The following is a 57,671-nucleotide window of genomic DNA, read 5'->3' as shown; positions in this document are numbered from 1 at the left end:
TTTGCCGCAGCATTACTGTTTACCCAGGGCTGCAGTAAGAAAAAAGAATACCTGAACCCTGTATTACAAACCGCTATTTCCGATGCTACGGCCTTTGATTCTCCTTTACGGGTGGAGAACCAGGTACGCTCTATGTATGCCGCACTGAAAGGTGGTCATTTTTACGGCGGAAGATTTATTGCTTATGGTGATATCAGGGGTGAGGACCTGGTAAATAACGGTTCTAACAATATTACTGCCTGGGATGTTTGGTTATTTAACCCCAATAATACAGCCACAAGCATAGAAGGATTATGGTCACGGGCCTACTCTACCATCAATCATTGTAACCTTTTCCTGGATGGTATGGCCGCCAAGGGCAATGCTACTGTGGGCGAAACACTAGCAAAGAATTATAATGGTGAAGCCAGGTTTATCCGTGCACTGGCATACTATAGCCTTTTACAGTTTTATGCACAACCTTATCTTGACGGACAAGGCGCCAAACCTGGATTGCCACTGCGCTTAACCGGTATAAAAGGTCCGGGCCAATCTGACCTGGCCAGGAGTACGGTTGCACAGGTTTATACACAAATATTAGACGACCTGAATTTTGCCGAGAATAACCTGCCCCTGGATTACGGCACTGCCACTACTGCCGCCTTAACCAGGACAACACGGGCACACAGGAATACCGCCATTGCCTTAAAAACAAGGGTGTATTTAAGTATGCAAAATTACCCGGCCGTTGTTACGGAAGCCAATAAGATCGTATCTGCCACTGCGCCGTTTAAAGCAAATACGGGTGTACAACATACTTTGAATCCTGATATTAAAGTAGTATTTAAAACACCTTTTACAGATATTGAATCTATCCTATCCATGCCTTTTTCTAACAACAGCGCTGATGTGGCCGGAACGCAGAACCAGTTAGCTACATATTATGCCGGTGAGTTTTATATAAAAGCCGATGGCATCATGGCTGATGCCGGATGGAAAGCTGGTGATGCCAGGAGAAGTTTCTTCACCGTATCAGGTGGAAAAACATTCCTGGGAGGAAAGTATACATTACCCTCGCCCTTCCTGGATTTTGCACCCGTGATCCGTTACTCCGAAGTATTATTGAATTTAGCCGAAGCCAGGGTGAGAACAACCAATAGCATTGATGCGCAGGCCGTTGCCCTTTTAAATGCCGTCAGGAACAGGTCCGACGCCACCACTACTTTTACCGCTGCCAGTTTTGCCACCTACACCGATTTATTAAACGCCATTTTAAAAGAAAGAAGGATCGAATTTCTGGGTGAAGGCCTTAGGAATAATGATATCATGCGCCTGGGGTTAAGCTTACCGGCCAGGACAAGTGCTGATTCTCCCATTCCACCCGGAGGTAACGGGTATATATGGCCCATTCCTAACAGTGAACTTTCATACAATAACCTGATGACTGATAATTAAACCACTCAAGGAGAGCAATGCTTCAGGGGGTGAAGCATTGCTCCTTCCTTGTTTCTTACATCCGTTCATACCTAAAAAAGTAACCAATATGAAGACAAACAAATTATCCCGTTTTATAGTTCTCCTGCTGGTGTTTGTACCGCTGTTATTCAGCCGTTGCTCAGATAAAGGAGATGATCTGCCTAAAGAAAAATCGTACAGGTTTACTATTACAGTGAATGGTGCTGTTGCATCAGACAGGGCGCAGTTCATGATCGTTGGAGGAAGTCCTGGCGGAGAAACAACTATGTGGAAAGTGAACGGCGTTACAAGGAATAACGAACAGGGAGTAGGCTTTAACACCGTTGACTTTGCAGGAAGCACAAAAACCTATGTAATAGAATCTGTCAAACCTTTAACCCATGCACAGGTTTCTGTGCAATTCATCAACTTTGATGCGCCCTTTACCTATAGTTATAAAGCAGAGGTAAACAATTCCGCAAAACACGATCAGAAAGATATTGTTGTTGCCGAAGGGGCACCTTTTTCAACAACCTACACCTATTAGTTTGGTTGCAATTTTTCTCATGTGTCATGTGTATGGGGGGCTTTTGCCCCCTTACACTTTTATAAAATTCGGTGCAAAAATCGGATACAGTTTTTTGTCCTCCTTTTACTTATATAACAAACTCCTTTAAACCTGCCAGGTGATGTTGTATTCCTTCCAATACTCCCGCAGCTATCCTGTTTTTAGCAAAGTAAATAGATTTGTATTTTTTCAGCTCTTCCAACTCAGGACTATAATTTGAAACTACTATGGCTTTTGTTTTTCCACTCAGCATATCCTTATCATTACCTCCATTGCCGGCTGTTATAATCTGGTGTAAAGGCTGGTTCCATTTATAACTCAGGTAACGGACAGCACTTCCCTTACTGGCCCTGAAGGGTAAGAGGTCAAGGAACTTATTATCGGTAAGTAATATTTTCGCCCTGAATTTGTTATCATCTAAAAACTTATAGAGGTCTGAAAGATCATTTTCATTAAAATAATCCTCCACATAATAACTCAGTTTAAAAGGCCATTGTGCATCTTCCTCCTGTAAACGAATACCCGGAAAACGTTTTAATGCTTCCAGCAACTCTTCCCTTTTCCACTGGTTATCAATATGACTTTCCCAGCCCTTATCCGGTATCAATTTATCAGTATAATATATTTCAGTTCCAGCCGAGCAGATCAGCATATCCGGAAAAGGCAGGTTATATTTTTCAATAGCCTGTTCGGTGATGATCCTGTTACGACCGCTGGCCAAACCAAATACCACCTGCGCCTGGTTGTCCCTTATCCATTTGGTAAAAGCTTCCAGCCCTTCGGTATCGGCTCCATCAACGAGTGTACCATCCAGGTCAGTGATCACGAATAGTCTGGCATTCGCCAGTTTTTTACCATACGCCGTTTTATTGACAAAGTTTAGCGCTGTATTATTTTTCTGACGGAACAGGTCATTGATGATCGTTATATATTTATCGGCGAAGGAGGTCCAGGAATATAATTCGGTAGCAGCTACTACTCCATTGCCGGAATATTTTTCCCAGAGTGCCTGGTCGGCAATAATTTTTTTCAACGCAGCAGCAATGGCTTCAGGATCTTCCACATCAACCAGTAAACCATTATCACATTGCTCCAGTATTTCTTTAGGTCCACCGGTAGGTGATGCAACCACCGGTAAGCCGCAGGCCGCTGCCTCAACAATGGTTAAACCAAAATTCTCACCCGGCGTGGCGTTGACAAATACGCCTTTTTTACGGGCAGCCAAACGGTATATTTCAGGCACATCCAGTTTGGGATCATTTTTTTTGGGTATGGCCATTTTGCCATAGAGATCATACTTATCCAGCAACAACAACAGGTTTGTCAGGATATCTTTTTCATCATCGGGCATTACCGCAATATCTTTTCTCACACCGGCAAAGATGGCCAGGTTAGCCATAGCCTGCAGCTCTTTATCCTGCCCGTAAGATTGAATAATGGTTTCAAAGTTTTTTCTTTTATCGGCCCGACCGATAGACAATATCAATGGCTTATTGGGATTAAATAAGAAACGTTCCATTTCTGAATTAACCTTATACAATGTCTGCTCCTGCTCTACCGACATGGTAAAGGAAGGCATATCCAACCTGTAAAACGGGTAAAAAATATCTGTACTTACACCCGGCGGAATGACATGAAATTTACCATACCGGTAATTATTATAACGTGTGTACTGGCTTTCAATAATATGCTGCGTGCTCGCCACAATGGCATCGGCTGTTTTCAGCACCATCTCTTCCACTTCAATACGTTTTTCCATATTGAATTTCTCATCGATCTTTTCTTCGGATAAACCTTCCTGTAACAGCAATTCTTTTTTATTGCGGCCCAGTGAATGACTGGTTGCCAGGAAAGGAATACCAAATATCTCGCTGATCTGGCTGGCCAGGTAATTACCATCGGCATAGTGACCATGTACTACATCGGGAACATCGGCATCGCGTTCAATAAAGTGGAGGGTTTTATCAATGAACTCATCAAGATGATCCCACAATGTTTCTTTTTTCCTGTACGTATTGCCACCACAACTGATCCGTATGATGCGGGCTTTATCATTCACCTTTTCTATTTCCTCTTCATACGAGGGAGCTACTCTCTTATCGCTGATCCTTCGGGTAAAGAGGTCAACCTTTCTTATCTGTGGATGTTTTGAAAGATTATCTAACATTTCCAGGAGGTATTTTACCTGTCCTCCTGTATCCGGATCTCTTCCAATTTCGGGTTCGTTAAATCTTATTAATCCATGGGGGCTGTATAACTGTACATAATATTCTTCCATCCCTTTCCTTTTTGTTAACTTCGTAAAGGTAACCAAAACTCTTCTGTATGAGGTCATATACTATTCATTAACTGAAAAAGAAGATTATGTATTCGGGTTCAGGTTTCAGCGATTGGGAGATCGGCGATATCACAGTTATCATACACAATGGTGTTTATCATTTATTTCATCTCATTATTCCTAATCACGATTATATCGCACATGCGGTTTCTGAAGATGGTATTTCATGGAAACGGGTGAATAATGCCTTGTTCGTAGGCCATCCCGGCGAATGGGATGATGATATGTTATGGACCATGCATGTGGTACAGGAAGAAGATATATTTGGCATGTATTATACCGGTCTTCAGCGTAAAGACCGTGGCGTTATTTCCCGGATAGGTTATGCTATATCAAATGATCTTATTGACTGGACAAAGATCAATAAGAAAGGCTACCCCATTCAACCCGACGATCATTATTACGAAGCATACGAAAAAAACCCGCGCAAATGGATCAGCTTCCGTGACCCCTATAAGTTTGAACATAAGGGCGAAAGTTATTTACTCATCGCAGCCCGCAGTGTAACGGGACCTGTATCCCGCAGGGGTTGTGTAGGCCTGGTTAAAATCACCAATGATATTATTGAATACCTCCCGCCTTTATTATATCCTTTGGTATATGATGATATTGAATGCCCCTGTGTATTTGAATTGAACAGCAGGTTCTATTTACTCGGTTCTATCAGGGAAGATATTAAAGTAAGGTACTGGTTTGCTCCTGAATTCATGGGTGAGTATCACTCTTTTCACGAAGATGTATTGTTGCCACCTGGCAATTATGCCGCAAGAGTAGTACAGGATGGAGATCATTTACTGGTGTATAATTTTTTCTATGCCTTTGGGGAGATCAATGCACTAAGGGTATTACCGCCGCCCAAACAGTTGAGTACTGATGACCGGGGACGTTTAATTTTAAAGAGTTATTACCGCTGGGATGAGATGATCATCAGATCATACAAACAACCCGAGTTTGACAACTTTATTCCCTTATTAAACAACCCGACCGCTTTTTTTACTGTAGAAGAAGAAAAGTTGTTTTGCGGATCAAGAAGCGGGTATGAGATCTTTTGTTTTCAAAAACCTTCGGACTCCTTTAAATGGGAAGGGATATTAACAGTGGAAGGGATGGGAAAACTGGGGCTTGTTTGCGATATGGATGAGGAAGGCAATGGTTATTTTATTTCCTTTGACATTACCCATGGCAGTACCAATATCAGGACCTGGGGTTTTAATCCAAAGGATAACCGTAATAATTTTATATTCAATAATATCCAGACGGCCTTTTTTAATATGACAACGACAGACTCGCTGCATTTTAGTCTGATCCGGTATGGCAATTATTTTGAGCTTTCGGTTAACGGTGTGGTAAAACTGACCCTTATGGATTATTCCTTTTCAGGAAAAGGTGTGGGCCTTTATTCCGCCTCATCAGTAATATCCCTGCAAAGTTCTTTACTACACAGTCTGCCTGACCCTGAAGAAGAGTATGTAAAGCCGGAAGAAACGCCCCTTTAATATTATTCAATAACAGGGACGGAAAGCCAGCTACACTTCCTCTTTTAACAGTGGCAGTTGTACAAAGAATGTGGTACCAACATTTTCTGTAGTGGTAAACCATATATCTCCATGCGCCTGCTCCACGATACCTTTACACATGGCAAGGCCCAGACCTGTGCCCGAGGTTTTAGTGGTAAAGTTGGGCGTGAAGATATTTGCCTGGAATTCCTTGGGAATACCGGCGCCGTTATCCGCAATGCTGATCAGTATAGCGGTTTCGCTGAGGCTTTCCGATATGGTAATGGTAGCATCTTCCTTCTGTCCAAGCGCATCAATCGCATTGATCATCAGGTTGGTAAACAGCCGGTTCATCTGTGTTCTGTCGGCCGCTATATATACCGGTTGCGGAACAGGTTTCCAGTGAATAGTAACAGCGTTGTTGGCACTGTGCAGGTCGATCTGTTTTTTTATTTTATCATGCACGTCAAACACTTCCACTTTTACATTGCCGATATTTGCGAACTGGGAGAAATCCGATGCGATTTTTGACAAGTGATCGATCTGCTCTACCAATGTATTCGCTACGTTCTGTGATAATTTCGCCACATCGGGGTGATTACTGTTAATAGCTTTTTGCAGGTATTGCAGGCTGAGTTTCATGGGAGTAAGCGGGTTTTTAATTTCATGCGCCACCTGCCTGGCCATTTCACGCCATGCCCCTTCTCTTTCCGATTTTGCCAGCGCTGTAGCGCTCTCATCCAGCTTGCCCACCATGGTATTGTATTCGCTTACCAGTTGTCCTATTTCATCGTTCCGCGGCCAGTCGATCTTTTCATTGTTCTTACTCAGGTTCACTTCTCGCATTTTCAAACTGATCAGGGAGAAGGAACGGGTGATCCTGTTGGTAATAATAAGCGCAATAACACCCGCAATTAAAAAGATAAAGGCATTTAAAATAATAATAGTGATCAGGAAGTTGGATATCTCCTGTTTCAGCTCCTGCTCCGAAGTAAAATAAGGGATGCCCAGGTAGGCATATACCAATCCATTCTGATCACGCACCGGCGCATACACACTCAGGTAAGAAAGACGGCCTATTTTTTCTTTCTGTACATGTTGTACATACCGCAATTTGCTTAAGTTATAAAACGCTACGGGATCAATTTTACTGCTCAATACGCCCTGTGTATACACTTCTTTTTGCGAGGATACTTTAAGATCGCCGCTGAGATCATATATATTCACATCCACCCCATGTATATCCGATACCTCCTCTAATATTTTCTCTACCCTTCCCTGCTCAGCTACCAGCGAATCTTTTTCATCAGCTTCCGCACCTGTCAACAGGTTAGCCCCGATACCCATTTCCTGCTGCATCTGGTTGAGCATGATATTCATGGTACGGCTCAGTTTATCACTGTTATTTTTTTCATACCGGTTAATGAAGAAGGAAATGGTGGCCACACCGATAACCACGAAAGAAAAAAGGCTGACAAAGATAAAAGTGTTATGTACCTGGTTACGTATGCTGACATAAAATACAGACCGCAGCTCCCTTACCTTATAGCCATATTTAAACAGTATGGATAACAGTTTTACAATAGCCACCAGTAACAGGAAGGCACAAAATAAGTAAGAGAATAAACTGATCGATTCAATGAGGGTATCGCGTTTACGCACCATCACCGCTACTTTTTCATTGCTGGCACGATACCATAATTCATCATAATCGCCATTAGGCCTGGTTACAAACTGGTCCTTAGGCACCTGGTCCTGCGACAACCAGGTAGGAAAAGGATACTTGCCCGTAGAGGTCATTAACCGGCCTGCATTATACACTGCATAGGAATAGATAGGCGAACTTTCGGGATCATTTTTCTTGAACTGCCGGAACAGTTCAGGAAAAAGCGCATCACTGCTGTATTTTTTAGGTATGGATACAAAAAAGAAAGAACCCATCCTGCTGCCAGCCGAATCCCTGATCACCCTTTCGGTTATATACGCATATTTATCAAAAGAGGTTTCGTAATAAAACAGGTCGCTGATACCTGTAGGACGTGACTGCACTTTAATGATGGTGCTCAGGTCATTATAGGTACTGGATTCGGTATTATTAACAGGATTATTAAGCGAGTCGTATACAAAAAGATTGGTGGTGAATTTATCGCGGTAACCGGAGTAACTGGAATTAATGATACTGTCCCTTATTTCACGGTTATCCGCCGAATCGGAAAAACGGTGAAAATTATGACTTAAAAAATCATTGTCCAGGTAAGCAATGGCAATGCTCATCAGGTTTTCACTGGACGGGTCATATTGCTCGGCAATTTTCTGGATATAGAATTTCCGCCTGGCCCATTCGGCATTTTTATTCTCATGTAACATGATCACCGAAATGGAGGTACAGAATACAAATATCCAGAAAAGGATGCCGGCTATATTAAAACGTATCCGGTATAATATGAGTCCGTCACGGCTTACCAGCCAAGTATAGCCAATAAGCCAGAGTAATACCGGTAAATAAAATAATACATCCTTATTGCTGGAGTTGAATGTCAGGTATATTAAGCCGGAAAAACCAATGGCCATGTAGATAAGAAAGGTACGGCCTTTGAATACCACGATCATTGCCCGGAATAACAACTGCGTAAAATAATAATAAGATAAGGAAAGATTGGCCAGCACCAGGAAGCCGAAGCCTGTATAAATGGTTAAACTGAAAAAATCGGTTACGTCAAAAGATATCTTGGAATCGGCTACAATACTGCGAATGGTGGCAGCAATAAAAAAAGTAGAGGCAATAAGCGAGGCCAGGCATATTATTCCTATGGCCCATGTCTTCCTTTTTTTCCACCCGGAGAAATTGATGGGGCGTTGCTGCAGCTTGAACCAGCTGTAAATAATGATCCAGGAAAAGATGGTAGTATTGATCAGCAGGTCGCCTAAAGAACGTTGAATAACATTTGAACCGTAAATAGCCGGGTCAAATAATTCATATTGCCTTAAATTAAAAAAATCGGGATACAGGTAACAGATGGCCCTTAAACCGATCAGCGTTATTGCCACTACACTGATACCTGCCCAGGGCGATCTTGCATTGGAAAGCCGGTCGGCATTTGCCTGCATGGCCAGCAATAATAAAAACAGGCCGCACAGCCTCAATAAAATTGTGATCCAGTTGGTCTTTAATATATTATCCGCTGCCTTTTTATCCAGGTAAAACAATGTTTTACCAGCTTCTGTTTTTACGGGGTAGTCAGTGGCTTTATCTGCAATAGCGATCCTGTTTTCGGCCGTAGCGTTAAAGGCAAACTCATGCGGTAAATAATCGGTCTGTATAAAAAAAGACGACCGCACCAATACCATACCGTATGCTGTTACCCCGGGCAGCGTCGGGACCGGCTTTTTAATAACATAATACTCCCCGTTGGTGAGCTTATAAAAATATTCGCCGTTCTCTTCGTCCAGTACTTCCTGGGGGGGTAATATTTTCTGGGTGCTCCAGTATAAGAGGTTGGGTTCATAAGGCGCTTCCTTGTACAGGAAAACACTGAGATTAGTATAGGCCGTTTCCTCAATATCCTTTAAATTATTGGTATGCAGGGCCAGTTTACGTAACAAGTTAGTATCACTCAGGAAGTGATCAAACCTTTTACTTTCTCTTTTTAAGTATTGCTCAGCCTGGGCAATATCACCGATAATAGCAGGTTTACTGAAATATATTTTCTCGGTAATAAAAGATGCGGCAAAAAATGCCAATGCCACTATTACCAATGTATACCTGGATAACATGTTGTTTTTGTTACGCGCCACCGGCCTTTTGTTTTTTTATTGTAGTCCATAATTCGTCCATCTCCTCCAGGCTCATCTCACTCAAAACTTTGCCCTTACCAGTTGCCAGCAGCTCCATCTTTGTAAATCGGTCAATAAACTTCCTATTGGTTAGTTCCAGCGCAGTTTCCGCATCCACCCGCAAAAACCGTGCATAATTGATCAGGGAGAACATTAAATCCCCAAATTCTGCTTCAATAGCCGCCTGATCACCGGCTGTAATCGCTTCCTGCATCTCCCCTATCTCCTCTTCTACCTTCTCCCAAACCTGCTCCTTCTCTTCCCACTCAAAGCCTACCTGGCGGGCTTTTTCCTGTAAACGGATGGCTTTTACCGTGGCCGGTAAGCTGGCCGGCACCCCGCCCAGTACTGATTTTTTCCCTTCCTGCAGTTTGATCTTTTCCCAGTTTTTCTTTACATCCTCCTCGTTCTCCACTTTTACATCCCCGTAAATATGCGGATGCCTCCGGATCAGTTTTTCGCAAACCCCGTCAATCACCTCATCAATGGTGAACTTATTCTGTTCAGCCCCTATTTTGGCATAAAAAACAATATGTAACAGGATATCTCCCAGCTCCTCTTTTATCCCCTGCCAGTCATTGTTGGTAATGGCATCTGCCAGTTCATAGGTTTCTTCAATGGTCAGGCTGCGCAGGGTTTGTTCGGTCTGTTTCCTGTCCCAGGGACATTTCTCCCGCAATTCGTCCATAATTGTGAGTAATCGTTGTAAACCGTTTTTGCTGGTAGTTTGCATAATGTATTTGCTTAAAAAGGTAGTCCCCGGATAAGATATAAAATGCCGTACAGAACTATTTATAAAATAATAGTACAAATATACACGACCCGGGCGCTTTTTACGTTTACTGCATAAATGATATAAATTTGCCAATTAAACCCCTGTTCATGAAGTATTTGTTTTTGTTTATTGTGTTCCTTTATCAGCAAAATACCTTTGGCCAGTATTATTATCGTGACATTGTTACCACAGGGGAAAATAATGTGGCCATAGCTTCACTGTTCAACAATAAAGTCACCAATATCACCGCTACGGAGTACAATAACCGGGGGCAAAAAAACACCGATTTTAATGATTGGCAGGATATTAACCACCGCGACCGTATCATCAGGCAAACCACCCGTGACCGCCTGACCAAAACAACCGTTTATACCCGTGTGGATGAACAATTCCGTGTTGTAGATATTGCCGATACGTCGGGGGGAATTATCAATAATATACAATACAGGTACAATAATAAAAACCAGGTTACTGCTATTACCAAACATATATTTGAACCCGCCCTCAACACCAACCAGACCGAAGTATTTACCTGGGAATATGCCAGCGATGGTTTACCGCTGACCATGAAACGTATTATCAATAAAACCGATACAACCGAATACAGGTTTGCCCGTGACGAACAGGGCAATATAGGCGAAGAAAGACAATACCGCCTGAACCTCCCTTTTGGCCAGCCGCTGTATTATTATTATGATGATAAAAACCGTTTAACCGATATTGTACGATACAATACCCGTATTAAAATGCTGATGCCCGAACTGATGTTTGAATACGATGAAAACAACCGGGTAATTCAAAAAACGCAGGTGGTAAGCAGTGTGACTAGGGATTATATTATCTGGCGTTATATATTTAATAATGCCGGCCTGAAAACAAAAGAAGTATTGTTTGATAAGAACAAAGACCAGACAGGCCGTATTGATTACCAGTACCAGTTTGCGGAATAATGGTCATGTTACCGGCCGCAGTACCTGATGCTCCCTGGCGGGAGCCTGGTTGTGCTAAGTCTCAATAGTATTGTTGCGGGCCGCATACTTGTACTGCATAGCATCCATCAGTATGAAAAGGCCGGAAACCGGAAAGACAAGAACGGTTCTTTGAACCTTGAACCTCTTTAACTTCTTGAACCTTTTGAACCCCGGGAACTCCTGGAACCGGTTAACCTTTGTTAATTAAAAGGTCAGTTTTTCGTCATTGTTGGTAAACGGTTATGTTGTTTGTACAAGCACTATTACCTTCGGTAAATTATAAAGTTGCCCGGTCAAAGTTTTCCATAACCGCTCAACCACTGTTATTTTAAATTTAACAATTAATACGTTCCCTGTAAAACTATGCCTGTTAACTTCACGCCTTATTATACCAAAATCATGAGCAGATCATTAGTTCTTTTGCTTTTACTGGGCATCAGCTTCCATATCCAGGCCCAGCAAAAGTTCACCATCAGTGGTACCATCACCTCCAAAGGAAAAGGTGAAACGATCATCGGGGCTTCTATCATAGCCGGTCAATTCGGTACCAACAGTAACGAATATGGTTTTTACTCCCTCACCCTGCCCGAAGGAAAATACAAGGTCATTTTTTCGGCTGTAGGTTTACAATCGCAGGAAAAAGAAATAACCCTTACCCGGGACCAGAAACTGAACATAGCCCTGGATGATGAAGTAAAAGACCTGGAAGATGTAGTAGTAACCGCTACCAGCCGGGGCCGCAGCCTTACCAATGCCCAGATGGGTGTGGAGAGGTTGTCTACCAAGGAAATTAAAAACATCCCGGTATTATTCGGGGAAAGGGACATTTTAAAAACGGTACAGTTATTACCCGGTATCAAATCGGCCGGCGATGGTAACAGCGGCTTCTTTGTCCGTGGTGGCGCAGCCGATCAAAACCTGATATTACTGGACGAAGCGCCGGTTTACAACGCATCCCACCTGCTGGGCTTTTTCTCTACTTTCAATTCAGATGCCATTAAAGATATGACGGTGTACAAAGGAGCCATGCCTGCGCAGTATGGCGGACGCCTGTCGTCTGTATTAGATATTAAGATGAACGATGGTAATAACCAGGATTATAATGTAAGCGGCGGACTGGGTTTAATATCTGCCAAACTAAATGTGGAAGGTCCCTTGCAAAAAGATAAATCTTCTTTTTTGCTGACCGGCAGAAGAACCTATGCCGATATGTTCTTAAAGCTGTCCAGTGATTCCAATATCAATAACAACAAATTGTTCTTCTACGACTTTAACGCCAAGTTAAACTACCAGTTGGGCGAAAAGGACAAGATATACCTTTCCGGTTACTTTGGTAAAGACGTATTAGGCGTAGGTGAAACCTTCGGGCTGGATTGGGGTAATACAACTGCTACCTTACGCTGGAACCATATTTACAATAACAAACTTTTCTCCAACACCTCCGTTATATACAGTAACTACAACTACAATATTAATATCAGGAGCGGTGCCAACAAGTTTGATATTTTTTCGCAGATCAGGGACTGGAACCTGAAACATGAGTTCCAGTGGTTTGCCGGCAATAAAAACAATGTACGGATAGGCCTCAATACTATCTTCCACAATATCCTGCCGGGCAGGGTAACGGCTGATGCCAATTCTGGCATCAACTCCTCTTCTTTACAAAAAAGATATTCCTGGGAAAATGCCCTGTACATAACTGATACCTGGAAGATGACGCCCAAATTAAATGTAACCTATGGCCTGCGTATGTCGGCATTCAGTATTTTGGGCAAAGGAGATTTTTACAATATAGATGCCGATGGCAAAGTGACCGATACACTTAGTTATGGCCGTGGCGAATTTGTAAAAACCTATTATAATCCCGAACCACGTGTAGCCTTCAGTTATATCCTTAATCCGCGTACTTCCGTAAAAGCCTCTTATGTACGTAATACGCAAAGCTTACACCTTATTTCCAACTCCACTTCCTCCAATCCAACGGACAAGTGGATCGCCAGTACGAATATTATCAAACCAGAAATATCCGACCAGGTATCAGTGGGGTATTACCAGGACCTGATCAAGGGCCAACTGGAACTTACGGTGGAAGCCTACTATAAAGACATGAAAAACCAGATCGATTACCGTGACGGTGCCGATGTATTCAGTAACAGCGATGCCATTGAATCGCAATTGCTGTTTGGTAAAGGACGTGCTTATGGTTTAGAATGGTTATTGAAAAAAACCAGCGGTAAGTTTACCGGCTGGTTAAGCTATACCTTATCCAAAACAGAAAAAAATATCCCGGGTATCAACAATAACGAATGGTATAATGCCCGCCAGGACCGCACGCATGATGTAGCCATTGTAGGCTCTTACCAGCTCAATAAAAAATGGGTACTATCTGCTACCTGGGTATATTATACCGGTGATGCGGTTACCTTCCCTGCCGGTAAATACCGCATCAATGATCAAACCATATTTTATTACACCGAACGTAATGGTTACCGCATGCCGGATTACCACCGTTTGGATATCGGTGCTACCTGGACATTGAAAGCCAAAAAGAACAGGTTATCTGAACTTAGCTTTAGCCTGTTCAATGCCTATGGCAGGGAGAATGCCTATACCATTAATTTCAGGGATAACGAGAACGATCCTACCAAAACGGAGGCCGTGCAATATGCCCTGTTCAAGTTCATTCCTTCCATTTCTTACAACTTCAAATTCTAGTACCATGAGCCTGTATAACGCTACAACAATAATCAGAAAGCCATGGATCTATCTCCTGGCAATGGTCAGTATTGCTTCTTTTACCTCCTGTGAAAAAGTGATCGATCTTAATTTAAACACCGCTGAAAAAAAATACGTTATTGAAGCCAATCTCACCAATAAGGCCGGCGGCTGCGTGGTCTTACTATCGCAAACCAAAGATTTTGACGAGGATAACACTTTCCCCGGAATCAGCGGTGCCACCATTACCATCACTACCAACGGTACTACCGTTACACCTTTAACAGAGACAAGTACACCCGGTCAATACACCGCCCCGGCGCTGATAGGGGCAACCGGCAATAACTACGAACTTAAAGTAACGGTAGCCGGCCAAACCTTTACAGCGAATAGCACGATGGCGCAGCCGGTTTTAATAGATACCATCTTTGCAAAAGATGAAACGCTGTTCGGTGAAACAAGAAAGATCGTGACCGTAGTACATCCGGATCCTGTAGGCCTGGGTAATAATTACCGGTATATACAATATTTTAATGGGAATAAGATCAGTGGTAACCTGATACGGAATGATGACTATAGTGATGGTAGAATCACCGAATCCAGCCTGTTTTATTTCAGCGATGATGGAGATGAAGATGCACCAGAATTAAAAAGCGGTGACCATGTACGGGTAGAAATGCTGAGCATCACCCCCGATATATATAAATACTGGTTTAGTCTTGATCGCAGTGCTACCGGCGGCAGTGGCCAGGCCACACCGGCAAACCCGGTAACCAATATCAAAGGCGGCGCATTGGGTTATTTCAGTGTACATGGTATTGATACAAAAACAATGATCGTTCCTTAATATTCAGGCCTGGTACTAACCGGCAAAAACTATTATTAAAAAAGGCTTATACATGGTATAAGCCTTTTTTAATGTTGTACTACGGCCTGTTTCCTCTTCCGCCGCCACTGTTACCACCGCCACCGCGATTACCTCCACCCGGCCTCATGCCCTCTCCCCTTCTGCCGGGGTTATTGCCATTTCCGCTACCGGTAAATTTCTGTATTCGGAAATTCAGCGTCAGCAAAAAGTAACGGGCCAGGCGATTGGTACGGCTATCGGTAGTAATATCGCCGTTGATGGTGCGGCGGATATCGGCATTCTCATTTAACAGGTCAAATGCCTGGAAACGGATGGCCGCCATTTGCCGTTTAAGAAAACGGTATTCTGCCGAAAGGTTAATGATTAACGGATTGGCATTGACGTTCCCCTGTAAACCAAAGTTCATCATCTTGGAAACATCGTACCCGAATATCCATTGTTTTTTAATATAGTTTTTGCCACTTAATCCCAACTGTAAAGTTTCGTTATCGCTCACCCTTTTACCCCCGGTATCATAACGGGTAATGATCTGCTGAAAAGAGTAGCTTACATTCGCAGCAACGTCAATAATGCCTTCCAGGTCTAAACGAAAACTGGTCCGGGGCGATAAACGCCAGGTATTACCGTTATTACGCATGCCATCTACAAATGTGATATTGTTACTAAAATTACCATTTACACCCAGGGTTACCGAATATTTCCTGTTATTAAATGGTTTGGTATAACCAGCATTACCGCCCAGGTTATAAAAGCCATTGGTATTGATATAAGAAGTAGTACGTCCCGTACCCACTTTATTGTTTACCCTGCTGGATACAATTTTATCCTGGGTCTGGTCAAAATTCAGGTTGGCAAAAAGTGAGGTACCCGCCTTGTTATCAAACTTATTATAGTTTAAACCGAACCGGGAAGTAAACTCGGCCTGGAGATTGGGGTTACCTACCGATACATTGTTTAAATTGGAACTATCGTATACAGGTTGCAGCTGGTTAAAACCCGGTTCACGGCTCGATCCGTCATAAGTTACCGTTAAGCTGTGGCTGCGTGCAAAGTTATAAACAAACCTGGCCGTGGGTATCCAGTTCAGGTTTTTATAACTGGTAGCAATATCCTTACCTACCGACTGACCGGTCAATATACTCGGCTGCACTACCAGCCCCACAGTATAATTATATTTTGTTTCCCTGCCTTTAAAATTAATACCGGCACGATGCGTGGTAAATTTATAATCGAAATAATTGGTCTGCGCAATATTCGTAGTGGCTTCATTGGTAAAAGGATCAATATCATCTACCTCCCGTACATTCTCGGTATTGGATTGATTCCAGCGGTAGCTCAGCTCCAAGAACATGGTTTTACGCTTATTAACCGGTTCGTTGTATGACAGGTTGATATTGGTAGTGGTGTTCTTATTTTCTGTAAAGATGCGTTGTGACTGGAGCGTATCCATCTGCCTGATGATATTGCCGCTGGAATCATAATCGATATTATGATAGTCATTCAGGCTTTCCCTGTTCTGTTCACTGTAAGAAATATTAACCCCGGTTGAAATATTAATACTGCGACCTTTTTTACGAAAAGCGTGATGGTACATTATATTACCACCGCCGTTTGGTGCAGTAGAGTTGCCGGAGGACTGGAATATATTATCGGTATGGTAAAGCGTTCTCCTGATCTGGGAAGTACCTGCACTTTCCGAGGAGGAGTTTGACAATGATAAATAGGGAGTGAATTTAAAATAATTCGCAGAATCCATACGGTATTCTATATCCGCTGTTATACGGTGGTTGTAACTGGAATTATGACTCCTGTTCTGGCTGTTCGTGGTAATGACATTAGAGGGGTTCAGATCCTGCCTGTACGAACTGCTTTCCGCATTCAGGTGCCGGGCCGAAAAACTATAACTTCCGTTGATCGTAACTTTTTTACCAATATTGCTCCGGTAATTCAACCCTGCCGACTGTGATAACGTAATACCATTGCCGCCACCACCGCCACGGCTCTCATTCCCGAAGTTATTACCACCGCGGTTACCGCCACCACGGCCACCTCCATTAAAATTAAACAGGTCGGCATTGGTATTGTTAACCGAACCCAGGAAATTGATCTGGGTTTCATCACGGAATAAGTTGGCCGAAATGCCGGAACCAAAACGTCCCTTATCCCCGGCCGAAGCACTGGCATTACCAAAAAAACCACGGTTCTTATTCTTCTGGATATTGATATTAATTATTTTTTCTGGTTCACCGGTTTTGATCCCGGTAAGATTGGCCTCATCGCCATAATCATCAATGATCTGTATATTCTCAATAATATCAGCAGGTAAATTCTTAGTGGCGGTTTGTACATCACCGCCAAAGAAATCTTTTCCGTTCACCCGTACCCTGGACACCGGTTTTCCCTGGGCCGTAATGGCACCATCTTTGCCTACTTCCAGGCCGGGCATTTTTTTAATCGCGTCCTCTACCGGTGCGCCTTCTTCTACTTTATAGGCCCTGGCATTGTATTCAATAGTATCTTCCTTTACTACTATGGGCTGTACGGAAGTCACTTCCACACCGGGCAGTAACGCCACATCTGTTTCCATTAACACAGAGTCCAGCCTGATACCGTCTGTGCCAATAGGTATAGTGTTCACTCTTTTTGTATAAGGAATATACCCCACCAGGCTGATCGTAATATCAACCGGGAATAATGGCGTAATACTCAATGCAAACTTTCCGTCTTTATCGGTAAACGCGAAAACACTATCCTTCGCATTCATCGCTTTGATAGTAGCACCGGAAAGTTTAGTACCGGCTGAATCAATGGCTATTCCCGTTATGTCTACCTTTTTTTGAGCAAAGAGGGTGAGGGATAACAGGAGGAAAGGCAGTATGAGTAGTTTGGTGGCTGACAAAATGTAGATTTTGAGTATTAGAAGCTGTTTATAAAAAATCCTTTCACAGGGACGGTTTAATTGCTAAAAAGTTTAAAAAGCGGGCTAAAATATGGCTATCCCTGAAGCCAGAAACCTTATTCACCGACACAACACTAACAGTTGGTAGCGTCCTGCACCTATTTTAAACTTCCCCTTTTCCCTTAAAATGTTAACGGTTTGCAAAAACAATCATCCTAATTGCATTTTCATTAACTTTACCCTACCAATTTAGTAGACTAATAAAATTTTATACGATGCAGCTTCTTCCCATTGACAGTATCTCGGGGATCAACAAAAAAGATTTTACCGAGCAGTATGTTAAGACCGGAACACCTGTTATTATAAAGGACTTTTTAAAAGACAGCCCGGCTTTACAATTATGGAACTATGATTATTTTAAAGAGCAGGCAGGCGACCTGATCGTATCGGTACATGGTCATGAAAATGCCCACCCCGATAAGGTCGTCAGTCAGGCGGCTAAAAAGATGAAGTTTTCGGAATACCTGGATTATATACAGGCGGGCCCCACAGAAGCCAGGTTATTTCTTTTTAACCTGTTAACCGAAAGACCGGAATTCAAAAAACAGCTGGTCATTAACAGGGTTACCAGTAATATTTTATCATCACTACCCTTTATGTTCTTTGGAGGTGAGGGATCCAGCACCCGTTATCATTTTGATATCGATATCAGCCATGTATTTCTATCCCAATTTGAAGGGGCTAAAAAAGTATGGCTGTTCCCGCCGGAACAATCGGACCTTTTATACAAACTTCCTTATAACTTTCACGGCATTGCCGATCTGAAAAATCCGGATTACGAAAAATTTCCGGCGTTAAAGTATTTGCACGGCTGGGAGTGTACCTTACATTTTGGTGATACCCTGTTTATGCCGGCTCATTACTGGCATTATATTCAATACGAAACACAGGGCTATTCAGTCAGCCACCGTGCTTTATCAAACTCTTATATACAGCGTTTACAGGGAGCACGTAATTTATTTATCACACGACGATTTGATAACCTGATGCGTATCTGGCGTAAGGATAAATGGTTCAATTATAAAAAACAGATCGCCATCAACCGTGCCGAAAAGGCGATCAAGAAGTTTGAGCATTGAGAAGCGCTATAAACAATATGAGCTGACCGGTAAACCGGCCAGCTCATTCTTACTCCCACATTCATCGTTCACTGTCACTCCATCCTACGCTACACTTTTTCCGACGATGTTTCATTTCTGAACACCACCGTATTGTCAAACACATCTATCAATACAGGATGGGTTCTGTCCACATCACCTGCCAGTATTTTTTTACTCAGGCCATTTACAATTTCTTTCTGGATCAGTCTTTTTAAAGGCCTGGCCCCGAATTGCGGATCAAATCCCTGCTCCGCTAAAAACTCCAGTGCATAATCACTAAACTCAAGCTGTATACCGTTTTTAGCTACCAGGTCACTTAACTGCCGTAATTGTATTTTTACAATAGCCTCAATTTGTTTTTTCCGTAAAGGCTGGAACATGATAATATCATCAACCCTGTTTAAGAACTCAGGACGAATGGTTTGACGCAATAAATTCATTACATCAGATTTTGCTTTTTCTGCTGCGTCTTCCAGGTTGGCATCACTTACACCATCAAAAGCATCGGATATCAAATGACTACCGATATTACTGGTCATGATGATGATGGTATTTTTAAAGTTCACCACACGGCCTTTATTATCAGTTAAACGGCCGTCATCCAACACCTGCAGTAATACATTCCATACATCCGGGTGTGCTTTCTCAATCTCATCCAGCAACACTACGCTATAGGGTTTACGTCTTACAGCTTCGGTTAATTGTCCACCTTCATCATAACCCACATATCCCGGAGGCGCACCCACCAAACGGCTTACCGTATGTTTTTCCTGGTATTCACTCATGTCAATACGGGTCATCATACTTTCGTCGTTGAACAGGTATTCAGCCAGGGCTTTGGCCAGTTCGGTTTTACCCACACCGGTAGTTCCCAAAAAGATGAACGAACCAATAGGTTTACGCGGATCATGCAGGCCCGCACGGCTACGGCGGATAGCATCGGCCAATGCCGTAATAGCTTCATCCTGCCCTACTACACGTTCATGCAGGTGAGCTTCCAGGTGTAACAGTTTTTCCTTATCGCTTTGTAACATTTTTGTTACAGGTATACCCGTTGCCTTGCCTACACTTTCTGCAATATCCTCTGCATCTACTTCTTCTTTCAGTAGCCTTTTTTCGCTGATATCGTTCAGTCGCTGTGTTTCTGCAGTAATTAACTGCTCCTGTTCTTTTACTTTACCATACCTGATCTCCGCAACTTTTCCGTAATCACCTTCCCTCTCCGCTTTCTCCGCTTCCAGTTTTAATTGTTCGATGCTGGCTTTGGCATTCTGTATTTTATCCACGATCTCTTTTTCTTCAGCCCATTTGGCTTTGAATGTATCGCGCTGTACAGAGAGGTTAGCGATATCGGTATTCAACTGTTTTAATTTCGCTTCATCGTTCTCCCGTTTGATAGCTTCCCGTTCAATTTCCAGTTGACGGATCTGCCTTTCCAGGGTATCCAGCTCTTCCGGCATACTGTTCATTTCCAGCCTGAGCTTTGCTGCACTTTCATCTATCAGGTCAATTGCTTTATCCGGTAAAAAACGATCGGTAATATACCGGTCAGATAATTCAACTGCCGCAATAATAGCTTCATCTTTAATGCGCACGTGGTGGTGTGTTTCGTATTTATCTTTCAGGCCACGTAAAATAGAAATAGCATCTTCCACTGAAGGCTCATCAATCAATACGCGTTGAAAACGCCGCTCCAGGGCCTTATCTTTTTCAAAGAATTTCTGGTACTCATTTAAAGTTGTGGCACCTACAGCCCTTAACTCACCACGGGCCAGGGCTGGTTTTAAAATATTGGCCGCATCCATAGCACCTTCACCACCACCGGCGCCCACCAGGGTATGGATCTCATCGATAAACAAAATAATTTCGCCGTCACTGCCGGTCACTTCTTTTACTACAGCTTTCAACCTTTCTTCAAATTCACCTTTATATTTTGCACCGGCTATCAATAATCCCATATCCAGTGCATAGATAATTTTTGACTTCAGGTTCTCCGGTACATCACCATTTACAATACGGTGTGCTATACCTTCGGCAATAGCGGTTTTACCTACACCGGGTTCACCAACCAGGATAGGGTTATTTTTCGTACGGCGTGATAATATATGCAGGGTACGGCGGATCTCTTCGTCACGGCCGATAACAGGGTCCAGTTTACCTTGTCTTGCCAGTTCATTTAAGTTCTTGGCATATTTATTCAAGGCATTAAACTCCTGCGACTGGGTTTGCGAAGTAACCGTCTCTCCCTTTCGCAGGTCTTTAATCGCTGTTACCAAACCCGATTCGGTCAGGCCTGCTTCCTTTAATAATTTGGCAGCATTGTCATTTCCCTGCACAATGGCCAACAGTATATGCTCGGGGGTTACAAATTCATCATTGAATTGTTTCACCACGGCACCGGCACGCAATACCACATTATTGGCATCACGGCTGATCTGCTGAGCGGCATCACCCGAGGTTTTGGGTAACCGGGCAATACTGTCATCTAACTTACTATCCAGTAAGTTAATGGTAACATTGTTCTTTTTTAATAAATAGTCAACCGGCGAATCCTGTTGCTCCAGTAATGCTTTTAATATATGCTCTGTTTCAATATTAGGAGCTTGTGCATTAAAAGCAATTTGCTGCGCCTGTTGAAACGCTTCGGCTGCTTTGATGGTAAAATTTCCTAAGTTCATATTTTAATTTTTATTGTAGTTGGATAGTTTATTTATTACAGCATTTTTAATGCCTGATTTTCTTATTCAATTTTCCTGCTTACAGGTCACTCTTCAACAAAATCCTTCATACCGGTTCAATAACATTGCCTGTAAAACATACCCGCTATATTAATTAACAGGTCATGGTGATGAATATTAGCTTTTTAATATTATTTTAGTTGCCTGCCGGTAAGCAGGTTTTCTTTACTGGTACAGGTATATCAAATCACAATCCATATCAAAAAACAAGCAACTATGTCATATAAATTTCAATTTAACTGCCTGAAATTCAGTTTTATCGGAGCATTCCTGCTATTATTTCAGTTGGTAAACGCCCAATCGTTTAATGATAGTGAATTAAGCAGCCTGCTTACATCAAAACAAAAACAACTGGGTGGTAATTTTGTTGCTGTTATCACCAATGCCGATACCAGTATTTATAAAAAAGAAGCGGGTGATGTACATAGTACCAAAACCGTTTTGCCCATAGGTGACTGCAGCCAGCTGATAACCGCCATGCTGGTGATGAAATTTGTGGAGGAAGGAAAAATATCCCTGGATGATAAAATAGCCACTTATATCCCTTCTTTTGCCCGTTACAATAAGAATTATATTACCATCCGTCACTGTTTATCACATTATACAGGCATTAAACAGGAAAAAGCCGGCTCCCGTTATGCTAAAAAATTTAAGTCGCTGGAAGAACTGGCCGATCATTTTGCTTCGAGAGAGATTGATTATAATGCAGGCGAGGCTTTCAGTTATGGCCTGGCCGGGCCCAATATTGCGGGGAGAGTACTGGAAGTAGTAGGTAAACGAAAGTTTGAAGTACTGGTGAAGCAATATTTGCTGTCGCCGCTGGGTATGCGCCGCACCAACTTCAATAATACCGACTTTTCGGCCGTAAGACCGGCAGATGGCGCTAACAGCAGTGCGGAAGATATGGCCATCCTGGTACGTGTATTACTCAATAAAGGAACGTATAAAGGCAAACAGGTATTGAGCAGTGAATCGGTAGACGAACTGTTTAAAATCCACACTACCAGTGGCGTAATTAAAACTGCCTCCAGGTTAACAGAAGGCATGCCCTATACTTTAGCCGGATGGGGCAATACCACTACCAATGACAGTGCCGCATCCATCAGTTTATTTGATTTTGAGGGCAATACCCTTACTATTGACATGTGTAAACAATACGGTTATGTGAGCCTTGTAAAAGAGCCACAACGCCTGGAAGGCGCTATAGTAACAAAAGAGATCAAAGCGATCACGGATAAGGAGTTTAAATCGCAATGTCCTTAAAAAGCTTTTTTCTCCTCCTCGTCTTTTACCAATACGATCCTTGTTCTGTCGGCCTGGTACACCGACTGATAAAAACTGACAAGTTCATTATAGGTTGCAGCCGGGTATAAGCCGCTGTCCAGTTGCATTTTCCGGTAATAAATGATCTTATCGGCCATTACTTTACAACTTACTGTATAGGTGCCGAATTTTGACTGAAGACTTACCTCTTTCGGCACCGATTCTGTTTTATAACCGGTGGGTATGGCAATGGTCACCGAATCAACATCCACATAAGGCATGGAGAGGTAAACATCGTATTTACGCTTATCATTAGCCTGCGGCCGGCTGCCGGAGCGTGTGAGTATATTAGGTGTAATAAATAATCTTTTGCCGGTAATGGTGGCATAATTATAAACAGTAATATCCAGGGCTTCCTGTATAGCCGGTATCAATTGCTTTTCTATTTTGTAATCAAAATTATTTATATCGTAAGTACTTAAATTAAAGTTGTCATGCAGGTATTCTTTTACTTTATCTTTTGATAAACTGCTGATCATGGAATGTATATCATCCTGCTGCAGACCTGTGTAAAGATTCCTGGTTTTTATTTTTAAAGTAGCGTCCGGCAGCAGTGTAGCATCAATAACACGTACCTGCCTGTTATCCAAAGCCGCATAAGCAGGTGTACGTACCAAATGTCCTCCTTTTTCATTTACCAGTAAAGCATAACGGTTCCCGGTAAAGCTACCCATATACCCGGCGGAGACATCCTGGCTGGTACATTCCAACCAGATAGTGTCTTTCTGCATCGGTACACATAAAATAACATGATTGAATTGTTGCGTCGGAAAATCATCGTATATCTTCCCTCCGCCATCACCGGCACGTATTAACGCATAATCCGATTTAATTCCTGCTTCCTTTAACAAAGCCAGCATAAAGTTGGTAAGCGCTTTACAATCGCCGTACTTTTTTTCCGCTACAAACCGGGCATCAAAGGGTTGCCAGCCACCAATACCTAACTGGATACTGATATAGCGGGAGTTATTTTGTAGATAATTGTATAATATTTTCACCTTTTCCTCCGGATCCGTGATGCCGTCTACCAACTGGTGCACTTTTGTCTTTACATTATCCGGTAATTGATCGCGATTGGCAATCAACTGGTAAACAAATAACCCGAAGTCTTTCCAGGTATTCATATTGCCTTTGTATTTTTCCATTTCAAAAGCAGTAGGCCCCACTAACACCAATGGTGTAAAACTACTGATCTCGGGTGCATAAGGTTCTTTTACAAATGCGGGCAAATTTTCAGCTTGCCAGGTATAAAGCGTTTTTCCTTTTTCACTGGTAACGGCGGGCTTGCCCTCATAGTTATAGGTTTTATGCCTGAACTGGTAGGCTTCGGGGGTTGCAATACGAAAGATACTTTTTTGTATCGCTAAGTATTCCGCATCCTGGGGTCGCCAGGACGGGTAAAACATCGTACCGTTTTGTTTTACCTCTACAATGTACTCCACAGTATACGGATATACTTTGTAGTAAAAACTGTGTTGTTTAATGCGGTCATTATCCATTAAGCTCCCTTCACTCACCCCGCTCAGGTCCTGTATGTCTTTCTTTTTTAAACTTCTTATTTTTTTCCCGGAAGCATCATACAGGTTGCCTTCCACCGAACGAATATCCCGGAAACTGTTATAGTAATCAAAAAAACCGGAAAACTTATCACCGTTCTCATTTAATATAGTAACAACAAATGTTCTTTGCGAAATGGCCTCCCCTTCATTCACCAGGTTAAACTTCTCCTCTTCTAAGCGTATTACCGCATTGGCATTTGCCAGTAAGGCTGCCGGAATATTACTAACCGCGTAATCGCCGTTATTGGCAAATAGTACGGAGGTAAGCAGGGAGCAAACGATTACTGTTATTGTACTTATTTTTTTCATCAGCCGGTGTTATTTCTTTTTAAATACTATTTGTTCATTTTGTTTTTTAACCACAACATTAAAAAACTCCCGCAGCATTTCGTATTCATCAGGACTAAAATAAGTTCTTTTTATGGTCAGGCGTGCACGCAGGGAAATGGCATCACCCGAAGCAGCAATACGATATTCAAAAACACCATCGCCCTCTTCATTTAATTTCAACATCATGGATTTGGGCAGCTCGTCTATCTTATATCCTTCAGGAATATCCATACGTAGCAAAAAGGTTTCATCCATACAGTATGGCATTTCCACCGGATAGAACCTTTCTGCAGATTTAAAAGGATTGGTTTTATAACCTTCGGCAAACAACGGGCTGAAATAAATGATATCCTCATCAAAACCTTTTAACTTAAGATCGTATTTAATGCCTAACGGCTGATCGTAATTGGTTAAGGAATCTATTTTCTCTTCACTTAATTCCGTTTCGGCAGCGTATTCCTTTCTTATGTCAGCAAATACCTGGTCGCGGCCTTTGTTTTTTATTTTTCCACGGATCATTGCAGATTCAAACTGCCCGAGATTTTGTTGCAGGGTTCCTTTAAATCCATTGTCTTTATCATAAATAAAGAACATGGAGGTCAGCTTTTTTTCATATAAAGAATCGGCTGAAAAATGTAAAGGGTCCGCTGATTTATTTACTACCCGCGCATGCCCGTTATAACAGCTATAATCAAGTTTACCGAAGCCGTAGTAGGGCTCACTGGCGTCTAAATAGTAGGATTTATCATCCAGCGTTACCTGCGCTATTACATAGTTTACCCTGTCCATTATCGGGTACATAGAATACATGGCCGAATTACCCCTTGTACTCATTAACACCGGGTCGGCCGTAATATCGGCTTTACGTAATAAGCAAACCAACAGCATATTCAACTCCGCAACGGTACCATTTCTTTTTTTCAATACGTCCCGCATGGATTGTTTTGGATAAATACTCCCCCTGCTGCTACAAATAAAATTGTCTCTTACAAAACTGTATATCTTCCTGGCCTTATCCTCTTTTGAATCGCTTGTTAGTGTGATTGATTGTAAGGTTTCATTTAACCAGTTATTGTCTTTGCTTAAAACAGTACCAAAATCTTCATCCTCCAGTAATTGTTTGGTAGCATCAGGCCAGGAGCCCATAATTTTCTGGTATACCAACGGATCCCTTTTTTCTGCTAATTGAAATTCAATTTTTGCAATATGGTTGTCCAGCGTGGAAGTAAACGATTCTTCCTTTAAAGCCGGTACCTCCTTCATTACCCACCTGAAATCAGTAACACCGGAAGCAATATTGTATCGTTCGGTGCTCATACTGGTTCCCACATCTGTTATCGTATAATTTTCTCTCCGGTTCTTTTGATCTCTTATATGAAAAGGCTGGTATCCCTGGATCAATGTTACATAATAAAAAAACTGGGGCATGGAAACATTGTATTCGCTCCATAAACGGGGATAACTTCCCTGGAACTCCCATGGTTGCAGGTTAAATAAAAAATCAGAAGTGATCTGATATTCATATTCTATAATAGAGCCTTCTTTTACATTGGGAAAAGTGAATTTGTTCAACACGTGGTTTTTAGAAAGTTTATCTTTAAACACACCTGACTTGTTTTCCAGTTTGGTAGCCACTACTTTCCCATCTTCCAGGTTATAGGTAGTCGCCTTTAACTTATCCAGTTTTTCCTCGCTTTGCCCGTTTGTATAAAGCTGTATATTAACATTGGCAATATCATAACCGTTTTTATTCAGGATATGCATGCGTTTATATACTTTGAATTCGAGGGAAAACCAGCCTTTGGAATTACCTACCAGTTCCGTAGAACCAATATGAGCAATAACAACTGCATTTGCACTTGAGTCAATACTATAAATCTTGGTTTTAAAATCGTCGGGGGTTACTTTTCCGTATTTATGAGGCGACTTATCCTGCGCATAGGTACACAACGATAACAGTAACACGGAAGTTACTAACAAAAGGTGGCGGGTGAGCATGGCTTAACAGGTTTTGTAATTTTTCAAACCTAATTATTTTTTAGCAAAAAACATAGTACCTGCTTCATTTTTAATATTTTATAACGCAAACTATATAAGTACTACTTGTTTTAAGTACAACTATTTACATAGAACACCCTTACCTGGTTATCATATAAAGAAATAATAGAATAAATACAGTTAATGATCACGCAGTTTTCCCGTTACCCATCGCAATGCCGGAAGCATTAAGTAAATTTGCAGTAAATAAGCTTTTTGGGAGTAATTGAAAAAAATACACAACTGGTTAAACAGGCCGCAACACGTTGCGGTTTTGATTATTGCGGCATTGCCCAGGCCGGTTTTTTAGATGAGGACGCCCGTAAACTGGAAAGCTGGTTAAACAAAGGCATGCAGGGAAGTATGCACTATATGGAAAACCATTTTGATATGCGGGTTGACCCTACCAAACTGGTACCCGGCGCCAAATCGGTCATTACCTTTTTAAAGAATTACTATCCCTCCCAACTGCAGGAAGCTGACGCCCCCAAAATATCCAAATATGCATTTGGCGAAGATTATCATACTGTCATCAGGCAATCGCTCAATCAGTTACTGGCCATATTACATGAAGAGGTAGGCGCTATCAGCGGAAGAGGCTTTGTTGACTCTGCTCCGGTGTTAGAACGTACCTGGGCACAAAAAAGCGGCCTGGGCTGGGTAGGTAAAAACGGTAACCTGATCAATAAGCAAAGCGGCTCATTTTTCTTTATTGCCACTCTGATCACCGATCTGCCACTTATACCCGATGATCCCTTTGCCCGTGATTTCTGCGGCACCTGTACAAAATGTATTGACGCCTGCCCTACACAGGCCATATTACCCAATAAAGTAGTAAATGGCAGCCAGTGTATCTCTTATTTTACCATTGAATTAAAAGATGAGCTGATCCCCGAGCATATGCAGGGCCGGTTTGATAACTGGATGTTTGGCTGTGATACCTGCCAGGATGTTTGTCCCTGGAACCGTTTCAGTAAAGCCAATCAAGAAGAAGGGTTCAGACCTATACCTGAATTATTAAACCTCAGCACAAAGGAATGGGAGCATATGACCGAAGACAGCTTTAAAAAGATATTTAAACATTCGCCTTTGAAACGCAGTAAATACAAGGGTATCATGCGTAACCTTAAATTCATCAATACAACAGCATAAACTATTATTAACGTAACAGGCACCTTAATCTGATCCCTACCTGCCAGAAGTTTTTGTCATCGCTTTTTTCCTGTCCAATTTTATTAAGCCCGTAACTTACTACCGGACCTAACTGCCAAAGCCTGTTTTTATTGTTGGTTAAACCAATGGTCAGGCCGGTATGTATAAAGAAATGTGTTTTAGTAAATGCCTGTTTATCCTCATGTAAGCTACCACCCAGGTAGGATGACATCACCAGTGCATTGGTGCTCAGTAATTGACTGGCCGACATGCCCAGGTCCCAGCTAAAGGGCATATTTTCATTCCGGTTCAATATTAAATGATGGGTTACAGGAATATTAATGAAATGAAATTTATTGATATAATTTTTCATCTCGCTACCCGAGTAATAGGTACGCATGGTATTGTTAGTGTTTACCGTTGTGGTGCTATCCCCTACTTTGGTAGCGGTTGACAAGTATTGATAAGATACACCGAAGGACACAGCGCTCCTTTTGGTAAATTGTTTATACCCCGCTACACCGAACGAATGGGAGGTAGAAGCCCGGTGAACATTCTGGCTTTCCCATATAGCCGTGTTGTTCAGCAGGGGGCTGGAAGCATTATAATACCCCATACTAGGGTTAGGGTTTGGGCTATTGATCATATCCGTCTGTGCGGGCTTACTAAACGGCTCTTTCTTTTCCACCGAACCGGATACACCTGCCAGCACTTCTACACCCCAGTAAAAAGGATATTTTTGTTTGACCTTTTGTATAACCGGTTCATTTGCGTTTACCGGTTGCGGGAATTTTGCCGGATCAGGTAATAAAGCGCTCACCTGGTCCGTATCATTTAATCCGGTATAGTCCCTGTCAGCAAACGCACCCTCATTTATTAAACGGTACTGCTGTAAGGCTGCTGAATCATTATTTACAAACACCATTGTATTTCCCGCATCCGTTACATCGCCCTTATTATCAGGTACGGCTATATTATTGTTATTGCTATGCAAAGTGCGGTCACTAACGGGCACCTGCTTTAATGTAGGCTGTTTAAATTTTTGGGTAACGGCCTGATCCTGGCGGACGTTCCTGGTAACAGTTACAGGCTGATGGGTAACACCGGGAACAGCCGGATCTGACGGGATAGTCTTTACTTTTTCTTCCTGGGTAACGGTATTTACCGTTTCATGATCATTTTCCTTCACGACTGTATTAGCTGTTGCCGGCTCGTTTGAACCAGGCACGGTGGTTACTGGTTTTGTATCGGCCAGTTCCTTATTATTCAGTCCGGATTGCGTCCAAACCCCATATCCCCCGCCGGCACATAACAAGGCAGCAAGAAAAAACAGGAAGAACGTCCTTCTCCGTTTTTTTCTTTGCAAACCGGCTTCCAGTTTCTGCCATACCCCATCTGATGGCTTCATTTGTAACCGGGCCAGCCTTTGCTCCACCTCTTGTTCAAAATTATTTGCCGACATAAGTTAAGGTTTCATTATTCGCCAATCTTTCCTCCTGCAAGGTCTTTATCCAGCTTACCAATACAGCCCTGGCGCGGGCATATTGGGACCGGGATGTACTGTCACTGATCCCGAGTATCTGCCCTATTTCCACATGGGAATAGCCTTCCACGGCATGCAGGTTAAAAATAACCTGGTAACCCTGTGGTAACTGCCTGATCAGGCCGGCAATTTCCTTGGCTTCCATATTTATTTCGGGATTATCATTGGTTACAGGGTGCATGTACTCTTCGGTAAAGAACATTTCAGTCTGGTAACGCTTGTTCTTTTTTAAAAAGTTCAGGGCTGTTGTTACCATGATCCTCCTGATCCAGCCACCCAGCTCTCCTTCAAATTTAAACTGGCCTAACTTGTTATATACTTTTACAAACCCTTCCTGTAATACATCTTCGGCATCCGGTAACGAACGGGTATAACGAAAACATACGCCCAGCATAGTACCGGCGTATTTTTCGTACAACTCCCTTTGTGCACTTAATTTGCCTTTGAGGCAATCCGTTATTAGACGCTTATCATCTGTCATTCATTCACCAGATTGACAACGGGTGCTTTGCAACCGCTGCATTCCCGGTGCAACATAAGCACAAAAAAGGCCGAAACAAACTAAAATGTCCTGCACGAACATCCCAGCCTGTTTCAGCCTTATCTAAATAATTAATAATCAATTACTTTACTGTAAACCCAACCTTCAGGTCACCCCATAACAGGCTTACCGCACCATTTTTTTCTACTTTATAGGTAAGGGTTTCGGTAAAAGGTTTGTGCTTGCGGTCAGGTTGTACCGTTACACGTAGTGCATCTTCACTTTCCTTGTATTTATAAGCGCCCCAGTCTTTCCATACTTTATTAAAGATCAGGGTCCAGTTATCGCCATTGTCCAGTGTAAAGAAAGAATATTTACCGGCAGGCAGTTTTTTACCGTTGATGGTTACATCCTTGTCCACTTCAAAAATGGTTGATTCGTTGGCACCTGCACGCCATACTTCCCCTTTTTTGGGTTCCAGCGATTCCCCTATCACCCGGCCTTTTACAGAGGGCTGGCTGTAATCGATAGTAACGGTAGCACCACTGGCAATGGTAGCTTTTGCTACTGCCGGCGGGCTTTTTCTTTTAGATTTATCTTCATTCTGCGCCTGCGATACCAGCATGGTACACATGGCTAATGCCATAAAAAATACCGATTTCATGTTATTCAGATTTGAGGTTTATGATATTATTTGGTCTCTAAAAAGTTTTTCAAAGCGGCCAGTCCGTTCTCCAGCATAGAGCCGTAACGGGCTTCAAACGAAAGACTGGAGAACTTCTCCCAGGGGTACCATTTCAGTTTAAAATCTATATACCATTGCACCGTTACCAGGTCCGAACCTTCATGACTGATCACCTGCCAGCCCATATTCATTTTTTGTGCATCCGGCTTATTGAAGGTAGCACTGATATGCGTGGCACTGTCCTGTATCAATGCAATCTGCGATCCCCTTACTTCTGCAAAAGTTACTTTTCCGCCCTCTTCCAATGGCTTATTCAGGCTAAGGGTATCAAAGCCGGGATACCAGTTTTTCCAGTTACGGATATCATTCAGCTGCGCAATGATGGTGCCAGACTCCGCTTTAATATTTACCGCCCTTGATATCCGTATTTTGGAAGGGATAAAAAAAGTGATCGCTGTTACCAGCAGGAACAGGACTAAAAAACTGATCAGCGCTAATTTTATTACTTTCAAAACTCTAATTTTTAATCAACCTTTTTATAGAAACTGTAAACTATTTTCTTCTCAGTAGCATACAATAAACACATCACTCTTTCCCTTGTCACCCATTACCAAATCATCAAATTAACCAATCATCAAATTAACCCTACTCCCACTTCATCACCTTATTCACCACCAGGTAAACCACAGCTATCCATATACCCAATATGCCCAGCTCTTTCCAGCAGTCAAACAAATGCAGCCCATCGAACGATATTTTGCGCATGGCATTATTGAACTGCGTTAAGGGTAGCGCCTGGCAAAGGTCCTGCAACCATTTGGGAAATACTTCAATGGGGAAAAAAGTACCCGATAATAACATTTGCGGAAAGCCGAAAATATTTATCAATAAAGGAATGATCGCATCCGATTTAGCCACACTGCTGATGATGAGGCCTACTCCCATTAACAGGAAAAGCATCACCAGGGTCAGCAGTAACATCTCAACAACCGTTACAACACCATGTACCAGGGTAAAGTTCAGAAAGAAATACCCGAAAAGTATCAATACCAGCACATTCACTACCTGGAAAAATAAACGGCTGGCCCCAATACCTATTAAAATATTGATCTTTTTCACCGGCGTGGCATAAAACCGTTTTAATACCAGTTGTTCCCGCAGGTTAAAAAAGGTAATGGCAATACCAAATAAAGTGGCAAATAAAATGGAAAAGCCAAGCTGGCCCGGTAAAATAAAATCTATACGCCTGTATTTCCGCCCTTCATACACCATAGGCTGTAAATGGTAATGCCGTTCGCTTATATGCGCTTCGTCCAGTTCCGTCTTCATGGCCAGGTAATCCAGTTGTTGTAATAACTCGCCTAAATTGCTGCCACTGGCCGAAGTAGCAATTACTTTTACTTTATAACTGTTAAACGAATCCACCGGCACTTTATCAATTTTCAGCATGGCGGTCAGGTTCCCTCTTTCAATGGCATCCCGCATGCGGGCAGTATCTTTCAAAGTGGATATCCTGATATATGGATTGGCTTTGATACTGTCAAATAAAGCATTGGTCGTATCACTGCCTGGTATAATTGCAATGGGCTGGCTGCCACCGCCACCATTACTGAAGGCGCCAAAGATTAAAATAAAAACAATGGGAAACAGTAAACTGAAAATAATAGAAGCGGGCTGTTTGAAAATGGCTTTAAAACTCGCCCTTGTAATCGCCCATAATGCCCTGAACTGACTGTAAGATTGTGCCATGTATTTGAGTTGGTACGCAAAAGTAAAGAAATTTAAGCGTCAGGCACGGCAATCCGGGATGGAGGCATACTTATAAAATACCCCGGCGGAAAGTGCTTCCACCCCATTAACAGGTTAATCACCTATTCTGAACCCGTTTTTTTCGGCATAGGCTTCCTGTTCTTTTATCACCTTTTGCAGCATATTACCCTCCCCCTCGGAAAGAGTGGTCAGTTTTTTTACGTAGTCATCTATTACAGTATCAGAAGCTGTTTTACTTAAACTTTCAAAAGGCATAAACCCCTGCTCAATCATATAGCCCTGGAACACCAGAAATTCCACCATCGCCAGGCGCAACCGTGCCGACCCTTTAAAGTCCTTCAATAAAAAATACTCCATCTTCTTACGCTCAATAAAAGCCTGTATCTCTTTACGCACAGGAGTAAGTTTTTCAAATTCCCGTTTATCCTTCACCTCGCTGAATTTACTGCCCCATTTGCCCCCAAGCGTATACAAAGTATCCGTAACCGAACTTAAATAATCGTTGTAGTCAATGGCCGATTCAAATTGCTGGGCCCTTACGGACAGGGCAAATAACAGTAACACAATAATACCGGCTGATCTTAATGTCTTAAACATGGTGGAGATTTATAATAGTTAAAAATAATATTTACCGGCAGTATTACATAATGTGCCACATTATTTTTCTGATCCTATGCACTATTTTAAAAAGTTTAAACCGCCCTTGTACCTCTTTAGCGTTACACCCGTAACGGCATAGGGGTACCATTTTCAACAGCCGGTAAAACTACCGGCATAATAAGTGTGTAACTAAAACAATGTTTTGGCATTGCTCGGGGAACGATGATAACCCTTGTTGCTGCCAGCACCAAAAAACAAAACGCCCCGCAGTAAACTGCGGGGCGTTGATATGTAGTAATTACAATTTTAATTATGCATTTACTTTACCTTTTGCTTTAGCAACTACTTCTTCAGAAATATTGCTTGGAGCAGCAGCGTAATGAGAGAACTCCATGGTAGAAGATGCACGGCCAGAAGACAATGAACGCAGCTGGGTTACATAACCAAACATTTCGCTCAAAGGTACTTTGGCTTTGATCACCTCGGCACCGGCACGGCTGTCCATACCTTCCATCATACCACGACGACGGTTCAGGTCACCTGTTACATCACCCATGTACTGAGCAGGAGTAATTACTTCCACTTTCATAATAGGCTCTAATAATACAGGTTTAGCTTTACGTGCCGCTTCACGGAAACCTTGTTTGGCACATAACTCAAACGACATACCATCAGAGTCAACTGCGTGGAAGCTACCGTCGAAAATACGGATCTTCATGTTGTCAACAGGGTAGTTGGCCAATACACCAGTGGTCATAGAAGCTTCAAATCCTTTCTGGATCGGAGCAATGAACTCACGTGGAATAGAACCACCTACGATATTGTTAACAAACTGGAAGTTTTTATCAGGATTCTCTTTTTTCCAATCTTCATCAACAGGGCCTAACTCAAACATAACGTCGGCAAATTTACCACGACCACCGGTTTGTTTTTTCAACGTCTCACGGTGTTGTACAGTGGCATTGAAAGCCTCTTTATAAGCAACCTGCGGAGCACCCTGGTTCACTTCTACCTTAAACTCACGACGCATACGGTCAATGATGATTTCCAGGTGAAGCTCACCCATACCACGTAAGATGGTCTGGCCGGTATCTTCGTCAGTGTTCACACGTAATGTAGGATCTTCCTCAACCAGCTTGGCAATAGCCATACCCATTTTATCAACGTCGGCCTGTGTTTTAGGCTCAACGGCAATAGCAATTACCGGCTCAGGAATAAACATGTTCTCCAGTACAATCGGGTGGTTCTCGTCACAAAGGGTATCACCGGTTTTAATTTCTTTAAAACCAACCGCTGCACCAATATCACCTGCTTCGATAAAGTCGATAGGGTTTTGTTTATTGGCAAACATTTTCATGATACGGCTGATACGCTCTTTCTTACCGCTACGTACGTTCAGTACATAAGAACCGGCATCCAGGTGACCAGAATAAGCCCGGAAGAAAGCCAGACGACCTACGAACGGGTCAGTCATAATTTTAAAGGCCAATGCAGCAAACGGCTCTTTAGGATCCGGTTTACGGTACATTTTCACTTCAGGATCGTTAGGGTCAGTACCTTCGATAGCTTCAACGTCTACCGGAGAAGGCAGGTAACGGCAAACCGCGTCTAAAGCAGTTTGTACACCTTTATTTTTGAATGAAGAACCGCACATCATAGGTACAATGCTCAGGTCAATAGTAGCCTTGCGGATAGCTTCATGAATTTCGTCTTCGCTGATGCTGTTAGGATCTTCAAAGAATTTCTCCATTAACTTATCATCGTATTCTGCTACTGCCTCAACCAGGCTTGCACGCCATTCTTCCGCTTCTGCCTGCATATCAGCAGGAATATCAATCTCGTCAAAGGTCATACCTTCAGTTTCCATGTGCCAGATGATACCTTTCATTTTAATAAGGTCAACCACACCCTGGAAATTATCTTCAGCACCAATTGGTAACTGCAAAGGCACAGCTTTAGAGCCTAACATTTCTTTCACCTGTTTTACCACGTTTAAGAAATCGGCACCGCTACGGTCCATTTTATTTACAAAACCAATACGGGGTACATTGTAACGGTTAGCCTGGCGCCATACAGTTTCAGATTGAGGTTCTACACCGTCAACCGCAGAAAATAAAGCGATCAGACCATCCAGTACACGCATACTACGCTCCACCTCTACGGTAAAGTCCACGTGACCCGGAGTATCGATAATGTTAAAAGAATATTTTTTACTGTTTGCATCAGCAGTACCTTTTACGGTAGGAAAATTCCAGTTACAGCTTACCGCTGCAGAAGTAATGGTAATACCTCTTTCTTTCTCCTGCTCCATCCAGTCGGTTGTAGCACCACCGTCATGCACCTCACCAATACGGTGAATCATACCGGTGTAACGTAAGATACGTTCTGTCGTTGTGGTCTTACCCGCATCAATGTGGGCGGCAATACCAAAGTTCCTTTGAAGTTTTAAGTCAGCCATGACTATTTAATTTGAATGTTTACGTGTTGTTTATTAAAATATTTATTGTGTCAACTGTAGTAATACTATCGGCTGATGTTGCGACGCTCCGTTCATCGTTCCGTTCGCTTATCAGCTATGGTAAGTTGATTATCGGCAGGGTATGTAGGTATTATTGCGCAAAATGAATATCACTTTGCCATTAATTTGCCGATATGTTTGATTAGACTCTCATAATTTGCCATGTAAAGAAAACTCCGCATTTCTGGTACACTTACGTATACAGTTTTCCCTTATGGCGCCGCAAAGGTAAGGATTTTTGTAAAAAAACAATACCAAAGTTTCTATTTCCTGTCTGGAGTTATCTACAATTGATTCATATACAAACAATTAAAAATCAAACCCCTATATAAGTTATTCCCCATTTATATCCGCTGGTTTAACATACGGCCCTGCATCCTGCATGCCTGTTCACTCATTTTATTAAACCTATTCCTCCCTTGCAGTCCTTTACTATATCCGCATCCACTGCTAAAGAAGGTCGGTTAGTTTTAAAAAATCATGATCTTAAAAACCCAGATCTCCTGTCCCCTGCCCCTGTTACACTAAAGCAAAAAACACCTTGGTTGGTTGACATTTATCAACCCAAAATACTTTCTTAATGGTTAATACTCAATAAGTTTTGGGCTTTTTGCTTATAGTTTTTTTTGCATAAAGCGGCTAGTTTTGCTGTTCCAATATCATTATAAAAAACAGCACGTTAACTACATTGTCAAGTAGGCCCTATAAAAATAATATAGCCATTATTATGGCCCTGCGCACAGCTATACTCCTGCTGCTGTGTTTATACCTATGCCCCTCTTTTGCATTTGCCCAGCGTGTGTACGCCAACGCACAACAAAACGATTATACCATTATTACCTGTTCTGTCAGTAACCCGCTTCGTGCAACCGACGGCGATTATACCAATTTTTCCAGTCTTTCCACCGTTGTAGCCGGCTTTGCCTGGCAAAACCTGCAATTTACAGGCACTAATAAGCCTATCAGCACTACGCCCATCTTTGTCAGGGCCTCCACCTCCCTGTCAGTACTGGCTGGCACCAGAATACAGCCTACCAACAATACCACCCTGGTAGGTACTGCCCTTACTTATGTAAATGGCGAAAATAATTATGGCGCTCCCAATGTAGCGTATGATGGTGTACGGTTGTACATGACCGGAGTGTTGGGCAGTATTAATTTATACTATGCTTTTTTTATTGTAGCGCCACAGGTAAATAGTATATCCATTTGTACAGGCAACCCCGCTGTATTGAGCATACAAAACTACCAGGCAGGTTATACCTATAAGTTGTATGAGAATACAACTGAAATAGCCGCTACCTTAAACACTACTACCCATACTTTAACCACCGCTAACCTTACCAGTACCAAAAACTACCATGTGGTCGCATTTGAAAACAGCACCAATTATCCGTCAGGCCGCACCCCGGTTACAGTAACGGTAAAACCAAATCCATTAACACCTAATACCTCTTTACAATAAACAATTATTAAACACAAACAAATCCAATCATGAAAAAAATGTATCTTAAAACAACACTGCTTTGTGCAATTGCCACGCTTGCAATGGTATTACCCGCTTTTGCCGGCAACTTCTATGTATGTAGCGGCACTTCCTTTACCTTAAAACCCGATGTAAGTACCATTACTTACACTACCTATGAATGGACCGACGGTACCAGCACTGTATTACAAACCGGTGCAACCGCCAACTACACCACTACGGTTACCTTAGCTACTGCTACCACTGCCGAAGCAAAAACCTACAGGTTGCGTGTACAAAACTCCGACGGCTGTTGGTCTGATCTGGCCACACACACCGTGTATGTATTACCCCAGCTTACCGCCAGCATTACCGGTAGTACCGAGTTTTGCGCAGGCGTAACTATCTCAGGTAATCTCAGCGCCACTACCAATTACAGTACACTTAATTTAACGGCTGCCCCCGGCACCGGTTATAACTTTAGCTGGACAGGTGGTACAGGCAGCGTAGCCAGCGGCACCAATAATAACACGTACTCGCTTACTACTGCAGGTGCTTACAATGTAAGCGTAGCCTATACCTTACCTGCCAACGATGGCAGCAAATTAAGCAGCTGTAACGGTACAGCAGCCCACACCGTAACTGTATTAACCGCTCCAACAACACCGGTAGTTGTAATTGAGTAATCAATAACAGTCACATCAATACATGCAAACAGGAAAAATTATATTATTTATTGTGTTGTTTGTTGTGTATGGGTTAACAGCCCATGCACAGCAAACAACACCTGTTTGTATTGGTCAGACCAAAACCTTAACCGCTCATGCGGAAAATGCGATCTCCTATCAATGGTTTAAAAATGGTACGGCTATACCCGGCGCCATACTTCCTTCGCTGGTAGTAAGCGAAACAGCTACCTATAAGGTAATTTGTACCGCTGCTACAGGCTGTGTATCCGATAGCTCAACCGCCGTATATATTGTTCCGGCTACGCCCGTTACCGTAAATGATATGACGGAAACCCAGGATACGGTAAGCATTGCTGTGCTGGAAAATGATACCAGCCCCTGTGCGCCTTTTAATCTTACCACTATCAGTATATACAAACCACCCGTGCATGGTTCGGTAACCATCCGGCCAGACGGTGTACTATTTTATACCGCAAACAGTGCTTTTGGCGGCATGGATAGCCTGTTATATACCGTTACCGATATCAACGGTGTTATCAGCAATATTGCTACTGTATATATTGTGGTAAATAATGAACCCTTACCGGTTACCTTACTTTCTTTCACTGCCAGGCGACAGCAACAAACAAGTTTGTTACAATGGCAGACTGAAAAAGAAGTCAACTTCTCCCATTACGATATATCCCGCAGCAGTAATGGCCGGCAATGGACAACAATTGGCTCCGTACCGGCAACCACGGGTACCAGCATAGTAAATAATTATAGTTTTATTGATCACGCACCACTGGAAGGAAATAATTTTTACCGGCTTATTATGCGCGACAAGGATAATACATTTACCTATAGCCGTATACAGGTGGTATATTTTGAACCGGTGAACTGGGTAAAACTTTCACCCAACCCTGTTACCGATAACCTTACTATTAGCTGGGCAAATAAAAAAATAACCCATGTATTCTGTTACGATATAACCGGTAAACAGGTTTATCAACAACCGGTAAACAGTAACCGTATTGTTATCAATATGCAGCAATACACAGCAGGCATTTATATGTTACGCCTGGTGCAGGATAATGGCACCATCTACCCCTTTAAAGTAGTGAAACAAAATAAGTGATCGGGATAATCTTTTTATAACCTCTCCATTTCTCATATCACAACATCCTGGCTGTTACCAGGGCCTGTCCGGTATGTCTTTGTATATGCTCGGCAGCATGAAATAATAACCCTATTAATGTAACGGGAATACGTTTGCGTCCCAGGTAACGGGTTGCTGTTAATCCGGTTTCCTTTGTCTGTTTTAATTGCGTTATGGCCTCTGTTACCTGTTGTTTAAACCCTGTTACCAGATCTGAAGCTGTGAGGTGATCATGCACTTCCGTTTCGGCTTTTAGCGCCGCAAATTGAGTTTCACTTAATGGTTTTTCCAATGAATAAGTAAACATCCGGTCTACCACACCACGCATATGCAATAAATGAAAGCCAACCGATGCAACACCGTTAGGTCGCTGCCATAAATCCGCAGGCGCTATATGTATTAATTTATCTTCAGCATCTTCCACCGCCTGCAGTAAAGCATGTGCCACCGGTTGCAATAAAGCCGGTACACCTTCCACAGGCCCGCGCATCCATACTTCCAACGTATCACTCATGTATTAAATGGTTTCATTCAAACTCCAGCCTTCACGGTAAGGAATACGTACAAAAGCATTGGCCTCATCAAAGTTGGTCACTTTCATATTTTTTGCATCCCATACCAGTTTTTTACGGCCGGGCAGTTTTGTTTTGCCGTCAGCCGTTTTTGTTTCCAGTACCCAGCTTCTTAATGCGAGGTTGCCCATTAATATGCTTTCGGTAAACGGACCTGCATATTCGAACGGAGAACTTGTTTTTGCCTTGCCATATCCGGCAATACAGGCATTCACCCATTGTATATAATGTCCCTCAGGTACACGGGCAAGGGTTTTAGGTACATTCAGCCCTTCATTTTTCTTTAAGGGTAATAAACGCGGATTAGCACCATAACAATCGCACAATAACTTGCCTTTGGTTCCTATAAACAATATGCCACCGCCCCAGTCACCAAATGCTTCTTCCGGCGATAATTCTTCCGGGCGTTGCGGCATTAAACCCCCATCATACCAGGATAGTTTAATATTGCCTTTGCCATCCTTACGCGGATAGTTTAAATGAATGATGGATGACATAGGACAACTGTCGGTATAAATAGTTTCCCTCCACATTTCCCGGTAAACATTGGCTACGCTGCATTCTGCACTATTGGGGTAATCAACCGGTAACATCCGGAAGAATGGATCTAAAATATGGCAGGCCATATCACCAAGGGCACCTGTACCAAAAGCCCACCAGCCACGCCAGTTAAAGGGCAGGTAGGCAGGGTTATAATCAATATGTTTGGCAGGGCCTAACCACAGGTCCCAGTTCAATTCATTCGGAACAGTATGGGTACCGGTAGGTGTAGGAATGCTCTGCGGCCATATAGGGCGGTTGGTCCACGCCTGTACTTCCTTCACTTCACCAATTAAACCGGCCTTGTATATTTCCTGTGTTCTGCGTACACCTTCGCCTGAGCCGCCCTGGTTACCCATCTGCGTAACTACTTTATATTTTTTAGCCGCATTGGTCAGTACCCTGGCTTCATAAATATCGTGCGTAAGCGGTTTTTGTGTATATACGTGTTTACCTAATTGCATAGCAGCAATGGTTGCTACGGCATGGGTATGGTCGGGTGTGGAAATACAGCAGGCATCAATGGTATTTTTTTCCTTGGCCAGCATTTCCCTGAAATCTTTATAATAACTGGCTTTGGTATACTTTTCCCTGGCTCCTTTTGCCATTCTATCATCCACGTCACATAAAGAAACAATATTAACAAGCGGGCTCTTGGCCAGTTCGGCCAGGTCACCGGCTCCCATGCCTCCTACCCCTATGCCGGCAATATTTAATTTATCACTGGGTGCAATAAATCCACGGCCCAATACATGGCGTGGTACAATAAAAAAGCTGGCTGCAGCTATAGCGCCGTTCTTAATAAAATTTCTGCGACTCTGTGATAGTGATTTTTTGGACATGGGCAATATCGTTTTGATGTGTTTCCAAATTTAATGAACTGAAGTGAGAAAACAATTGAGGATTTAGGATTTCTGATTTAAAGAGGTGGGATTTGGGGAGATTATAGATTTGATAATTCAGAATTGAGAGGGATTTAATATTTTATCTTGAAGATTGTAGATTGGTAGATGCGCATGATCCGGTACAAGCATCTTACCGTCTTTCGCCCTTTCTGACTTCCTGAGTTTCGGACTTTTTTTCTGATAATTAACAAAGGGAGCGGCCCCGATAAAAAAACGGAGTACTGCAAAGTGGCCAATAGAATTGTTGCAGCACAAGTGAGTGACACAACAGACGATGATAGTAGTAATGCGGTTGACTGCATAAAAAAAAGGAGCAGTTGCCTGCTCCTTTGTATGGATAAGTTTTTATTACTTATTCTTCGTCGTCAAAGTTCATCGCCTCACGGGTTGTTTGTAACAATTCATATTCTTCCTTGCTACCAACAATCATGTTTTCAAAGTCACGTAAGCCGGTACCCGCAGGTATTAAGTGACCGGTAATTACGTTTTCTTTCAGGCCTAACATGTCATCTGATTTACCATGGATGGCTGCAGAAGACAGTACTTTAGTAGTTTCCTGGAACGAGGCCGCAGATATCCAGCTTTGTACACCTAAAGATGCTTTGGTGATACCTAACAAGGTAGGCGCTGAAGTTGCAGGCGCTGTATCGCGGTACTCCACCAGTGCTTTATCGGCACGACGCAGGATAGAGTTTTCCTCTCTTAACTCACGTAAGCTGATGATCTGGCCGGCTTTTAATTTACTGGAATCACCTGGATTGGTTACCACTTTTTTATCAAAGATCAGGTCATTCTCTTCCACAAACTCAAACTTATCTACCAGGTCATCTTCCAGGAATCTTGTATCGCCCGGATCAACGATGCTAACTTTACGCATCATCTGGCGAACGATCACCTCGATGTGTTTATCGTTGATTTTTACACCCTGTAAACGGTATACTTCCTGGATCTCATTTACCACGTACTGCTGTACGGCAAATGGTCCCTGGATAGAAAGAATGTCCTGCGGAGAGATCTGTCCGTCACTCATTGGCGAGCCGGCTTTCACAAAGTCACCATCCTGGGCCAGGATCTGGCGTGTCAGCGGAACCAGGTATTTACGTACTACACCATCTTTCGCTTCAATAATGATCTCACGGTTACCACGTTTTACAGCACCCATTGATACCACACCGTCAATTTCAGAAACAACAGCAGGGTTGCTTGGGTTACGGGCTTCAAACAATTCAGTTACACGTGGAAGACCACCGGTGATATCTCTTAATTTACCTAAGATCCTTGGAATTTTAACCAATACCTTACCAGCTTTCACTTCCTCACCTTCCTCGATCATGATATGACTACCGGTAGGTAAGTTGTAAGATTTGATCTCTTTTCCTTCCACAAGAATGGACGGGATCTTGGTTTTATCACGGGTTTCAATTACCACTTTTTCACGGTGACCGGTTTGCTCATCCGCTTCTTCACGGTAAGTTACACCTTCAATAACGTTTTCAAATTTCATGGTACCATTGATCTCAGCAACGATTACGTTGTTGTATGGGTCCCATGAACAGATCACATCACCTTTATTTATTTTCTGACCATCTTTTACATTCAGGATAGAACCATAAGGAATGTTATTGGTGATCAGCAGGCGGTCATTTTTAGTATCAATGATACGAACCTCACCGGTACGTCCAATTACGATCTGAACTTTATCGCCTTCAGCATTTTCAGTAGTTACGGTACGTAAGCCGTCAAACTGAATGGTGCCGTCGAACTTAGCCAGCATGGTAGAATCGGTAGCAGCAGATCCGGCCACACCCCCCACGTGGAAGGTACGAAGTGTAAGCTGTGTACCAGGCTCACCAATTGACTGGGCGGCAATGATACCTACAGCGTCACCTTTCTGAGCAATATTACCGCTGGCAAGGTTTTTACCATAACATTTAACGCAACATCCGCGCTTGCTTTCGCAGGTTAATACCGAACGGATATCTAAAGTTTCAATACCGGCCTCTTCTACTTTTCTGGCCAGATCCGGGGTAATGATCTCACCTGCAGATACGATCAGCTCTTCACTAACCGGGTTAAACACGTCGTGCAGTGAAGTACGACCAATGATCCTGTCAGCTAATGGCTCAATAATATCCTCGTTATCTTTTAAGGCCGATGTAGTGATACCCCTTAAGGTTTCACAATCTTCCTCGGTAATTACAACATCCTGTGATACGTCCACCAGACGACGGGTTAAGTAACCGGCATCCGCTGTTTTTAAGGCCGTATCCGCCAGACCCTTACGGGCACCGTGGGTAGAGATAAAGTAATCCAATACGTTCAGACCACCTTTAAAGTTGGAAAGGATCGGGTTTTCGATAATTTCCGAACCGGTAGAACCTGATTTTCTTGGTTTAGCCATCAGACCCCTGATACCAGCCAGCTGTTTGATCTGCTGTTTACTACCACGGGCACCGGAATCAAGCATCATGTAAACAGAGTTAAAACCTTGTTTATCGCTGCTTAATTCGCGGATCAGTGTTTCTGTAATACGTGTATCCACACGGCTCCAGATATCCACTATCTGGTTATAACGTTCGTTGTTGGTAATAAGACCCATGTTATAGTTGTCCCAAACCTCATCAACTTCGCTTTTCGCATTTTCCAGTAACTCTTCCTTAACGTCAGGAATAATTAAGTCATTAATGCTAAATGATAAACCACCCTGGAAGGCAGTACGGAAACCTAATTGTTTAATATCATCCAGGAATTTAGCGGTTTTAGGAACGTTGGTAATATCAATAATATCACCAATGATCTCCCGTAAATTCTTCTTGGTCAATAAAGCATTTACAAAACCTACCTCGGCTGGTACGTGCTGGTTAAATATCACACGGCCTACAGTGGTTTCAATTAATTTGTGCTCTAACAAACCATCGCTGTTACGGATATTGGCTTTTACTTTAATCCATGCATGTAAGTCAACCTGCTTCTCATTGTAAGCAATGATAACTTCCTCTGCCGAATAAAAATGCATGCCCTCACCACGTAAAGTTTCCGTTTCGTTAGTGCGTTTACCCTTGGTAATGTAGTATAAACCGAGTACCATGTCCTGTGAAGGAAGGGTAATAGGTGTACCATTCTGCGGGTTTAATATATTGTGCGAAGCCAGCATTAATAACTGGGCTTCCAATATTGCCGAAGCACTTAAAGGTACGTGTACCGCCATCTGGTCACCGTCAAAGTCGGCGTTGAATGCCGAAGTTACCAGCGGGTGTAACTGTATCGCTTTACCTTCAATTAATTTAGGCTGGAAGGCCTGGATAGATAAACGGTGCAGCGTTGGGGCACGGTTTAACATTACCGGGTGACCTTTTAATATGTTCTCTAAGATATCCCAAACCACAGCTTCCTTCTTGTCAACCAGTTTACGGGCCGACTTCACTGTTTTTACAATACCTCTTTCAATTAATTTACGGATAATAAATGGCTTAAACAGCTCGGCTGCCATATCCTTCGGTAAACCACACTCATGTAATTTTAACTCAGGACCTACCACGATAACCGAACGACCGGAATAGTCAACACGTTTACCTAATAAGTTCTGACGGAAACGACCTTGCTTACCTTTTAATACATCCGATAATGATTTTAAAGCACGACCACCTTCCGCTTTCACCGCGTTTGATTTACGGCTGTTATCGAACAGGCTGTCAATAGCTTCCTGTAACATACGTTTCTCGTTACGTAAGATCACTTCAGGAGCTTTGATCTCCAGTAATCTTTTTAAACGGTTGTTACGGATGATCACACGACGGTATAAGTCGTTCAGATCAGATGAGGCAAAACGGCCACCATCCAAAGGAACTAACGGACGCAGTTCCGGTGGAATAACCGGGATATATTGCATCACCATCCACTCAGGACGGTTGGTTAAACGTGTATTGGCTTCACGGAAAGCTTCTACAACGCTCAAACGTTTCAAGGCATCAGCCTTACGTTGTTGCGATGTTTCGTTTGCCGCAGCATTACGCAGGTCAAATGATAACTGGTCAAGGTCAATACGCTGTAACATATCGTGTACAGCTTCTGCACCCATCTTGGCAATAAACTTATTCGGATCATCATCCGGTAAGTATTGGTTATCTTTTGGTAAGGTATCCAGTATATCCAGGTACTCTTCTTCTGTTAACAGATCACCGGGGTTCTGACCTTTATCGGCACGTACGCCACCCTGTATTACAACATAGCGCTCGTAGTAAATGATAGTCTCTAATTTTTTAGAGCTTACACCTAATAAATAACCGATCTTGTTAGGTAAAGATTTAAAGTACCAGATATGTACCACCGGTACAACCAGTTTAATGTGACCCATACGCTCGCGACGTACTTTCTTCTCGGTAACTTCCACACCACAACGGTCACACACGATACCTTTATAACGAATACGCTTGTACTTACCACAGGCACATTCGTAATCTTTTACCGGACCAAAAATTCTTTCGCAAAACAAACCATCACGCTCAGGTTTGTAAGTACGGTAGTTAATGGTTTCGGGCTTCAACACTTCGCCATAACTTCTCTCCAGTATAGCATCGGGAGAAGCAAGGCCAATAGTAATTTTTGAAAACGTTGATTTAGGACGATTTTCTTTTTTGATAGCCATATTTAGTTTCTAATTACTTGTTATTTGTTTTTGTTACCAGCTGCAGTACTACTATCAACTTTCGTTGCGTCGCACGCTTCAGGGTTCTGTTCCCTTATCAGCATTTTGTAAGTGCATCATCCTTTTCAAAGCCTCGCCAAAGGCAAGGCCCGAAAAGAATATTATGTCTTAATCAAAATGAAGATCTAAACCTAAACCTCTCAACTCATGTACCAGTACGTTGAACGATTCCGGTACACCTGCTCTTGGAATATTATCACCTTTCACAATGGCCTCATAGGTTTTTGCACGACCTATAATGTCATCCGATTTCAGGGTTAATAATTCCTGTAAAATGTTAGAAGCACCGTATGCTTCCAGGGCCCACACCTCCATCTCACCAAAACGCTGACCACCAAACTGTGCTTTACCACCTAAAGGCTGTTGCGTAATTAATGAATATGGTCCTATCGAACGGGCGTGCATTTTATCATCCACCATGTGGTGCAGCTTGATAACGTAAATAATACCCACGGTTGCTTTCTGGTGGAAACGTTCTCCGGTTTCACCATCATACAGGTAAGTGTGACCGAATTTAGGAATGCCGGCTTCGTCACAGTATTTCTCAATTTCATCGGTGGTAGCACCATCAAAAATCGGTGTGGCGAATTTCAATCCTAATTTCTGACCAGCCCAACCTAAAACAGTTTCATAAATCTGTCCTAAGTTCATACGGCTGGGTACACCTAAGGGGTTCAAGACAACGTCAACCGGTGTTCCGTCTTCCAGGAACGGCATATCCTCCTGGCGTACAATTTTAGCAACGATACCTTTGTTACCGTGACGACCGGCCATTTTATCACCCACTTTCAACTTACGTTTTACAGCCAGGTAAATTTTTGCCAGTTTCAATACACCGGCAGGTAACTCGTCACCGATAGAAATATTGAATTTCTCTCTTTTGTAACGGCCTAATTCTTCGTTGTATTTAATGTTATAGTTGTGTAACAGTATATTGATCTGACCATCAATTTTGCTGTCACCGGTCCAACCTAATGGGTTGATGTTGGCATAGTCTAAACCGGAAAGGTTTTTAGGAGTGAACTTAGCGCCCTTACCTATTTGTACCTCACCAAAGTTATTGCTAACACCGGCTGATGAATGGTCTTTTAATAATGCTGTTAATTTATCTAACAATACCTGTAATAAGTCGGCTTCGTTTTTCTCGTGAATTTTTTCCAGCTTCTCAATAGCTGCTTTTTCACGGATCTTGGCGTTCTTATCTTTTTTGGCACGCTGGAATAATTTTTTACCAATTACAATACCTTCCACACCGTTTGGTGCTTTTAAAGAAGCATCTTTCGCATCACCGGCTTTGTCACCAAAGATGGCACGTAAAAGTTTTTCTTCAGGTGTAGGATCACTTTCACCTTTAGGAGTGATCTTACCAATTAAGATATCACCTTCTTTTACCTGCGCACCAATACGGATAATACCGTTCTCATCTAACTCACGGGTTGCTTCTTCTGATACGTTAGGGATATCCGGGGTTAATTCCTCTTCACCTAATTTGGTATCACGCACTTCCAGTTCATATTCAGAAATGTGAACCGATGTGTACATATCTTCTTTTACCACACGCTCACTGATCACGATGGCATCCTCAAAGTTGTACCCTTTCCATGGCATGAAGGCCACTTTCAGGTTTTTACCCAGCGCCAGCTCACCGTTCTGTGTAGCATAACCTTCCGTTAAGAAATCACCGTTCACCACTTTCTGGCCTTTTTTAACAGCAGGCTTTAAGTTAATGCAGGTTTCCTGGTTGGTTTTAATAAACTTGGTCAGTTTATACACACGCAGGTCATCTTCAAAGCTTACTAATTTTTCAGATTCGTCACGGGTGTAACGTACATGAATTTCGTTAGCATCTACAAATTCTACCACACCATTACCGTCAGCGTGTATCTGGATACGTGCATCACGGGCTGCTTTACCTTCCAAACCGGTACCTACGATCGGGGCATCCGGGCGTAATAACGGTACAGCCTGGCGTTGCATGTTCGATCCCATCAGCGCACGGTTGGCATCATCATGCTCTAAGAAAGGAATCAGGGAAGCACTCAGACCCACGATCTGGTTAGGTGCAACGTCCATGAACTCCACGTCATTTTTATCTAAAATCGGGAAATCACCTGTTTCACGGCTTACAATACGGTCTTCCACAAAGTTGCCATTGGCATCCAGTGGTGAGTTAGCCTGTGCAATTTTTGCTTCATCTTCTTCCTCGGCACTTAACAGCTCTAACTCATTCATATTTACTTTACCGTTCTTCACTTTACGATAAGGGGTTTCAATAAAGCCCATATCGTTGATTTTTGCGTGAACGCATAAAGTAGAGATCAGACCGATGTTGGGTCCTTCCGGTGTTTCAATGGTACATAAACGACCGTAGTGAGAATAGTGTACGTCACGAACCTCAAAGCCCGCACGCTCACGGCTTAAACCACCTGGCCCTAACGCTGAAATACGACGCTTGTGCGTGATCTCGGAAAGCGGGTTGGTCTGGTCTAAGAACTGTGATAACTGGGATGTACCAAAGAACGAGTTGATAACCGAAGAAAGTGTTCTCGCATTGATCAGGTCAACAGGAGTAAATACCTCGTTATCACGTACGTTCATCCTTTCACGGATAGTACGTGCCATACGCGCCAGACCTACACCGAACTGGGCATATAACTGCTCACCTACTGTACGTACACGACGGTTGCTTAAGTGGTCAATATCATCAATCTCCGCTTTACCATTGGTTAAACGAACCAGGTATTTAATGATCAGGATAATATCTTCCTTGGTCAGTACCTTTTTAGTTAAAGGCTGATCAATATTCAGTTTACGGTTGATCTTGTAACGGCCTACTTCACCCAGGTCATAACGCTTGTCACTAAAGAACAACTTGTCAATAATACCACGGGCAGTTTCGTTATCAGGCGCATCGGCACCACGTAACTGGCGGTAGATAAACTGAACCGCTTCCAGCTCAGAGTTGGAAGTATCTTTATTTAAAGTATTGTAGATAATAGCGTAGTCACCACCAACATCTTCACGTTGAATAAATACGCTGGCTACATCCATATCAGCAATGGTATCAATAGCTTCTTCATCTAAAATAGTGTCACGCTCCATTACGATCTCGTTACGCTCAATAGACACTACCTCACCGGTATCCTCGTCTACGAAATCCTCAACCCATGTTCTTAATACACGGGCAGCTAATCGGCGTCCAACATATTTTTCCAAAGCTTTACGCTCACCTTTCACCTCATCGGCCATACCGAACAGGGTCAGGATATCTTTATCGGTTTCAAAGCCGATAGAACGTAATAAAGTGGTAACAGGGAATTTTTTCTTACGGTCAATATACGCGTACATTACGTTATTGATATCCGTAGCAAACTCCATCCAGGCTCCTTTGAAAGGAATAACCCTTGCAGAGTATATTTTTGTACCATTCGGGTGAACGGACTGACCAAAGAATACACCCGGAGAACGGTGTAATTGAGATACCACTACACGCTCGGCACCGTTGATAACAAAAGTACCACGGGGAGTCATGTAAGGAATATTACCCAAAAACACGTCCTGAACGATAGTTTGGAAGTCAACGTGCTCCTCATCATTACAGCTCAAACGAAGTTTGGCTTTCAGGGGAACAGCGTAAGTTAAACCACGCTCCATACACTCTTCAATAGAGTAACGGGGCGGATCGATAAAGTAATCCAAGAACTCCAGTACAAAGATGTTACGGGTATCAGTAATGGGAAAATTGTCTTTAAACACCCGGAACAAACCTTCTATATCACGTTTGTCTGGTGTTGTTTCTAACTGGAAAAACTCTTTGAACGACTGAATTTGAACTTCAAGTAAATCTGGGGTTTCTGCCAGATGCTTGATTTTTCCAAAATCCACTCTTGAGGTCAATTTTGTAGAAGACATATGCGTAATTACCGGTTTTTAAAAATTTTGAGTACACAAAACACAAACAGGCCATCATTTTACTAAAATGAAAGCCATTGAAATTCAATCAATTGAATGTATTTAGGAACGTCAAAATATATTTGGCCAAAATAAAGGATTGCAAAGGTAAGAAAGATACGGCATACAAACAAGACTTTTTTGCCAACAAGAATAAGGCCAAAAAAGGCATTTTGGGGCATTTTATTTTGCAAAAACGCACCCGCAATTTACCGCAGTTTTTTTTAATAAATCCCTGTAAAATTGTACATTAGTAAGGCTAACCATCCACCATCATGAAACCAGCCACCAAAACCTTACCCGGGTTTTCAAAAAAAGAGGTAACAGGGGTGATCACCCTGCTTGTCATTATTCTCCTTTTATATATAGCAGCCCATTACACCGGGTATTTTGTAAAGCAACCGGCTAGCCTCAATAAACAGGATTCAGCCTGGTTACTCGCAGCCGCACGTTTAAAGGAACAGGCCGCGGCAGGAGATTCACAAAATGATTACGCAGCCAATAACCTGTTTGACCAGGTTACACCGAAAAGTTATTTCAATACCCCCGGCAGAACGCTTTTTTACTTTAATCCCAATGAATTATCCGCCGAAGGCTGGCAAAAACTGGGGATAAGGCCCAAAACCATTCGTACGATCATGAATTACCGGAACAAAGGCGGGGAGTTTAGAAAACCGGAAGACCTGCAGAAAGTATATGGCCTTAGCCAGGCCGATTATCTTGCTTTATTACCTTATGTACAGATCCCGGCACGTGAAAAGCCGGTTTACCCTGTTACACCTGATCCACAGCATGCATCCACCAATAAACCCTCCTACCCTGCCTACACTAAAAAAACCTACCATACCCTTGATATAAACAAGGCCGATACAGCTGAGTATAGCTCCCTGCCCGGTATTGGCGCTGCCCTTGCCAGGCGTATCGTTAATTTCAGGGAAAAGCTGGGTGGGTTTTACCGGGTTGAGCAGGTAGCGGAGACCTATGGTGTACCCGATTCTACCTTTCAAAAAATTAAACCTTATTTAGCGGTGAATGCCGACGGTATAAAAAAGCTGAATATTAATACTGCAACCGCAGAGGTACTGGCTGCACACCCTTACATTAAAGGCAGTATGGCAAAAAGTATTGTGGCCTTTCGCCTGCAGCACGGCCTGTTTCATAATATACAGGAGCTGCAAAAAATAATGAGTATCGACAATATGGTCTATGAAAAGATCCGGTGGTATGTAACAACCGAATGAATATGAATACAGACTTATTCGTTGTCCAGTAAAGCCACTTCGTCTTTACCGTCCTTATCCTGCCAGAACACTTTGATCTTCTGGCTTACCAGGGCATCTACTGAACGGCCTACATAGTTGGGTTGAATGGGCAATTCCCGGCTAAACCTCCTGTCAATCAGCACGCATAACTCCACTTTCTGCGGGCGGCCAAAATCCAGTAAAGCGTCCAATGCCGCACGGATAGTACGACCCGTGAACAGTACATCATCAATCAACACTACTTTTTTGCCTTCAATAGAAAAGGGAATATGGGTAGCATTGGCAATATGTAACTGGTTCCGCACATCATCCCTGTAAAAAGTAATGTCCAGTTGACCATACTTAACCTGTTCCATCGGAATTTCCTTACCGATCTCCGCCACAATTTTGTCGGACAGGTAAATGCCTCTTGGCTGCAGGCCAATGATAACGGTATTTTCCAGGTCAATATGATCTTCCAGCACCTGTTGTGCCAGGCGGCGAACGGTGATGGATAGTTGCTGTGCGGTAAGTATAGGTTTCAATGAAGTTATAAGTTTTAAGTAATAAGTGGTAAGTAAATATTTACTTACCACTTATTAAAAGGTGTATTTATTTCTCCTGCATAAACGGATAAGCATAATCCGTTGGCGGGTTAAATGTTTCTTTAATGGTGCGGGGACTTAACCAGCGATACAGGTTTAAAATACTGCCTGCTTTATCGTTGGTACCGCTTGCACGGGCGCCACCGAAAGGTTGTTGGCCTACAACAGCACCGGTAGGTTTATCATTTACGTAAAAATTACCGGCCGCGTTACGCAGCTTATCGGTAGCCAATGCAATTGCGTTGCGATCGGTTGAGATAATAGATCCTGTTAAAGCATAAGGAGAGGTTGTATCAACCAGTTCAAGTACTTCTTCAAATTTCTTCTCAGGGTATACGTATACCGTTAATACCGGGCCAAATATTTCCTCGCACATGGTTACATATTTGGGATCTTTGGCTTCAATAACGGTAGGCTGGATAAAATACCCCTTGCTTTTATCGTATTTACCACCGGCCCATATTTCCGCTTTCTTATCTTTTTTTGCATTGTCAATATAAGCGGCAATTTTATCAAAACTCTTTTCGTCAATAACCGCGTTAATAAAATTGGTAAAGTCTTCTACCGTACCCATTTTAAAGCTCTTAATACCGGCCACCAGTTTTTTCTTCACTTCTTCTGCCAGGTTAGAGGGGATATAAGCGCGGGAAGCAGCAGAACATTTTTGTCCCTGGAACTCAAAAGCCCCACGCAGTAAAGCGGTTGCCACTACATCGGCCTTGGCACTGGGGTGTGCTACTACAAAGTCCTTACCACCGGTTTCGCCAACAATACGGGGATAGGTTTTATAGTTACCCATGTTTTTACCAATGGTCTCCCACATATTGTTAAACACACCTGTTGAGCCGGTAAAGTGTACACCTGTAAAATCACGGTGGGCAAAACAAATTTTACCTAAAGTAGGTCCGTCAACATAGATCAGGTTAATGACACCATCCGGCAAACCTGCTTCCTGCAGAATACGCATGAACATCTGTGCAGAATATACCTGCGTGTTGGCAGGCTTCCATACCACGGTATTACCACACATGGCAGCACTGGTAGGCAGGTTACCACCGATAGCTGTAAAGTTGAAAGGTGTAACCGCCAGTACAAAACCTTCTAAAGGACGAAACTCCAAACGGTTATGCATACCCGGTCCGCTTATCGGCTGTTGTTTATAGATCTCGCTTAAGTAGTGAACATTAAAGCGTAAAAAATCAACGATCTCACAGGCGGCATCAATCTCCGCCTGGTAAGCATTCTTACTCTGGCCCAGCATGGTAGTGCCGTTCATATAAGGACGGTACTTGGTAGCAATCAGGTCAGCGGCTTTCAAAAAAATGCCGGCCCTGTCTTCCCATGACATAGCAGCCCAGCTATCCTTTGCAGCCAGCGCCGCATCAATGGCCTGTTGCACATGTTTCTCCGTACCAATATGAAAATGGCCCAGCGTATGTTTTATTTCATGTGGCGGATGAATACTCTGCGTTTTATTGGTACGCACTTCTTTACCACCTATATACATGGGTATATCCGCTTTCTCCTTTTTCAAAAGCGCCAATACTTCCTTTAAACGTTTCTTCTCTGCCGATCCCGGTCCGTAATTTAATACCGGTTCATTTGCCGGCAATGGATATGAAAATGTTCCTAAAGACATATTTTTAATTTGATAATTAGATAATTTGTTAATTAGACAATTAATACAAAAATACCCTTAATTAAAATTAATTAGCTTGTGAAATGGATATAATTTTTGATCAATATTTGCAATCGTTTAACCTATTTTTACTTTCCCTATTTGCAACTGTTTATTTACAAAAAACTAAACACTTGCGCTACATTTTCTGGTATTCATTTTCAAATTAGCACATTACCTAATTTGCTAATTAACTCTCTCCTTCTTTCTCACTCATCAAATACGCCTTTATAAACCCGTCCAGTTCGCCATCCATCACCGGTTGTACATTACCCACTTCAAAATCCGTACGGTGGTCTTTAATCATTTTATAGGGATGGAATACGTAGCTGCGTATCTGGCTGCCCCATTCAATCTTTTTCTTTTTACTGTTGGCCGCATCTTTAATGGCCTGGCGTTTGCGCAACTCCTCCTCGTATAAACGGCTGCGTAACATTTGCATGGCCAATTCGCGGTTGCCCAACTGGCTCCTGTCCTGCTGACAAACCACTACTATACCCGTGGGAATATGCGTTAACTGTACTTTGGTTTCTACCTTATTTACGTTCTGTCCGCCTGCACCACCACTACGTGAGGTTTCCATCTTCACATCAGCCGGGTTGATCTCGATATTGATCGTATCGTCTACCAGCGGGTACACAAATACCGATACAAAAGAGGTATGACGGCGGGCATTACTGTCGAAAGGCGATATACGCACCAGGCGGTGTACCCCGCTTTCACCTTTTAAAAAGCCGTAGGCAAAGGCACCTTCAAACTGTAAAGTGGCGGTTTTAATACCGGCACCATCGCCCCACTGCCAGTCCATCTCGGTAATTTTCCAGCCTTGTTTTTCGCCATACATCCGGTACATACGGGCCAGCATTTCGGCCCAGTCCTGGCTCTCGGTACCACCGGCGCCGGAGTTTATCTGTACAATGGCAGTTAACTCGTCCTCAGGTTCATTCAGTGTGGCTTTAAACTCCGCATCCTCCAGTTCATGTAAGGCCTTTTCATACGCTTCCTTTGTTTCCTCTTCAGTGGCATCGCCACTTTTCCAGAAATCAAACAAAATGGCAAAATCCTCCACCGCCGTTTCCGCAGTGTGGAACAGTTTTACCCAGTACTCGTTTACCTTAATGGTTTTAAGAATTTCGGTGGCACGTTTGTTATCGTCCCAAAAACCCGGACTTAGTGAGAATTGTTTTTGTTCTTCGATCTTTGCTTCTTTATTAGCAACGTCAAAGAAACCTCCTTATCCCGGCAATGCGGGACCGCATATCCTGTAATTTTTCTATTGTCATGGCGCAAAGTTAATCAGATAATTAAATAATGCAGTATTTTGTTGGGTACCGGCTGCAGTGCCCTGATTGAGCAACTGTTGCGACGCTCCGTTCATCGTCCGGTAAGGTTATTCGCCAGGATTAATTGTATAAGATAACAGGATCATGAAATTATACTTCACCGACCAAAGTCCATATTTTGACAAACACCTGCAGCAACTAAAGCTGCAACCTGTTATGGATTATCGTAAACAGGGGCTTACAGAAAAAGAGACCGGCATTCCGGTAGCCCTTGCCAAACCGCTCTCTGCTATCGACACACGCTTTTTATTTAATTATCAAATCTTCCCGCCACATATCATGTCCTCCTACTCACAATGGCAGGCCGAAAACCGGAAAATGCAGGTGGGTGATACAATCGTGCAGCAGGTTTATCTTCCTCCTTACAGAAACCTGTCTCAAAAAATTATATTCGGTGTAAGGATCAGCGAACTCATTATAACCCCGGAACGTATTGGCTTTAGTTACGAAACATTACAGGGGCACGCAGAAAAAGGTATTTCCACATTTATGCTTGAACAAACAAAAGACGGTCAGATAATATTTAAAATACATACTTTTTCACAACCCGGAAATTAGCTGACCCGGTTAGTAGCACCGGTATTTTCTATCCCATATCAAACTTATTGTACCCGGCAGGCGTTGAAACATGTAAAGAACCATCTGGAAATGTGAATACTGAAAATAATCTATGCCAATTTCAACTGATAAAAATTTCAGGTGATTCTAAATAAACTACATTAAGTTTATTGTTCAATAAACACGATATATTAAAAGCTATGAAAAGAAATACCTTTATTATACTTATTAGCTTAGCCTTTACCGGCGCCGGCTGTTTCAGCTCAAAGGTTAACAGTGTTGCGCTCGCACAGCTTTTCACCCCTGTTCCTGAATCTTCCAAAAAGCTGGATATCCCTTACTATGATAAAGGTCACCAGTTTAACGGATATCCCTTTGTTTACTGGCACCTGGATAAACAAAAAGAAAAACAACTCAAGCTGGAACAACCGGAAACATCATCTTCCGATTTTATTTTCCGCACCTGGGTTACCCGTCAGAACGGAACATATAATCAACCGCATTCGTTAATAGAAATTACCCGGAACGAAGAGCAATATAATGCCACTATATATTTTATGAAGGTTAATTTTGTAGCCAACACATTGTCGGAAACAATAACCGATTATAAAAAGGTAACCGTTACACCACTGAAAAACAGCTGGCAAACCGTAATAGATAGTTTATACATACTAAAAGCTGATAGTTTGCCAACTGATGAGCAGATACCTGAATATTACCGTAAAGGAAAAGCATATAACAATAATTCAGCTACTTATTCATTTGAATTTGCTTCTAAAAATTTATACCGGTTTTACCAGTATAACGACCTGCAACGAGCATCACAACATTTCTGGCAACCTAAAAATGTCCTGGCAATACTCCGTTTACCGGATCAGGAATTTAACTGGGCGGCTTTAGAGAAAGAATATTTTAAGTAATAAAAACGAGGCTGTCTCAAAAGTATGAGGCAGCCTCGTTTTATTCGGATCCCTGATGGAGACTGATTGTCGTTTAAGCCATTCTCAAGGCCTTCGTTTATTTTTGATACTTCCTCTTTTATTTAAAAACTTGTTTTAATTATTAATGCACATGTACGGGGAAGATCAGCTCGGCATCAGTAGCAGATTTGCTGCTGTTCACCAGGTCAGCTTCGGCCTTATTATCGTTCTGGTAGTGACGTAAGGTTATTTTTACAGTGCCTTCGCTGTGGGCGGTTGTGGTCCATTTGCTTTTAAGGCCAAGGGTTACACCATCATCGTCCTTATCCAGATCGGAAATGGTAATAGCACCGCCTGTAACTGTAACCTCGTAATAAAAACGGTGATGGTCAGCTTCGTGATCCTGAATATCGTGGGTAAGGTCATGTCCTTCTATATCCAGCAACTCCACACTTACATTGTACACGGCATTTTCAGCCAATTCCAGGTCCTGTATAACCGGTGCATTTCCGCCATCCCCGTCCAGGTCCTTCCAGGAAAAGGTTTTTACTTCACCTGTACCAACTTTTGTAAACCTGAGGTTTACCGTGCCAATTACTTCATGATCGTGCTCGTGCTGATCATCATCTTTATCTTTTTTACACGACGTTACAAATACCGCTAACATACTAACAGCTAAAAACGATTTCAATAGAGTTTTCATGCTTTACTTTTTTTCTACTAATGTTTAAAAATTGATTGCAAGGGAACTTTAACCCGGAAATTAATATTGGTGCCCTGCGCATCGGTGTAGTACCTGAAACTGTTCAGGTAATCGCGGTAACGCTGGTTTAACAGGTTATACGCTCCCACGCCAAAGCCCACGGGCACTTTACCTATCATTACTGTTGTGTTGGCCTGCACATTCAGCAGGGTATAACCATCCGGTGGCATGGCGTAGTCCTGTTTACCATGTATGGTTTCATCAGGCATACGTGTTTGTTTAAATACCGTTGGCACTTCTACCCTGATATCTGTTTTTGAAAACCTTCCCCTATCCGGCAACAGGTAAACGATCTCACCTGTAACTCTGTGTCCAGGCATACCAATGAGCCAGTCATCAATGCTGCGGTTCCTGGCCCATAATAAGGCTGTTTTACCGACCAGTGTTAAACGTGGCAACAAACGGTAACCCGCCGTTACGTCTATACCCTGTAATGTAGCATCTGTTTGCTGATACACCAGAAGGGGGAAACTGCCCCGGATAGTGATCACCGGCTCATCGGGTTTGGGTTGCTGGTATATAAAATCATTGATCCGCTGGTGATAAAGACTTATATCCAGGCTCCATTTGCTGTTGGGATTATCCCATACATAACCCAGCGATACATGAACCGATTTTTCTGTTTTCAAATTAATATCACCCTGCTCGTAAGTAGCAGAGCCGTGATGCACCCCGTCAGTAAGCAACTCGTTAACATGCGGCGCCCTGCTGCTGACACTAATACCGGCATTGAACCTGCCGCCATTATTGTTCAGGCGGTAACCACCGTTAAGCGAACCGGCCATGGTACTGAAATTAAAATCA

Annotated in this window: 38 protein-coding genes (2 of these 38 cut by a window edge); 15 read left to right on the top strand and 23 right to left on the bottom strand. The window is 42.7% G+C overall.

Going from position 1 to position 57,671, the window contains the following annotated elements; genetic code table 11:
• Both ACFS6H_RS08180 and ACFS6H_RS08175 read left to right on the top strand, forming a co-directional pair.
• Positions 1-1,434, top strand: partial view of a RagB/SusD family nutrient uptake outer membrane protein gene (locus ACFS6H_RS08180; RefSeq protein ID WP_386097104.1) — the 3' portion only. It extends 30 nt beyond the left edge of the window; 1,434 of the gene's 1,464 nt are visible here — the last part of the coding sequence; its start codon lies off the left edge, out of view; it ends in the stop codon at positions 1,432-1,434.
• An 88-nt stretch (positions 1,435-1,522) separates the two neighbouring features.
• Positions 1,523-1,981 (top strand): hypothetical protein, encoded by a 459-nt coding sequence (locus tag ACFS6H_RS08175; RefSeq protein WP_386097102.1) that lies wholly within the window; start codon positions 1,523-1,525, stop codon positions 1,979-1,981.
• A gap of 109 nt (positions 1,982-2,090) precedes the next feature.
• On the opposite strand, the gene ACFS6H_RS08170 is transcribed toward ACFS6H_RS08175, so the two are convergent.
• The gene (locus tag ACFS6H_RS08170) at positions 2,091-4,280 is read right to left on the bottom strand and encodes an HAD family hydrolase (protein WP_386097100.1); all 2,190 of its coding nucleotides are present in this window, start codon (positions 4,278-4,280) and stop codon (positions 2,091-2,093) included.
• 86 nt (positions 4,281-4,366) lie between these two features.
• On the opposite strand from ACFS6H_RS08170, the gene ACFS6H_RS08165 reads away from it, so the two are divergent.
• Positions 4,367-5,836: a glycosyl hydrolase family 32 gene (locus ACFS6H_RS08165; protein ID WP_386097098.1), complete on the top strand. Its 1,470-nt coding sequence runs from the start codon at positions 4,367-4,369 to the stop codon at positions 5,834-5,836.
• A 30-nt stretch (positions 5,837-5,866) separates the two neighbouring features.
• Here ACFS6H_RS08165 and ACFS6H_RS08160 read toward each other — a convergent pair whose 3' ends face one another.
• Entirely contained in the window at positions 5,867-9,631 is a 3,765-nt protein-coding gene (locus ACFS6H_RS08160) for a sensor histidine kinase (protein ID WP_386097096.1), read from the bottom strand.
• A complete protein-coding gene (mazG, locus tag ACFS6H_RS08155; protein ID WP_386097094.1) occupies positions 9,621-10,403 on the bottom strand; it encodes a nucleoside triphosphate pyrophosphohydrolase in 783 nt (260 codons plus the stop codon). Before mazG ends, ACFS6H_RS08160 begins: the two co-directional genes overlap by 11 nt.
• A 149-nt stretch (positions 10,404-10,552) precedes the next feature.
• On the opposite strand from mazG, the gene ACFS6H_RS08150 reads away from it, so the two are divergent.
• The 3 genes from ACFS6H_RS08150 to ACFS6H_RS08140 all read left to right on the top strand — a co-directional run bounded on the left by ACFS6H_RS08150 (position 10,553) and on the right by ACFS6H_RS08140 (position 14,978).
• Complete coding sequence (locus ACFS6H_RS08150) at positions 10,553-11,395, top strand: hypothetical protein (protein ID WP_386097092.1); 843 nt, start codon at positions 10,553-10,555, stop codon at positions 11,393-11,395.
• Between the two features lie 420 nt (positions 11,396-11,815).
• Positions 11,816-14,131 (top strand): TonB-dependent receptor, encoded by a 2,316-nt coding sequence (locus ACFS6H_RS08145; RefSeq protein WP_386097090.1) that lies wholly within the window; start codon positions 11,816-11,818, stop codon positions 14,129-14,131.
• Between the two features lie 4 nt (positions 14,132-14,135).
• Positions 14,136-14,978, top strand: coding sequence for a DUF4249 family protein (locus ACFS6H_RS08140; RefSeq protein ID WP_386097088.1), 843 nt, complete (start codon positions 14,136-14,138; stop codon positions 14,976-14,978).
• A 79-nt stretch (positions 14,979-15,057) separates the two neighbouring features.
• Here ACFS6H_RS08140 and ACFS6H_RS08135 read toward each other — a convergent pair whose 3' ends face one another.
• Positions 15,058-17,898 carry an outer membrane beta-barrel protein gene (locus ACFS6H_RS08135; RefSeq protein WP_386097086.1) on the bottom strand — a complete coding sequence of 947 codons (2,841 nt, stop codon included), beginning with the start codon at positions 17,896-17,898 and terminating at the stop codon, positions 15,058-15,060.
• Positions 17,899-18,173: 275 nt separating this feature from the next.
• Here ACFS6H_RS08135 and ACFS6H_RS08130 point away from each other — a divergent pair, with 275 nt between their 5' ends.
• Entirely contained in the window at positions 18,174-19,037 is an 864-nt protein-coding gene (locus tag ACFS6H_RS08130; protein WP_386097084.1) for a cupin-like domain-containing protein, read from the top strand.
• Between the two features lie 89 nt (positions 19,038-19,126).
• On the opposite strand, the gene clpB is transcribed toward ACFS6H_RS08130, so the two are convergent.
• Positions 19,127-21,736, bottom strand: coding sequence for an ATP-dependent chaperone ClpB (clpB, locus tag ACFS6H_RS08125; protein ID WP_386097082.1), 2,610 nt, complete (start codon positions 21,734-21,736; stop codon positions 19,127-19,129).
• 276 nt (positions 21,737-22,012) lie between these two features.
• Between clpB and ACFS6H_RS08120 the strand changes: the two genes are divergently transcribed.
• On the top strand, positions 22,013-23,059 hold the full coding sequence (locus ACFS6H_RS08120; RefSeq protein WP_386097080.1) for a serine hydrolase domain-containing protein: 1,047 nt from the start codon (positions 22,013-22,015) through the stop codon (positions 23,057-23,059).
• Here ACFS6H_RS08120 and ACFS6H_RS08115 read toward each other — a convergent pair.
• Positions 23,056-24,987: a DUF3857 domain-containing transglutaminase family protein gene (locus ACFS6H_RS08115; RefSeq protein WP_386097078.1), complete on the bottom strand. Its 1,932-nt coding sequence runs from the start codon at positions 24,985-24,987 to the stop codon at positions 23,056-23,058. The two genes, ACFS6H_RS08120 and ACFS6H_RS08115, sit on opposite strands and share 4 nt — an antisense overlap.
• Before the next feature lie 9 nt (positions 24,988-24,996).
• Positions 24,997-27,006 (bottom strand): DUF3857 domain-containing protein, encoded by a 2,010-nt coding sequence (locus ACFS6H_RS08110; RefSeq protein WP_386097076.1) that lies wholly within the window; start codon positions 27,004-27,006, stop codon positions 24,997-24,999.
• Between the two features lie 255 nt (positions 27,007-27,261).
• Here ACFS6H_RS08110 and queG point away from each other — a divergent pair, with 255 nt between their 5' ends.
• On the top strand, positions 27,262-28,197 hold the full coding sequence (queG, locus tag ACFS6H_RS08105) for a tRNA epoxyqueuosine(34) reductase QueG (protein WP_386097074.1): 936 nt from the start codon (positions 27,262-27,264) through the stop codon (positions 28,195-28,197).
• 7 nt (positions 28,198-28,204) lie between these two features.
• Here the strand turns inward: queG and ACFS6H_RS08100 are convergent, their stop codons facing one another.
• The 7 genes from ACFS6H_RS08100 to fusA form a co-directional block, all read right to left on the bottom strand.
• Positions 28,205-29,659 (bottom strand): hypothetical protein, encoded by a 1,455-nt coding sequence (locus ACFS6H_RS08100; RefSeq protein ID WP_386097072.1) that lies wholly within the window; start codon positions 29,657-29,659, stop codon positions 28,205-28,207.
• Positions 29,646-30,221, bottom strand: coding sequence for an RNA polymerase sigma factor (locus ACFS6H_RS08095; protein WP_386097070.1), 576 nt, complete (start codon positions 30,219-30,221; stop codon positions 29,646-29,648). Before ACFS6H_RS08095 ends, ACFS6H_RS08100 begins: the two co-directional genes overlap by 14 nt.
• 142 nt (positions 30,222-30,363) lie before the next feature.
• Positions 30,364-30,885, bottom strand: coding sequence for a DUF2911 domain-containing protein (locus ACFS6H_RS08090; RefSeq protein WP_386097068.1), 522 nt, complete (start codon positions 30,883-30,885; stop codon positions 30,364-30,366).
• Between the two features lie 26 nt (positions 30,886-30,911).
• Positions 30,912-31,418 (bottom strand): SRPBCC family protein, encoded by a 507-nt coding sequence (locus ACFS6H_RS08085; RefSeq protein WP_386097066.1) that lies wholly within the window; start codon positions 31,416-31,418, stop codon positions 30,912-30,914.
• Between the two features lie 133 nt (positions 31,419-31,551).
• The gene (locus tag ACFS6H_RS08080; RefSeq protein ID WP_386097064.1) at positions 31,552-32,655 is read right to left on the bottom strand and encodes an ABC transporter permease; all 1,104 of its coding nucleotides are present in this window, start codon (positions 32,653-32,655) and stop codon (positions 31,552-31,554) included.
• Positions 32,656-32,769: 114 nt separating this feature from the next.
• Complete coding sequence (locus ACFS6H_RS08075) at positions 32,770-33,273, bottom strand: hypothetical protein (protein ID WP_386097062.1); 504 nt, start codon at positions 33,271-33,273, stop codon at positions 32,770-32,772.
• Between the two features lie 313 nt (positions 33,274-33,586).
• The gene (gene fusA / locus ACFS6H_RS08070; RefSeq protein ID WP_386097060.1) at positions 33,587-35,734 is read right to left on the bottom strand and encodes an elongation factor G; all 2,148 of its coding nucleotides are present in this window, start codon (positions 35,732-35,734) and stop codon (positions 33,587-33,589) included.
• A gap of 787 nt (positions 35,735-36,521) precedes the next feature.
• Here fusA and ACFS6H_RS08065 point away from each other — a divergent pair.
• From ACFS6H_RS08065 to ACFS6H_RS08055, 3 genes are read left to right on the top strand one after another with little or no spacing between them, the layout of a single operon-like run.
• Positions 36,522-37,259, top strand: coding sequence for an immunoglobulin domain-containing protein (locus ACFS6H_RS08065; protein ID WP_386097058.1), 738 nt, complete (start codon positions 36,522-36,524; stop codon positions 37,257-37,259).
• A 29-nt stretch (positions 37,260-37,288) separates the two neighbouring features.
• Positions 37,289-37,945, top strand: a complete 657-nt coding sequence (locus ACFS6H_RS08060) for a hypothetical protein (protein WP_386097056.1) — start codon at positions 37,289-37,291, stop codon at positions 37,943-37,945.
• A 22-nt stretch (positions 37,946-37,967) separates the two neighbouring features.
• Complete coding sequence (locus ACFS6H_RS08055) at positions 37,968-39,065, top strand: Ig-like domain-containing protein (protein WP_386097054.1); 1,098 nt, start codon at positions 37,968-37,970, stop codon at positions 39,063-39,065.
• Between the two features lie 37 nt (positions 39,066-39,102).
• Here the strand turns inward: ACFS6H_RS08055 and ACFS6H_RS08050 are convergent, their stop codons facing one another.
• The 4 genes from ACFS6H_RS08050 to rpoB all read right to left on the bottom strand — a co-directional run bounded on the left by ACFS6H_RS08050 (position 39,103) and on the right by rpoB (position 49,720).
• The gene (locus ACFS6H_RS08050) at positions 39,103-39,600 is read right to left on the bottom strand and encodes a DinB family protein (RefSeq protein WP_386097052.1); all 498 of its coding nucleotides are present in this window, start codon (positions 39,598-39,600) and stop codon (positions 39,103-39,105) included.
• Between the two features lie 3 nt (positions 39,601-39,603).
• Positions 39,604-41,040: a Gfo/Idh/MocA family protein gene (locus ACFS6H_RS08045; protein ID WP_386097050.1), complete on the bottom strand. Its 1,437-nt coding sequence runs from the start codon at positions 41,038-41,040 to the stop codon at positions 39,604-39,606.
• Positions 41,041-41,455: 415 nt separating this feature from the next.
• The gene (gene rpoC, locus ACFS6H_RS08040) at positions 41,456-45,748 is read right to left on the bottom strand and encodes a DNA-directed RNA polymerase subunit beta' (RefSeq protein ID WP_386097048.1); all 4,293 of its coding nucleotides are present in this window, start codon (positions 45,746-45,748) and stop codon (positions 41,456-41,458) included.
• Positions 45,749-45,916: 168 nt separating this feature from the next.
• Positions 45,917-49,720 (bottom strand): DNA-directed RNA polymerase subunit beta, encoded by a 3,804-nt coding sequence (gene rpoB, locus ACFS6H_RS08035; RefSeq protein ID WP_386097046.1) that lies wholly within the window; start codon positions 49,718-49,720, stop codon positions 45,917-45,919.
• Positions 49,721-50,034: 314 nt separating this feature from the next.
• On the opposite strand from rpoB, the gene ACFS6H_RS08030 reads away from it, so the two are divergent.
• On the top strand, positions 50,035-51,000 hold the full coding sequence (locus ACFS6H_RS08030) for a ComEA family DNA-binding protein (RefSeq protein WP_386097044.1): 966 nt from the start codon (positions 50,035-50,037) through the stop codon (positions 50,998-51,000).
• Positions 51,001-51,014: 14 nt separating this feature from the next.
• On the opposite strand, the gene pyrR is transcribed toward ACFS6H_RS08030, so the two are convergent.
• The 3 genes from pyrR to prfB all read right to left on the bottom strand — a co-directional run bounded on the left by pyrR (position 51,015) and on the right by prfB (position 54,566).
• Positions 51,015-51,545 carry a bifunctional pyr operon transcriptional regulator/uracil phosphoribosyltransferase PyrR gene (pyrR, locus tag ACFS6H_RS08025; RefSeq protein ID WP_386097042.1) on the bottom strand — a complete coding sequence of 177 codons (531 nt, stop codon included), beginning with the start codon at positions 51,543-51,545 and terminating at the stop codon, positions 51,015-51,017.
• A 67-nt stretch (positions 51,546-51,612) separates the two neighbouring features.
• Entirely contained in the window at positions 51,613-53,244 is a 1,632-nt protein-coding gene (pruA, locus tag ACFS6H_RS08020; protein ID WP_386097040.1) for an L-glutamate gamma-semialdehyde dehydrogenase, read from the bottom strand.
• Between the two features lie 229 nt (positions 53,245-53,473).
• A protein-coding gene (gene prfB / locus ACFS6H_RS08015; protein WP_386097038.1) for a peptide chain release factor 2 occupies positions 53,474-54,566 on the bottom strand; the annotation gives its coding sequence in 2 pieces (ribosomal slippage) (positions 53,474-54,505 and positions 54,507-54,566; 1,092 coding nt in all).
• A 144-nt stretch (positions 54,567-54,710) separates the two neighbouring features.
• On the opposite strand from prfB, the gene ACFS6H_RS08010 reads away from it, so the two are divergent.
• Both ACFS6H_RS08010 and ACFS6H_RS08005 read left to right on the top strand, forming a co-directional pair.
• Positions 54,711-55,184 carry a DUF1990 family protein gene (locus ACFS6H_RS08010; RefSeq protein ID WP_386097036.1) on the top strand — a complete coding sequence of 158 codons (474 nt, stop codon included), beginning with the start codon at positions 54,711-54,713 and terminating at the stop codon, positions 55,182-55,184.
• 200 nt (positions 55,185-55,384) lie between these two features.
• Positions 55,385-56,104 (top strand): hypothetical protein, encoded by a 720-nt coding sequence (locus tag ACFS6H_RS08005; RefSeq protein ID WP_386097034.1) that lies wholly within the window; start codon positions 55,385-55,387, stop codon positions 56,102-56,104.
• A gap of 142 nt (positions 56,105-56,246) precedes the next feature.
• On the opposite strand, the gene ACFS6H_RS08000 is transcribed toward ACFS6H_RS08005, so the two are convergent.
• On the bottom strand, positions 56,247-56,807 hold the full coding sequence (locus ACFS6H_RS08000; RefSeq protein ID WP_386097032.1) for a hypothetical protein: 561 nt from the start codon (positions 56,805-56,807) through the stop codon (positions 56,247-56,249).
• Between the two features lie 17 nt (positions 56,808-56,824).
• Positions 56,825-57,671, bottom strand: partial view of a TonB-dependent receptor gene (locus ACFS6H_RS07995; RefSeq protein WP_386097030.1) — the end only. The gene runs 1,490 nt beyond the window's last position; the window shows 847 of its 2,337 coding nt (coding positions 1,491-2,337); its start codon lies off the right edge, out of view; the stop codon is at positions 56,825-56,827.

It is taken from the genome of Terrimonas rubra (assembly GCF_042686025.1).
Lineage (GTDB): Bacteria > Bacteroidota > Bacteroidia > Chitinophagales > Chitinophagaceae > Terrimonas > Terrimonas rubra.
Note: the sequence above shows the minus strand (reverse complement) of the source record. Positions and strands in the feature narration are given on the sequence as shown.

Coding starts and splice junctions, on each gene's coding strand:
- ACFS6H_RS08120 (WP_386097080.1), top strand. CDS start 22,013: ATGTCATATAAATTTCAATTTAACTGCCTGAAATTCAGTTTTATCGGA.
- ACFS6H_RS08170 (WP_386097100.1), bottom strand. CDS start 4,280: ATGGAAGAATATTATGTACAGTTATACAGCCCCCATGGATTAATAAGA.
- ACFS6H_RS08010 (WP_386097036.1), top strand. CDS start 54,711: ATGAAATTATACTTCACCGACCAAAGTCCATATTTTGACAAACACCTG.
- ACFS6H_RS08095 (WP_386097070.1), bottom strand. CDS start 30,221: ATGACAGATGATAAGCGTCTAATAACGGATTGCCTCAAAGGCAAATTA.
- ACFS6H_RS08065 (WP_386097058.1), top strand. CDS start 36,522: ATGGCCCTGCGCACAGCTATACTCCTGCTGCTGTGTTTATACCTATGC.
- ACFS6H_RS08150 (WP_386097092.1), top strand. CDS start 10,553: ATGAAGTATTTGTTTTTGTTTATTGTGTTCCTTTATCAGCAAAATACC.
- rpoC (WP_386097048.1), bottom strand. CDS start 45,748: ATGGCTATCAAAAAAGAAAATCGTCCTAAATCAACGTTTTCAAAAATT.
- ACFS6H_RS08045 (WP_386097050.1), bottom strand. CDS start 41,040: ATGTCCAAAAAATCACTATCACAGAGTCGCAGAAATTTTATTAAGAAC.
- ACFS6H_RS08165 (WP_386097098.1), top strand. CDS start 4,367: ATGTATTCGGGTTCAGGTTTCAGCGATTGGGAGATCGGCGATATCACA.
- ACFS6H_RS08175 (WP_386097102.1), top strand. CDS start 1,523: ATGAAGACAAACAAATTATCCCGTTTTATAGTTCTCCTGCTGGTGTTT.
- ACFS6H_RS08130 (WP_386097084.1), top strand. CDS start 18,174: ATGCAGCTTCTTCCCATTGACAGTATCTCGGGGATCAACAAAAAAGAT.
- ACFS6H_RS08140 (WP_386097088.1), top strand. CDS start 14,136: ATGAGCCTGTATAACGCTACAACAATAATCAGAAAGCCATGGATCTAT.
- ACFS6H_RS08100 (WP_386097072.1), bottom strand. CDS start 29,659: ATGTCGGCAAATAATTTTGAACAAGAGGTGGAGCAAAGGCTGGCCCGG.
- ACFS6H_RS08145 (WP_386097090.1), top strand. CDS start 11,816: ATGAGCAGATCATTAGTTCTTTTGCTTTTACTGGGCATCAGCTTCCAT.
- ACFS6H_RS08055 (WP_386097054.1), top strand. CDS start 37,968: ATGCAAACAGGAAAAATTATATTATTTATTGTGTTGTTTGTTGTGTAT.
- ACFS6H_RS08050 (WP_386097052.1), bottom strand. CDS start 39,600: ATGAGTGATACGTTGGAAGTATGGATGCGCGGGCCTGTGGAAGGTGTA.
- pruA (WP_386097040.1), bottom strand. CDS start 53,244: ATGTCTTTAGGAACATTTTCATATCCATTGCCGGCAAATGAACCGGTA.
- rpoB (WP_386097046.1), bottom strand. CDS start 49,720: ATGTCTTCTACAAAATTGACCTCAAGAGTGGATTTTGGAAAAATCAAG.
- ACFS6H_RS08110 (WP_386097076.1), bottom strand. CDS start 27,006: ATGCTCACCCGCCACCTTTTGTTAGTAACTTCCGTGTTACTGTTATCG.
- fusA (WP_386097060.1), bottom strand. CDS start 35,734: ATGGCTGACTTAAAACTTCAAAGGAACTTTGGTATTGCCGCCCACATT.
- clpB (WP_386097082.1), bottom strand. CDS start 21,736: ATGAACTTAGGAAATTTTACCATCAAAGCAGCCGAAGCGTTTCAACAG.
- mazG (WP_386097094.1), bottom strand. CDS start 10,403: ATGCAAACTACCAGCAAAAACGGTTTACAACGATTACTCACAATTATG.
- ACFS6H_RS08060 (WP_386097056.1), top strand. CDS start 37,289: ATGAAAAAAATGTATCTTAAAACAACACTGCTTTGTGCAATTGCCACG.
- ACFS6H_RS08080 (WP_386097064.1), bottom strand. CDS start 32,655: ATGGCACAATCTTACAGTCAGTTCAGGGCATTATGGGCGATTACAAGG.
- ACFS6H_RS08115 (WP_386097078.1), bottom strand. CDS start 24,987: ATGAAAAAAATAAGTACAATAACAGTAATCGTTTGCTCCCTGCTTACC.
- ACFS6H_RS08005 (WP_386097034.1), top strand. CDS start 55,385: ATGAAAAGAAATACCTTTATTATACTTATTAGCTTAGCCTTTACCGGC.
- ACFS6H_RS08030 (WP_386097044.1), top strand. CDS start 50,035: ATGAAACCAGCCACCAAAACCTTACCCGGGTTTTCAAAAAAAGAGGTA.
- ACFS6H_RS08000 (WP_386097032.1), bottom strand. CDS start 56,807: ATGAAAACTCTATTGAAATCGTTTTTAGCTGTTAGTATGTTAGCGGTA.
- ACFS6H_RS08075 (WP_386097062.1), bottom strand. CDS start 33,273: ATGTTTAAGACATTAAGATCAGCCGGTATTATTGTGTTACTGTTATTT.
- ACFS6H_RS08090 (WP_386097068.1), bottom strand. CDS start 30,885: ATGAAATCGGTATTTTTTATGGCATTAGCCATGTGTACCATGCTGGTA.